Below are 56,373 nucleotides of genomic sequence, written 5' to 3'. Positions count from 1 at the left end.
GCACGCCCTGCTCGGCGGTGGTGCGGTGCTCGCCGGGGAGCCGGGCGCCGGGGCCTGACGGCCGTCCGGGCGCGGCGACGGGATCGCCCGATCCGGCGGAAACGGGGCATGATGGGGGTCTCCGACGCCTGGGGAGGCCGACCGTGGACCCTGCCGACGCCCTCGCGCTGCTGATGTCCCCCGCGGGTCGGGTCGACCCCTACCCGACGTACGAGCGGTTGCGCGCGCACGGCCCGGTGGTCCAGGCCGGGCCCGTCTTCTACGTGGTGACCGGGTACGCCGAGGCCGACGCGATCCTGCGCGACGCCCGGTTCGGGGTGATGGACGACGGCCTGCGCGACCAGTTCATGCCCGGCTGGCGGGAGAGCCCGGCGGTGCTGTCCATCTCCCGGTCGATGCTGCGCACCAACCCGCCCGACCACAGCCGGATGCGGCGCCTCGCCGCCGGCGCGTTCACCCCCCGCCGGATCGCCGCGATGCGCGACGTGGTGCAGGCGCAGGCCGACGACCTGGTCGACCGGCTGCTGGCCGGCGGGCGGGGCGGCGCGCCGGTCGACTTCATGGCCGAGTTCGCGTACCCGCTGCCGGTCGGGGTGATCTGCGCGCTGCTCGGCGTCCCGGCGGCGGACCGGCCGCTGTTCCGGCGCTGGGCCACCGACCTGACCGGGGTGCTGGAGCCGGAGATCACGGCCGACGAGCTGGCCGTGGCCGACCGGGGCGCGGGCGAGCTGCGGGCCTACTTCACCGAGCTGGTCGCGGCCCGCCGCCGGGCCCCCGCCGACGACCTGACGACCGCGCTGGCCCAGGCCCACGACGGCCATAATTCGGCCTCCGCGCCGCAAGACGGCGCTCCGGACCGAATGAGGGCCGACGCCGACGGTGAGAGCCTCTCCGGCGACGAGCTGCTGGCCAACCTGATCGTGCTGCTGGTGGCCGGCTTCGAGACCACCACCAACCTGCTCGGCAACGGTCTGGTGGCGCTGCTCGACCACCCCGACGCGGCCGCGACGCTGCGCGAGCACCCGGAGTTCGCCCCCGGATACGTCGACGAGCTGCTGCGCTACGACTCGCCGGTGCAGCTGACCTCCCGGATGAGCACCGAGCCGTCCCGGCACGGCGACCTCGACCTGCCGCCGGAGAGCTGGGTCATCGTGATGCTCGGCGCGGCCAACCGTGATCCCCGCCGCTACCCGGAGCCGGCGCGCTTCGACCCGTGGCGACCGCAGATCCACCCGCTGTCCTTCGGCGCCGGGCCGCACTACTGCCTCGGCGCCGCGCTGGCCCGGCTGGAGGCACAGGTGGCGTTCCCGCTGCTGCTGCGCCGGCTGCCCGGCCTGGCTCTGGCCGGCGCGCCCGAGCGGCGGGTCCGGCTCACCCTGCGCGGTTACGCCACGCTGCCGGTCACCGTCGGGCGGGAGGCGTCCCCGGTCACCGTTCCCGGTACGCCACCGGAGGCGTCCGGCCGCACTCCGTAGACTGGGACGGCACCACCCGTCCCAGACAAGGAGCCACGCCGCGTGACCGTCCAGCCCATCCGTCTGTTCGGCGACCCGGTGCTGCGCACGCCGGCCGACCCCGTGGTCGACTTCGACGCCGAGCTGCGCAAGCTGATCGCCGACCTGACCGACACGATGCGCGAGCAGAACGGCGCCGGCCTGGCCGCGCCGCAGCTCGGGGTGGGCCTGCGGGTGTTCACCTTCGACGTCGACGACATGCTCGGCCACCTGGTCAACCCGGTGCTGGAGTTCCCCGACGAGGAGGAACAGGACGGCCCGGAGGGTTGCCTGTCCATCCCTGGGCTCTACTTCGACACGAAGCGCCGGCAGAACGTGATCGCCAAGGGCTTCACCGCCCACGGCGACCCGATGCAGATCGTCGGCACCGGCCTGATGGCCCGCTGCCTGCAGCACGAGACCGACCACCTCGACGGGGTGCTCTTCCTGGACCGCCTCGACGCGGCCGGCCGCAAGGAGGCCATGAAGGCGATCCGGCAGGCGGACTGGTACGACCAGGCCGCCCCGCCCACGGTCAAGCTGAGCCCGCATCCCGTCACGAACCCGTTCGGCCTGGGGCGGTGACCCGGATGCGCCTGGTCTTCGCCGGCACGCCGGCGGTCGCCGTGCCGGCCCTGGACGCGATCGCCGCCTCCGGCCACGAGCTGCTCGCGGTGGTCACCCGCCCCGACGCCCCGGCCGGCCGGGGCCGAGGGCTGCACCGCTCGCCCGTCGGCGCGTGGGCCGACGCGCACGGCGTCGAGGTGCTCACCCCGGCCCGGCCACGCGAACCCGAGTTCCTCGACCGGCTGCGCGCGTTGGCGCCGGACTGCGTCCCCGTGGTCGCCTACGGCGCGCTGGTGCCGCCGGTGGCGCTGGAGATCCCCCGGCACGGTTGGATCAACCTGCACTTCTCGCTGCTGCCCGCCTGGCGGGGCGCGGCGCCGGTCCAGCACGCCGTGCTGCACGGCGACGAGCTGACCGGCGCCAGCGTGTTCGAGCTGGAGGAGGGGCTGGACACCGGCCCGGTCTACGGCACGGTCACCGACGAGATCCGTCCCACCGACACCTCCGGCGACCTGCTGGAACGGCTGGCCCACTCGGGCGCCGGGCTGCTGGTCGCCGTGCTCGACGCGATCGACGCCGGCACCGCCCGGGCGCAGCCGCAGCCGTCGGACGGCGTCTCGCTCGCCCCGAAGCTCACCGTCGAGGACGCGCGGGTGCGCTGGACCGACCCGGCGTTCGCGGTGGACCGGCGGATCCGCGCCTGCACGCCGGCCCCGGGCCCGTGGACCACCTTCCGCGACGACCGGGTCAAGCTCGGCCCGGTCACCCCGCTGGCCAACGGCCCGGAGCTGAAGCCGGGCGAGCTGCTGGCGGAGAAGTCCGGCGTCCTGGTCGGCACCGCCACCGGGCCGGTGCGCCTCGGTGAGGTGCGTGCCGCCGGCAAGAAGCCCATGTCGGCCGGCGACTGGGCGCGCGGCGCCCGGGTCGCCGCGGGCGAGGTTTTCGCGTGACGCGGCCGGAACGGCCCGTCGAGGGCGAGCGTCCCCGGGGGTACGGGCGCGGCGAGCGCGGTTCCGGGCGTCCCGGAGACCGGTCCGGCGGGCCGTCGCGGGGCGGCTACGACCGGCGGGACGCGCGCCGCCCGGTGCGGCCCGCGGTGGACCTGCCCCGGCAGGTCGCCTACGAGGCGATCGCCGCGGTGCACCGCGACGACGCGTTCGCCAACCTGGTGCTCCCGACGATGCTGCGCGAGGCGGGGCTCAGCGGCCGCGACGCGGCGTTCGCCACCGAGCTGACCTACGGCACGCTGCGGCACACCGGCACCCTGGACGCGATCGTCACCGACGCGGCGGGCCGGGACGTGCAGCGCATCGACCCGCCGGTGCGGGACGCGCTGCGGCTCGGGGCCTACCAGCTGCTGCACACCCGGGTGCCGGCGCACGCCGCGGTCTCCTCCACCGTGGACCTGGTCCGCACGGTGGGGCCCGGCGCGACCGGCTTCGCCAACGCGGTGCTGCGCGAGATCGCCGGGCGGGACGCCGACGCGTGGGTGGCCAAGCTCGCCCCGGCCGAGGAGACCGACCCGATCGGGTACCTGGCGCTGGCGTACAGCCATCCGCAGTGGATCGTCCGGGCGTTCGCCGAGGCGCTCGGCGGTGACCTGGGGGAGACCACCCGGCTGCTGATCGAGGACAACGAGCGCCCCCCGGTGCACCTGTGCGCCCGACCCGGCCTGGCCGACCCGGTGGCGCTGGCCGACGAGGTCGGCGGCGCGCCGGGCGCGTTCTCGCCGTACGCGGTCTACCTGCCCGGCGGCGCGCCGGGTGACCTGGCGGCGGTGGCCGACGGGCGGGCGCACGTGCAGGACGAGGGCTCCCAGTTGGTGGCCGACGCGCTGGCGAACGCGCCGCTGGAGGGCCCGGACGGCCGGTGGCTGGATCTGTGCGCCGGCCCGGGCGGCAAGTCCGGCCTGCTCGGTGCGATCGCGGCGACGCGCGGGGCGCGGTTGACCGCGGTCGAGGTGGCCGAGCACCGGGCCCGCCTGGTCGCCCAGGCCACCCGCGGGCTGCCGGTCACGGTGGTGCACACCGACGGGCGCACCGTCGGCGGGGACCCGAAGTTGCCGGAGGGGCACTTCGACCGGGTGCTGGTCGACGCGCCGTGCACGGGGCTGGGGTCGCTGCGCCGCCGGCCGGAGTCGCGCTGGCGCCGCCAGCCGGCGGACCTGCCGCCGTTGACCCGCCTGCAGCGTGAGCTGCTCACCGCCGCGCTGCGCGCGGTCCGTCCGGGTGGCCTGGTCGCGTACGTGACCTGCTCGCCGCACGTGGTGGAGACGCACGTGACGGTGACCGAGGCGTCCCGGCGCTGCGGCCTCCCGGTCGACTTCGTCGACGCCCGGCCGCTGCTGCCGGCCGGCATGCCGGGTCTGGGCGACGGCCCGACGGTGCAGCTCTGGCCGCACCGTCACGGCACGGACGCCATGTTCCTGGCCGTCCTGCGCCGAGGCTGACCGCTCCGCCCCTCCGCTGGGTTGATCAAGGAGTTCGCCGTCGGATTGCCGACGGCGAACTCCTTGATCAGTCCGAAGGTGGCGGGGGAGAGGCATCCCGGGGGCGGTAGGGGGTTGGTGGGATGTGACGCGCCGTTGACTGTGCGATCGATACATGTAACTGTTCCGATCACCGGTCGACCCGTCACCCCCGCCCGCCGACCCCCATGAGGAGTCTCCATGAGACGCAGCACGCCGACCACGAGCCTCGCGCTCGCCCTCGTCGCCACCCTGGCGACGGCGAGCCTGGCCGGCACCGCCTCCGCCGCTCCCGCGCCGGCCCCCGCCCCGGCGCCCGCCACCGCCGCCGCGCTCGCCGCGCCGGACGTCTCCCTGGCCAACATCCAGGCCCACCTCACCCAGTTCAACTCCATCGCCAGCAGCAACGGCGGCAACCGACGGGCCGGCTCGGCCGGCTACGCCGCGTCGGTCAGCTACGTCAAGGGCAAGCTCCAGGCGGCCGGTTACACGGTCACCGAGCAGAACTGCACCACCTGCACCTACCCGGGCAGCAACCTCATCGCCGAGTGGCCGCAGGGCCCGACCGACCAGGTCGTCATGTTCGGCGCCCACCTGGACAGCGTCTCCGCCGGCCCGGGCATCAACGACAACGGCTCCGGCTCGGCCACCCTGCTGGAGAACGCCCTGGTGCTCGCGGCGCAGAACCCCACCATGACCAAGCGGGTCCGGTTCGCCTGGTGGAACGGCGAGGAGCAGGGGCTGCAGGGCTCGAAGCACTACGTCAACCAGCTCAGCTCCACCCAGCGGGGTTACATCAAGGGCTACTACAACTTCGACATGGTCGGCTCGCCCAACGGCGGCTACTTCATCAACCGGATCACCTCGGCCACCGCGGCGCCGCTGAAGGCGTACTGGGACTCCTTCGGCATCCAGCCGGAGGAGAACACCGAGGGCCAGGGCCGCTCCGACGACTACTCGTTCGCCAACGCCGGCATCCAGACCTCCGGGTACGCGGCGGGCGCCAGCTACACCAAGACCGCGGCGCAGGCCAGCAAGTGGGGCGGCACCGCGGGCGCGCCGTACGACGGCTGCTACCACCGCTCCTGCGACACCACCAGCAACATCAACACGACCGTCCTCAACCGCAGCGCCGACGGCGTGGCGTACGCCATCTGGCAGCTCGCGGTCGGCGGCGGCACCCCGACCAACGACTTCTCCGTCGCGGTGAGCCCCACCTCCGGCAGCGTCGCCCGGGGCGGCTCCACCACCGCCACCGTCAGCACCGCCACCACCAGCGGCAGCGCGCAGACCGTGGCGCTGTCCGCCAGCGGCGCCCCGAGCGGCGTCTCGGTGAGCTTCAGCCCGTCCTCGGTCACCTCGGGCGGCTCCGCCACCATGACGGTCACCGCCTCGTCGTCGGCGACCACCGGCACGTTCACGCTCACCGTGACCGGCACCGGCTCGGCCACCCGCACCGCCAGCTACACGCTCACCGTGACCGGCGGGGGCGGCGGCTGCACCGGCGGACAGCTCATCGGCAACAGCAGCTTCGAGTCGGGCAGCACGCCGTGGACGGCCAGCTCGGGCGTGATCACCAACGACTCCGGCCAGGCGGCCCGGACCGGCTCCTACAAGGCGTGGCTGGACGGCTACGGCTCGTCGCACACCGACACGCTGAGCCAGTCGGTCACCCTGCCGGCCGGCTGCGCCAGTTACACGCTGGCCTTCTGGCTGCACATCGACTCGGCCGAGACGACCACCTCGACCGCGTACGACAAGCTGACCGTGCAGGTCGGCTCGACCACGCTGGCGACCTACTCGAACCTGAACAAGGCCACCGGCTACACCCAGCGCACCTTCAACCTCGCCGCGTACGCCGGTCAGACGGTCACGCTCAAGTGGACCGGTGTCGAGGACTCCTCGTTGCAGACCAGCTTCGTCCTGGACGACGTGACGCTCCAGGTCGGCTGAGCACACCGGGCGGGGTGGGCCGACGCCCGCCCCGCCCCCGGCTCAGGTGACCGGCAGCGCCTTCGCCCCGGCGCCCCGGACCGACCGGGTCAGCGTGCGGTCGGAGACCCAGAGGAAGCACTGCACGCCCCGGTCGCCGTCGCGCCACTGCTGCTCGTACGGGTGGTAGATGATGGTGCCGGCCCGGTACTGCATGTTGCCGTCGTTCGGCACCTTGGCGTACGTGGCGATCAGTCCCCGGCACGCCTTGTGCGCCCGCAGCGAGGTGCGCTGGAACTCCGCGTAGCTGATGTCCGGCGCCTGCCAGATCCCGACGAACTCGGCGTGGTGCTTCGCGGTGCAGGCGACCGGCCGCATCGCCTCGATGTCGTCCTTGACCAGCTTCGGGTTGAAGCAGCCCAGCGCCAGCGGCGAACCGGGCCTCAGAGCGGCGCGCAGGCTGCCCTGACGCTCGGTCACCGTGCCGTCGTCCAGGTCGTTGACCTCGGCGACGTCGCAGCGGTACCAGCGGGCCCCGCCGGACCACGCCGGGGCCGACGGGAAGACCACGGACAGCTGCAGCCGTCCCGACCGCCAGTCCGCGCCGACGGCCTTGGTGACCTGCCGGGCGCAGTCGGCGTGGGCGGCGCGCAGACCGGCGGATCCGCCCCGCGGAGGCGCGGAGCGCGCGGCCTCCGGCCCGGTGAGCGTGCCGACGTGCAGCGTCTCGGCCCGGTGCGTGGTGGCGCAGTCGACCGGTTGGTAGCCGCTGAGGTAGCCGACGTCGGCGACGGTCGGGTGGCAGACGTCGGCCTTCGGCACGAAGCCCACGGGCGCGGCGAACGCGGGCCAGTCGTCGGCCAGGTCACGGTCCACCCCGGCCGGCGCGCCACAGCCGCCGAGCGCCAGCACCGCCACCGCGCCCGCGGCGACCGCCGCCCACCATCGCCGCATCGCGACCGACCTCCCCGCCGTCCGGAGCCGCCCGGCCGACCGGTACGCCTCGGCGACGCAGCATACGGCACTGATGCTCAGATGACGGGTAGTCCCTCCGGGCCGGCCCCGCGCATCGAGCGGGTCAGCTTCCGGTCGTCGCTCCACAGGAAACAGCGCACCCCCCGGTCGCCCTCCTCCCACTCCCGCTGCGACGGCGGGTAGAAGATGGACCCGGCCCGGTACGGCAGTTCGGCGTTGTCCGGCACGTCGGCGAAGGCGGCGATCAACGTCATGCAGCGCCGGTGCACCGACGGCGCGCCCCGGGTGAACTCCGCCCAGCTCACGTCGCGTTCGGTGTAGACGCCCACGAACTCGGCCCGGTGCGGCTCGGTGCAGAGCACCGGCGCCATGTAGTTGAGGTTCTGCCCGATCAGCTTCGGGTCGAAGCAGCGGTGCACCAGCGGGTTGTCCCCGACCAGGGCGCCGCGCAGGCTGCCGATCCGGTTGACCGGCCGGGTGTTGTCGATGCTGTCGGTCTCGGCCAGGTCGCAGCGGAACCAGCGCGCGCCGGCGACCCAGGCGGTGGCCGGGGGCAACGCGATGTTCAGCGTGAGCCGGGCGGCGTGCCAGTCCCCGCCGATCATCTCCCGGGCCCGCTGGTCGCACTCGGTGCGCGCGACGCGCAGCGCCGGGGAGCCGGGCTCCGGGCGGGCGCCGGCGGCCGCCGGACCGGTGAACGTGCCGACGTGGACCGCCTCGGCCAGGTGGCTGCCGGCGCAGTTCACCGTCTCGTACGTGGCGGCCTGCACCACCGCGGTGAGCCGGGGCAGACACGCGTCGGTGGCCGGGACGAACAGCTGGGGCGCGGGCAGCGCCGCCCAGTCGTCGACGAGGTCCCCGTCGGCCCGGTGCGCCGGGACGCAGCCGGCGATCACCGCCGTCACGGCACCGGCCAGCGCGAGCGTGTGGAGCAACCGTCGCATCGTCCGCCCCTTCGCCGGAGAGATGGCAGCCGCACACCGCAGGCCCGTGCGGCGTCCCCCGCGCCCGGGCGGCAGCATACGTGACCGTCCCTGTAGGAGTTTCGTCATCTTTCAATCGATCGGCCAGTCACCGACGACTATTCGTGTCGATTTCCCGCCCGGACGGGCCAATGGTGCACCACAGGTGACGGGCGGGTCACAGCCTGTCCCACACGGTGCCGCGCTGCGGACGGCGGGTGACCACGTTCGTACACTGGCCCCGTGACCGTACCGCCGCCGATCGTCGCGCCCAGCATCCTGGCCGCCGATTTCGCCCGCCTCGCCGACGAGGTCCGTGCCGTGGAGTCCGCCGCCGACTGGCTGCACGTGGACGTCATGGACAACCACTTCGTGCCCAACCTGACCATCGGGCTGCCGGTGGTGCAGAGCCTGCGCGCGGTGACCCAGATCCCGTTCGACGTGCACCTGATGATCGAGGACCCGCGCCGCTGGGCCCCCGGATACGCCGACGCCGGCGCGTACAACGTCACGTTCCACGCCGAGGCGTGCGACGACCCGGTGGCGCTGGCCAAGGACCTGCGCTCGGCCGGCGCGAAGGCGGGATTGGCGATCGACCGGGACACCCCGATCGAGCCGTACCTGGAGCTGCTGCCCAGCTTCGACACGCTGCTGATCATGACGATCAAGGCCGGCTTCGGCGGCCAGCGCTTCCTGCCGCAGCTGCTGGACAAGGTGCGCGCCGCCCGCCGGCACGTCGACAGCGGGCACCTGGAGCTGCGCATCGAGGTGGACGGCGGCATCGCCGCGGACACCATCGAGCAGGCCGCCGCGGCCGGCGCGGACGCGTTCGTCGCCGGCACCGCGGTCTACGGCGCCGACGACCCGGCCGAGGCGGTACGCCGCCTGCGGGGCCTGGCGGAACGTGCGATGACCGGGGCCTGAGATGGACCCGGCCGACGACCGACCCGACGTGATCCTGGTCGTCGACGACGACGAGGACATCGCCCGCTTCGTCGAGTTCAACCTGCGCCTGCACGGCTTCGAGGTGCTGCACGCCGCGGACGGCCAGGAGGCGCTGGAGGTCATCGAGCGGGAACGGCCGGACCTGGCCGTGGTCGACCTGATGATGCCCCGCATCGACGGGCTGGAGCTGACCCGCCGGCTGCGCGCCGACCCGATGACCTCGGCGCTGCCGGTGATCATGCTGACCGCCAAGGGGATGACCTCCGACAAGGTCAACGGTCTCAGCGCGGGCGCCGACGACTACCTGGTCAAGCCGTTCGACACCGCCGAGCTGGTCGCCCGGGTCAGCTCCACGCTGCGCCGCAACAAGGAGTTCCGGGAGGTCTCCCCGCTGACCGGCCTGCCCGGCAACAGCCGCATCCGGCGGGAGATCAGCGACCGGGTGCGCAACGGGGTGGACTACGCCGTCGGCTACATCGACATCGACCGGTTCAAGAGCGTGAACGACCGGTACGGCTTCGTCCGCGGTGACGAGTTCATCTCCGCGCTGGCCCGCAGCCTGCACCGCGCGGTGGTGTCGATCGGCCTGCCGCCGGCCTTCCTCGGCCACGTCGGCGGCGACGACTTCGTCATCGTCTGCGCACCCGAACAGGTCCGGCCGCTGACCTTCCGGGCGGTGGAGGACTTCGAGAAGGCCGCCGACGGGCTCTACGACCCGATCGACCGGGAACGCGGCTTCGTCGAGTTGAAGGACCGCCGCGGCAACATCCGCCGGGCCGCCCTGGTCACCCTCTCCATCGGGGTGTCACTGTCCGATTCCGGCAAGCGGTTCACCGACCCGCTGGAGGCCATCGCCGTGGCCTCGGAGATGAAGACGGTGGCCAAGAGCCAGCCCGGGTCGTACGTGGCGGTCGACCGCCGCCGGGGCGTGACCTGAACCGGACATCCGCTGCTGTGAGGTAGCTCGCCTCTGTGGCGCGCGCCGCCGCCGAACGTGTAAGACTTCCGGTGTACCCACCACGCGCTGGCGGGGCTCGGTGAAATTCCGAACCGGCGGTGATCCACGGTCCGACCGTGGTAAGCCCGCGACCCGGACGGCTTCGGCCGGACGGTGGACCTGGTGAGAATCCGGGGCCGACGGTTGGGGTGCGGCTCGTCCGCCCCCAGACAGTCCGGATGGGAGACAGCGCGCGGAACGGGGGAGGTCCCTGGTGGCCGCTGAGCACCCTCAGCCGCGCCCGTGGGCTCCCCGGGGTCGGCGTCGCCGTCCCCGGGTCTCTCCGCCGCCGCGTGTGCGCGGTGCCCGTGCCGCTCCTGTCGAACCCGCCCGCGCGTGACCGGCGAGCGGGAGGGCAGGGCAGGCCATGGCGAGCGTCTCCGTCGACGAGGCGATGCGTCGTGCCGTCGCGCTGGCCGCCCGCGGCCTCGGCGCGACCAGCCCGAACCCGGTCGTCGGCTGCGTGCTGCTCGACGCCGACGGCGAGGTCGTCGGCGAGGGCTTCCACGCGTACGCCGGCGGGCCGCACGCCGAGATCGTCGCGCTGGCGCAGGCCGGCAAGCGCGCCCGGGGCGGCACCGCGGTCGTCACACTGGAGCCCTGCGACCACACCGGCCGCACCGGCCCCTGCAGTCACGCGCTCATCGCGGCCGGCGTCTCCCGGGTGGTGGTCGCGGTGCCCGACCCGAACCCGGTGGCCTCCGGCGGCGCGGCCACCCTGCGCGCCGCCGGGATCGAGGTCACCCTCGGGGTACGCACCGAGGAGGCCGAGGCCGGCAACATCGCCTGGCTCACCTCGATGCGCCGCGGCTGGCCGTACCTGATCTGGAAGTACGCCGCCACGCTCGACGGGCGCTCCGCCGCCGCCGACGGCACCAGCATGTGGATCACCTCGGAGGCGGCGCGGACCGACGTGCACGCGCTGCGCGGCACCGTCGACGCGGTGCTGGCCGGGGTCGGCACCGTGCTCGCCGACGACCCCCGGCTCACCGCCCGCAACCTGCGCGACGGCACCCTGGCCATCCGGCAGCCGCTGCGGGTCGTGGTGGACAGCTCGGGGCGTACCCCGGCCGACGCCCGGGTCCGCGACGGCGCGGCCCGGACCTGGGTGGCCACCGCCGCCGAGGTCGGCGCCGGCCCGGACGGCCGGGTCGACCTGACGGCGCTGCTCGCCGAACTGCACCACCGCGGGGTACGCGCCGCGCTGCTGGAGGGCGGCCCCACGCTGGCCGGCGCGTTCCTCGCCGCCGGCCTGGTCGACAAGATCGTCGGCTACGTCGCGCCGAAGCTGCTCGGCGCCGGCCCGACCGCGCTGCGCGACGCCGGCGTGACGACGATCGCCGACGCCATCGACCTGGAGATCACCGACGTTACGCCGGTCGGTCCCGACCTGCGGATCACCGCGCTGCCCCGGAAGAGGGAGGCCTGAACATGTTCACCGGCATCGTCGAGGAGCTGGGCGAGATCGTCCGGAGCACCGAGACCGGGGACGACTCGGCGCTGGTCGCCATCCGCGGCCCGCTGGTCACCTCGGACGCGCGGCACGGCGACTCGATCGCGGTCAACGGGGTCTGTCTGACCGTGGTCGACGTCGACGGCGGCGTGTTCACCGCCGACGTGATGGGCGAGACGCTGCGGCGTACCGCGCTCGGCGCGCTGCGCCCCGGCGACCCGGTCAACCTGGAGCGGGCCGCCGCGTTGAACAGCCGGCTGGGCGGCCACCTGGTGCAGGGGCACGTCGACGGCGTCGGCGAGGTCATCGGCCGGGAGCCGGCCGTGCAGTGGGAGACGGTCCGGTTCCGGCTGCCGGCCGGGCTGGCCCGCTACGTGGTGGAGAAGGGCTCGATCACCGTCGACGGCGTGTCCCTGACCGTCGCCGAGGTGGGCGACGACTGGTTCTCGGTCGGCCTGATCCCGACCACGCTGAAGCTCACCGTGCTCGGCACGAAGCAGGTCGGCGACCCGGTCAACCTCGAGGTCGACGTGCTGGCCAAGTACGTCGAGCGGCTGATGGGGGGTGCCCGGTGACGGGCCCGCTCGGCTGGCTGCTCGACGCCCAGGTGCACGTCGCCGGCTCGCCGGTGCTGGTCCGGGAGATCGTCGGCAACGTCTTCGGGCTCGCCTCGGCGCTGCTCGGCCTGCGCCGGGTGGTGTGGGCCTGGCCGGTCGGCATGATCGGCAACGCGTTGCTGTTCACCGTCTTCCTCGGCGGCGTCTTCGCCACCCCGCAGGCGCACGACCTCTACGGCCAGGCCGGCCGCCAGGTCTTCTTCTTCGCGGTGAGCGTCTACGGCTGGTGGCGCTGGTCGCGCAACCGCCGCGCGGGTGGTGGCGGCGAGCCGGCCGTGGTGCCGCGCTGGGCCACCTGGCGGGAGCGGCTGGGCCTGCTCGCGGTCGCGGCCGTCGGCACCGCCGCCGCCTACCCGGCGCTGGCCGCGCTCGGCTCGTGGGGCCCGCTGCCGGACGCCTGGATCCTGGTCGGCAGCCTGCTCGCCACCTACGGCATGGCGCGGGGCTGGGTGGAGTTCTGGCTGATCTGGATCGCGGTGGACGCGGTGGGCGTACCGCTGCTGCTGCGCGGCGGCTTCTACCCGTCGGCCGCCATGTACCTGGTCTACGGCGCCTTCTGCGCCGCCGGCCTGTACAGCTGGTGGCGCACCTCCCGGGCCGTCACGGCCGCCCGCACCCGCATTCCGGCGACGTACTCGGAGGTCGTGGCATGACCATCTTCGGTTCCATCGAGCAGGCGGTGGCGGACATCGCCGCCGGTCGCCCCGTGGTCGTGGTCGACGACGAGGACCGGGAGAACGAGGGCGACCTGATCTTCGCGGCCGAGCTGGCCACGCCGGAGCTGGTCGCGTTCATGGTCCGCTACACCTCCGGTTACATCTGCGTGCCGCTGACCGAGGACGAGTGCGACCGGTTGGACCTGCCGCCGATGCACCACACCAACCAGGACCGGCGCGGCACCGCGTACACGGTCACGGTGGACGCCCGCGAGGGGGTCACCACCGGCATCTCCGCCGCGGACCGCTCGCACACCATCCGGCTGCTCGCCGACGCCGGGACCGACCCGACCGACCTGGCCCGTCCCGGCCACGTGGTGCCGCTGCGCGCGCGGTCGGGCGGGGTGCTGCGCCGGGCCGGGCACACCGAGGCGGCGGTGGACCTGACCCGGCTGGCCGGGCTGCGCCCGGCCGGGGTGCTCTGCGAGCTGGTCAACGACGACGGCACCATGATGCGCGTGCCGGACCTGGAGAAGTTCTGCGCCGAGCACGGGCTGACGCTGGTCACCATCGCCGACCTGATCGCCCACCGGCGACGCACCGAGAAGCAGGTCGAACTGGCCGCCGAGGCGCGGATGCCCACCCCGTACGGGGTGTTCCGGGCGCTCGGCTACCGCGCCGAGCACGACTCGGCCGAGCACGTCGCGCTGGTCATGGGCGACCTCGGCGACGGGCGGGACGTGCTGGTCCGGGTGCACTCCGAGTGCCTCACCGGCGACGTGTTCGGCTCGCTGCGCTGCGACTGCGGACCGCAGTTGCAGGCGTCACTGGCCCGGGTCGCCCAGGAGGGACGCGGGGTGGTGCTCTACGTGCGCGGGCACGAGGGGCGCGGCATCGGCCTGCTGCACAAGCTCCAGGCGTACCAGTTGCAGGACCAGGGGCGCGACACGGTGGACGCGAACCTCGACCTGGGTCTGCCGGCCGACGCGCGGGACTACGGCACCGGCGCGCAGATCCTCTACGACGTCGGCGTCCGCTCGATGCGGCTGCTGACCAACAACCCGGCCAAACGGGCCGGCCTGGAGGGGTACGGCCTCACCGTGACCGGCCGGGAGGGCATGCCGGTGCGGTCCAACCCGGAGAACGTGCGCTACCTGCGCACCAAGCGGGACCGGATGGGCCACCTCCTGGACGGGCTGGACGAGGCGACCGAGGCCCCGATGGGCCGGCCGGTCGCCGGTGACGAGATCGGAGCGTAGGACGATGGCGGGTTTCGGAGAGCCGGGCGTGACCGCGGTGGACGCCGCCGGCATGACCGTCGGCGTGGTGGCGGCCCGCTGGCACGGCGAGCTGACCGACCACATGGCCGAGCGGGCGGTCGCCGCGGCCGAGGCGTGCGGGGCGCGGGCCGTGGTGGCCCGGGTGGCCGGCTCGGTGGAGCTGCCGGTGGTGGCCCAGGCCATGGCACGCCGGTACGACGTGGTCGTCGCGCTCGGAGTCGTGGTGCGTGGCGCGACCGCGCACTTCGACTACGTCTGCCAGTCGGTCACCGAGGGGTTGACCCGGGTGGCGCTGGACGAGGGCAAGCCGGTGGCGCACGGGGTGCTCACGGTGGACACCACCGAGCAGGCCCGGGACCGGGCCGGGCTGCCCGGCTCGGCCGAGGACAAGGGCTGGGCAGCCACGGTGGCCGCCCTCGACGCCGCACTGGCCGTCCGTACCCTGGACGCCCACGCCTCCCACCGCGTCGGCTTCGCCTGACCGCCTGACCGCCTGACCGCCCGGTCGCCTGGTCGCGTGACCGCCTGGCCGGCGGAGTGCGCCCGACGTCCAGGTGGTCGGGCGGCAGGGCAGACGACGGCGGCCGGTGACCCGTTGGGTTCGCACCGCCTTTAGAGCTGATATCAGAAGCGACTCACCCGTTCGAACCGGCGTGCCGCGGCCGGCGATCGCCCCCGTGCCGCCCGGTCCCGTGCCGCCCGGTCCCGTGCCGCCCGGTCCCGTGCCGCCCGGTCCCGTGCCGCCCGGTCCCGTGCCGCCCGGTCCCGTGCCGCCCGGTCCCGTGCCGCCCGGTCCCGTGCCGCCCGCCCGGTCCCATACCGCCCGGTTCCCGTGCCACCGGTCCCCGTCCACGACCGCCGCTCGTAGGGGCCGGATGATCGACTCAGTACGCCGAGCTGCCGGTCCGGCGCGGTCGGCGGCCCGAGTCGTTTCTGATATCAGCTCCACAGGCGGCGTGGAGGCACCCGGACCGATGGCGGCCGCCGGAGGGCCGGCACACGAGCGGAGAGCGCCGGAGCGGAGGGCCCCACCCCGATCCGCCCGCGAGGGTGCGACGGCGGCCGGTCGAACCCGCCCGACGGACCCGGGGCGAGCGGCCCCGTCGGGCGGCTGGAAGAATCGCCTTCCGTGAAGACGTTCGAGGAGTTGTTCGCCGAGCTGCAGGCCAAGGCCGCCGCCGGCACCCCCGGCTCGGGCACCGTCGACGCGCTCGCGAAGGGCGTGCACTTCATCGGCAAGAAGGTCGTCGAGGAGGCGGCCGAGTCGTGGATGGCGGCCGAGCACGAGGGCCCGGAGCGGGCCGCCGAGGAGATCTCCCAGCTGCTCTACCAGGCGCAGGTGCTGATGCTGGCCACCGGTCTCGACCTGAAGGACGTCTACCGACATCTCTGAGTGCCCGTCCGCTGATCATCCGATCGAACGAAGGAGCACTCCCATGCTGCGTGTCGCCGTACCCAACAAGGGCGCCCTGGCCGAGTCGGCCGCCGGGATGCTGCGCGAGGCGGGCTACCGCCAGCGCACCGATCCGAAGGACCTGGTCTGCCGGGACGAGCCCAACGACATCCAGTTCTTCTACCTGCGACCCAAGGACATCGCCACCTACGTCGGCTCCGGTGACCTGGACGTCGGCATCACCGGGCGCGACCTGCTGATCGACTCCGGCGCGCCGGCCGAGGAGGTGGTCGACCTCAACTTCGGTCGGGCCACCTTCCGGTTCGCCGCCCGCCCCGACGACGTCGCCTCCGTCCAGCAGCTCGGCGGGCACCGGATCGCCACCGCGTACCCGGGTCTGGTCGAGCGGCACCTGGGCGAGCTGGGCGTCAAGGCCGAGGTGATCCGGCTCGACGGCGCGGTGGAGAACGCCATCCGGCTCGGCGTGGCCGACGTGGTCGCCGATGTGGTGGAGACCGGCGCCACGCTGCGCCAGGCCGGTCTGGTGGTCTTCGGTGAGCCGCTGCTGCGCTCCTCGGCGGTGCTGGTCCGCCGGGCCGGCGCGCCCGGCGGCGCCCAGCAGGAGCAGCTCCAGCGTCGGCTGCACGGTGTGCTGGTCGCCCGCCGCTACGTGATGCTCGCCTACGACGTGCCGGCCGGCCTGCTCGACCGGGCCAGTGCGCTCACCCCGGGCATCGAGTCGCCCACGGTCTCGCCGCTGCACCGGGAGGGCTGGGTCGCGGTGCAGGCGATGGTGCTCCGCGACGACGTGCACCGGATCATGGACGAGCTGTACGAGTTGGGCGCCCGGGCGATCCTGGTCACCAACATCCACGCCTGCCGGCTGTGAGGCCGCTGCCGCTCCCGGCCGCGCTGGCCGTCGTCGTCCTGGGTGGCGTGGCCTCGGCCGCCCAGGGCGTGGTCAACGCGGAGCTGGGGGAGCGGACCGGTGATCCGGTGCTCGGCGCCGTGGTCAACAACCTGGGCGGCTGCCTGCTCGTGCTGGTCGGGCTGGCCGTCGTGCCCTCGATGCGGGCCGGGCTGGCCGGGCTGCGCCGCGCCGGGCTGCCCTGGTGGGCGTACCTGGGCGGGGTGGGCGGCGCGGTGATCGTCCTCGTCGCGCCGGTGGTGGTGCCGGTGCTCGGGGTTGCGGTGTTCACGATTGCCCAGGTCGCCGGGGGCAGCCTCGGCGGCCTGGCGGTGGACCGGGCCGGGCTGGCCGCCACCGGGCGGCTGCCGCTCACGCTGCCCCGCGTCGGCGGGGCGGTGCTCGGCGTCGGCGCGGTGGCACTCGCGCAGCTGGGCCGCCCGATCGGCGACCTCGCGGTCGGGCTGGTGCTGCTCTGCGTCGTGGGCGGGCTGGCGGTGGCCGGGCAGTCCGCGCTCAACGGCCGGGTCGCCGCGTCCGTCGGTCCGGCCGCCGGCCTCGCGGTGAACTTCGCGGTCAGCACGTCGGTGATCGGTGCGGTTGCGGTGCTGGGCGGCACGCTGGCCGAGCAGCCGCGCTGGCCCACGCAGTGGTGGCTCTACGTCGGTGGCCTGTTCGGCGTCGGCATCGTGCTGGCGCTGCTGGTCGGCGTCCGCGCGGCCGGGGTGCTGCGCACCGGCCTGGCGCTGGTGGCCGGGCAGCTCGGCGGGGCGCTGCTGCTCGACCTGGCGCTGCCCGGCGGGCCCGGCGTCCGGCTGCCGGTGCTGGCCGGCGCGGTGCTCACGCTGGTGGCCGTGCTCGTGGCCGGGGTACGCCGGCGCGGCGCGGTCCGTGTGGCGGCCGAACGTGAGCGCGAGCCGGATGGCAGACTGGTCGGGTGAGCGATTCCGTGGTGACCGTGCGGCCCCGCCGCGTCCGGGTGGTCTGCTGGGCGTCGGCCGTCGCGCTGCTGGTGGTGTTCAGCCTCGTCGCGACCTCGTTGTCCGGTTCCACCGGTGAGGGCTACGGCACGTTCCAGCGCGGCGACCAGTTCGCCATGGTCGGTCTCGGGGTCTTCGGCGCGCTCGGCTTCCTGCTGTTCACCCGCCCCCGGGTGACCGCCGACGCCCGCGGCGTGCGGGTCCGCAACGTGATCAGCTCCTACGAGCTGCCCTGGGAGGTCGTGCGCGGGGTCCGGTTCGACCGCGGCGCCCCGTGGGCCAGCCTGGAGCTGCACGACGACGACCTGCTGCCGATGGTCGCCCTGCAGGCCGCCGACAAGGAGAGCGCGGTCGAGGCGGTCCGGGCGCTGCGCCGCCTGCACCAGGCGCACCTGGCCGCGCTCGCCGCCGGCCAGCCGGCACCCCGCTGACCTGCGGGGCCCGGTTTGGGCCGGGCTGGGCCGAGGGTGTAGTCTTGCGGAGTCGACCAGACTGCCCCCGTCCCTGACGCGCGGGTGGTCATGAAGCGGAGCGCCCGCTCCCACCCGAGTCGCCGTCCAGGTGTCCGGGTCCGGTCCCCGGGTTTCGGGCACGTCCCGATCCCGGATGCGCGATCCTGTGATCGTGCCGACCGGTCGAGTGGGCCCTGGCATACGCCGGGGCCTTCTGCTTTCCGAGTCGGCTCCCGCCCGGGAGCCCACGGAGTCGGCACCACACGAGACTTCGACTCGAGGAGGCCCCATCAGCGTCGAACCACGCGTGAACGAGCAGATCCGGGCACGTGAGGTCCGACTGGTCGGCCCCGAGGGTGAGCAGGTGGGCATCGTCCCGCTGGAGCGCGCCCTGCAGCTGGCCGCGGACGTCGACCTGGACCTGGTCGAGGTTGCGCCGATGGCGCGCCCGCCGGTGTGCAAGCTCATGGACTTCGGCAAGTTCAAGTACGAGAGCGCACTCAAGGCGCGCGAAGCGCGGCGTAACCAGCAGCAGACCGTCATCAAGGAGATGAAGCTCCGGCCGAAGATCGACCCGCACGACTACGAGACCAAGAAGGGTCACGTGGTGCGGTTCCTCAAGGCGGGCGACAAGGTCAAGGTGACGATCATGTTCCGTGGTCGCGAGCAGAGCCGCCCGGAGCTGGGTTACCGGCTCCTGCGCCGGCTCGAGTCCGAGATCACGGACCTGGGATACGTCGAGGCCGCGCCGAAGCAGGACGGTCGAAACATGATCATGGTTCTCGCTCCGCACCGGGCCGTCAAGGCCTCCGCGGTCGCCGCCACGGCGTCGCGCGGTGGGCCCCGGGACCGCGCCGCGGAGGAGTCCGGAGCCCCGGCAGGTGGCGAGGCCCCGGCGGCCGGCGAGACCGCAGCAGCCGGTGAGACCGGCCCGACCGCTGACACCAGCGGCCAGTAACAGGGAGAGACGTTCCACATGCCGAAGATGAAGAGCCACACGGGTATGGGCAAGCGGGTCAAGGTGACCGGCAAGGGCAAGATCGTCGCCCAGCAGGCCGGCCTCCGCCACAACCTGGAGAAGAAGGCCAGCACCCAGACCCGTCGGCTGACCGGCACGGTCGAGCTGGCCAAGGCCGACACCAAGCGCATCAAGAAGCTGCTCGGCCGCTGACGCGCGCCACCTGAACCGAAGAAGGAGTTGAGATGGCACGCGTCAAGCGGGCTGTGAACGCCCAGAAGAAGCGTCGTACCCTGCTGGAGACCGCGAGCGGTTACCGCGGTCAGCGCTCCCGGCTCTACCGCAAGGCCAAGGAGCAGGTGCTGCACTCGATGCAGTACTCCTACCGGGACCGTCGCGACCGCAAGGGCGACTTCCGGCAGCTCTGGATCCAGCGGATCAACGCCGGAGCCCGGGCCAACGGCCTGACCTACAACCGGCTGATCCAGGGCATGCGCCTGGCCGGCATCGAGGTCGACCGCAAGATCCTGGCCGACATGGCCGTCAACGACGCCGCCGCGTTCGCGGCGATCGTCGAGCTGGCCCGCGCCGCCGTGGCGGCCGAGGGCACCGGTGGCGCCGCGGCCCAGGCCGCCTGACCCACCTGTACGCGGCCCAGGCCGCTGGACCCACCTGTACGCGGCCCAGGCCGCTGACCCACCCGTACGGCAGATCGAGGCGTCTCCCATGCAGTCACCGTCGCAGGGGAGGCGCCTCGACGCCGTTCCCGGTCCGTTCACCCCGCGTACCCCGAGGGTCGTCGCGGCCCGCCGGCTGCAGCGCCGGCGCGACCGCGAGCAGACCGGCCGGTTCCTGGCCGAGGGGCCGCAGGCGGTGCGCGAGGCGCTCGCCCTCGGCGGCGCCGTGGTCGAGCTGTTCGGCACCCCGGCGGCGCTCGACCGGTACGCCGACCTCGCCGCCGGCGCCGCCCGCGCGGACGTGCCGGTCTCCGAGGTCACCGACGACGCCCTGGCGGCGCTCGCCGAGACCGTGGCCCCGCAGGGCCTGGTGGCGGTCTGCCGGCACCTCGACGTCCCGATGGACGAGGCCCTGGCGCGTGGGCCGCGCCTGGTCGCGGTGCTCGCCGGGATCCGCGACCCGGGCAACGCCGGCACGGTGCTGCGCACCGCGGACGCGGCCGGCGCCGGCGCGGTGGTCTTCGCCGGCGAGGCCGTCGACCCCTACAACGGCAAGTGCGTGCGGGCCTCCGCCGGCAGCCTCTTCCACGTCGACGTGGTGCGCGCGGCCGACCCGCTCGCGGCCGTCGAGGCGCTGCGGGCCGCCGGCCTGTCGATCCTCGCCACCACCGGCTACGGCGACAGCGACCTCGACGACCTCGCCGACGCCGGCCGGCTCGCCACCCCCACCGCGTGGCTGTTCGGCTCGGAGGCGCACGGCCTGCCGGAGGAGCTGACCACGGCCGCCGACGCCCGGGTCCGGGTGCCGCTGCACGGGCGCGCGGAGAGTCTCAATCTGGCTGCGGCGGCGGCCGTCTGCCTGTATTCTTCGGCGAGAGCACTGCGTCGACCCACGGTCACGCAGGACGGAGCAGGGGAGTCCGCCACGTGATGAACGCGCCACGGCGTTCGTTTAGCCAGCCCGCCGGTGTCGGCGGGCGGCAGGCCTGACCTTCCTCCCTGCACGACTCCCACCGGCGGGCTGCGGCGAAGCCGCGCGTCCGTAGACTCGTCTGGCCGCCTGAGAAGGGCCGGCGCCGCCGTGAGGGAGTGCCCGTTCACCATGAGCTACCGCAACGATCCGTACGACCCGAAGCAGGTCGCCCTGCTCGACCCGGACTCCCTGGCCGGGGCCGTGGCCGACGCCGAGAAGGCGTTCGCCGCCGCCGCCGACCCGGACGCGTTGACCGCGCTGCGTCCCGCGCACCTGGGGGACCGGTCCCCGGTGTCGCTGGCGCGCCGGGAGATCGGCGCGCTGCCGCCGGCCGCGAAGTCCGACGCCGGCAAGCGGGTCAACGAGGCCCGGCGCGCCATCGAGTCCGCGTACGCCGCCCGGCAGGAGATCCTGGACCGGGAGCGGGCCGAGCGGGTGCTGGTCGAGGAGCGGGTCGACGTGACCCTGCCGTACGACCGCCGGCCGCGCGGCGCCCGCCACCCGCTGACGGTGCTGATGGAGCAGATCAGCGACCTGTTCATCGGCATGGGCTACGAGGTGGCCGAGGGTCCCGAGGTCGAGCTGGAGTGGACCAACTTCGACGCGCTGAACATCCCGGCCGACCACCCGGCCCGCGGCCTGATGGACACGTTCCACATCGCACCCGCCGACGGCTCCACCGCGGCTTCGGCCAGCTCTGCGGGTTCGGGCCTTGTTCTCCGTACGCACACGTCGCCGGTGCAGGCGCGCACCATGCTCAGCCGCAAGCCGCCGATCTACGTGGTGGTACCGGGCCGGGTCTACCGCACCGACGAGTTGGACGCCACCCACGCACCGGTCTTCCACCAGGTCGAGGGCCTGGTGGTGGACAAGGGCATCACCATGGCGCACCTGCGCGGCACGCTGGACCACTTCGCCCGGGCCATGTTCGGTGAGGGCGCGAAGACCCGCTGGCGGCCGCACTACTTCCCGTTCACCGAGCCGTCGGCGGAGTTCGACGTCTGGTTCCCGGAGCACCGGGACGGGCCGCAGTGGGTCGAGTGGGGTGGCTGCGGCATGGTCAACCCGCGCGTGCTGCGCGCCTGTGGGATCGACCCGGAGGTCTACTCCGGATTCGCGTTCGGCATGGGCATCGACCGGACCGTGATGGTCCGGCACGGGGTCAGCGACATGCGGGACATGGCCGAGGGCGACGTGCGGTTCACCCGCGCGTTCGGCGCCTGAGCTACGGGAACGGTGGAAGAAGAGTCATGCGAGTTTCTGTCAGTTGGTTGCGGGAGTACGTGGACCTCCCGGCCGACCTGCCCACCGGCGACCTGGAGCAGGCGCTGGTCGACCTCGGCATCGAGGTCGAGTCGATCGTGGACCTGCGGGAGACCGTCACCGGTCCGCTGGTCGTGGGCGAGGTCCTGGAGATCGAGGAGCTGACCGGCTTCAAGAAGCCGATCCGCTTCTGCCGGGTGGACGTGGGCGCCGCGAACGGCACCGGCGAGCCGCAGGAGATCGTCTGCGGGGCGCGCAACTTCGCCCAGGGCGACCGGGTCGTGGTGATCCTGCCGGGCGGGGTGCTGCCCGGCAACTTCGCCATCGGCGCGCGCAAGACGTACGGGCGCAACTCCCACGGCATGATCTGCTCGGCGCAGGAGCTGGGGCTCGGCGACGACCACTCGGGCATCATCGTGCTGCCCGAGGACGTGAAGGCCCAGCCCGGCGACGACGCGCGGCCGATCGTCGGCCTGGACGACGTGGTGGTCGAGATGGAGATCACCCCGGACCGCGGGTACGCGCTCAGCGTCCGCGGCATCGCCCGAGAGCTGTCGCACGCGCTCGGCGTGCCGTTCCGTGACCCCGCCGACGCGCCCGCGTCGGGCGGCACCGCCGAGCCGGCGTACCCGGTGGAGGTCCGCGACCCGGTGGGCTGCGACCGGTTCGCCGCCCGGATGGTGCGCGGTGTCGACCCGACCGTGGAGACGCCCGGCTGGATGCGGCAGCGGCTCACCGTCGCCGGCGTGCGCAGCATCTCGCTGCCCGTCGACATCACCAACTACCTGATGCTCGAACTCGGCCAGCCGATGCACGCCTTCGACGCCGACCGGATCGTCGGGCCGCTGGTGGTGCGTCGCGCCGAGCCGGGGGAGAAGCTGACCACCCTGGACGGGGTGAGCCGTGCCCTCGTACCGGAGGACATGGTGATCTGCGACGACACCGGTCCGATCTCGCTGGCCGCGGTGATGGGTGGCGAGACCAGCGAGGTACTCGCCTCCACCACGAACGTGCTCTTCGAGGCGGCGCACTGGGACCCGGCGATGGTCGGGCGCACCGCCCGGCGGCACAAGCTGTTCAGCGAGGCCGCCAAGCGCTGGGAGCGGGGCGTCGATCCGACGCTGCCGCTGGTCGCGCTGGAGAAGGCGGTCCGGCTGCTCACCGACCTGGCCAGCGGTGCCGCCGGCGCCGAGGTGCTCGACCTCGACCACGTCCGTCCGCGGACGCCGGTCGCGTTGCCGGTGGACCTGCCGTCGCGCCGGGTCGGCGTGACGTATGCGCCGGACCGGGTGGTGGAGCTGCTGGAGCAGGTCGGGTGCGCGGTCACGCGCGGCGCCGACCGGCTCGGCGAGGACCCGGGCGCCGCCGGGGTGGCCGCGTCCGGCGCGGGTGAGGTGCTCACCGTGACGCCGCCGAGCTGGCGGCCCGACCTGACCGACCCGGCCGACCTGGTGGAGGAGGTGGTCCGCCTCGACGGGTACGACCGGGTGCCGTCGGTGCTGCCCACCGCGCCGGCCGGCCGGGGCCTGACCCCGCAGCAGCAGCGTCGCCGGGCCGTCGCCCGTTCCCTGGCGGAGCGCGGCCTGGTCGAGGTGCTGTCCCAGCCGTTCGTGGCGCCGGAGCTGGCCGACCAGCTCGGCCTGCCGGCCGACGACCCGCGCCGACCCGCGGTGCGGCTGGCCAACCCGTTGTCCGAGGAGGAGCCGCTGCTGCGCACCACGCTGCTCGGCCCGCTGCTGGGCATCGTCAAGCGCAACGTGGGTCGGGGCCAGCGGGACGTGGCGATCTACGAGATCGGCGCGGTCTTCCACCCGCGTCCCGGCGTCGGCGCCCCGCCCGCCATGGGCGTGGACCGGCGGCCCACCGACGAGGAGTTCGCCGCCGCCGACGCGGTGGTCCCGGCGCAGCCGCGGCACGTCGCCGCGGCGCTCTGCGGCGAGATCGAGCCGGCCGGCTGGTGGGGCGCGGGCCGGGCGGCCGGCTGGGCGGACGCCGTCGAGGCCGGCCGGGCGGTGCTGGATGCCGCCGGCATCCCGGCCGACCGGGTGACCGTGCGGGCCGGCGAGCGGGCGCCCTGGCACCCGGGGCGCTGCGCCGAGCTGCTGGTGGACGACGTCGTCGTCGGGCACGCCGGCGAGCTGCACCCGGCCGTGGTGGCCGCGTTGGAGCTGCCCCGCCGCACCAGCGCCATGGAGCTGGACCTGGACGCGCTGCCCGCCGCGCCGCTGGCGACCGGGCCGACCATCTCCACGTTCCCGCCGGCGTTGATCGACGTGGCGCTGGTGGTGGACGAGGCGGTGCCGGCGGCGGAGGTGCGACGGGCCTTGGCCGAGGGCGCCGGTCCGCTGCTGGAGGACGTCCGGCTCTTCGACGTCTACACCTCCGCGCAGCTCGGCGCGGGGCGCAAGTCGCTGGCCTACAAGCTGACGTTCCGGGCCCCGGACCGCACGCTGGCCGGCGAGGAGGCGGTGGCCGCCCGCGACGCCGCGGTGGCGCTCGCCGCGCAGCGCTTCGGCGCCACCCTCCGCGGCGCCTGAGGTGTAAGGAAGGGCCCCCGCTCAACGCCTCCGGTAGAGGCGGGGGCCCTTCTTAACGCGCCTGCGCCGCCGTCCTCGTGCTGTCGGGATTCGTACAGACGGACCCGCTCGCGCACGGCCGGCGCCTACAGTCCTTCGACATTCGTCAGATGAAGGACGCTCATGCCGGATTCGCCTTCCACCCCGCTCCTGACCTCCGTCCAGGAGGCCGTGGTGCAGGCGTACTACCCGGACCGCGTGCGCGCGGCGTCGAGCGCCCGGACCCGGGCCCAGGCCGCACAGTCCGTCGTCACCGTCTTCGCCGGCGCCCTGGTGGCGACGTTCACCCTCACGGCGCTGGCATCGGCGGCGCCGGTGACCCGGGTGGCCGGGTGCGTCGCCGTCGCGCTGTGGCTGTTCGCCGCGGTCCTGTACGTCCGCGCCATCGCGACGGTGGTGCCGCCACCGCCGACCGCCGCGCGCGAGGCGCCCGACGCCCGCTCGCTCATTGAGGAGGTCCTCCGGCGGGGAGACCGGGAGGCGCGGCAGGTCGACCGCCGGCAGACGTGGGCGAACCTGGTGTCCGTCGTCGCCCTCGCGGCGACCGTGGCGACCTTCTGCGCCGCCCTGTTCGTCGAACATCCCGACAAGACCCGACCCGGGGTGCTCATTCTCGGGCCGGACGGCCAGGCCACCCTTCGTGCCCTGTGCGGCCCCGCGGTCGGCCCGACGGTCGAGGGGAAGGTCGACGTGCGCTCGATGTCGGGGCAGTTCGTCTCCGTCAGGCTCGCCCGTTGCGGCGATCGTCGTGACGTCACCGTCCGAGTTCCGAGGAGCGCGGTGTCGGCCGCGCTGACCAGGGAGGGCTGAGCCGATGGCACTGCACAACGACCCCACGTTCCTGATCGTGCGAGGTTCGCCCTCGATCGCCTCCGACGCGGAGGCCCTGGGGAGTCGCTGCGCGGCTGCGGTCGCCCGCCTGCACGACGAGGGCGGCGCGGTGGACGCGCTGGTGCTCGTCGGCGACCTCACGTCGTCGGCCTCGGCGGACGAGTTCGCCGCGGTGTCGGCGGTCGTGGACCGAATCCTCGCCGAGTGCTGTGAGGCTCCGGTGCCGACGGAACTCCCCGCCGTCCTGGCCGTGCCCGGCCTCGCGGACCGCGCACCGCTCTCCCCGGCTCTGCCGACCGTCCGGTCGCTGACCGACTGGTGGCACATGGTGCGGGACGACTTCTGGCGCGACGAGACGCCGGACGTACGGGAGGCGATCCGGGCCGGCTTCCGGCCCTGCCTGGACTGGTACGCCGGCTACGTGCCCGAGGGCGGCTGGCAGCCCGGGCTGCTGCCCGGCGAGGGCGGCCTGGTGCTCGACACCGGAAACGTTCGCCTCGGCGTGGCGACCGTCAATACCGCCTTCCGGATGCTCACGGCCGACGCCTCGCCCGAACTCGCCACCCTGCACTCCCGTCAGGTGAGCGCCCTGACCACGGGCTGGGCCCGGCCGGTGGACGCGGTGGCGGTCGTCGCGCCGACCGGCGCCGAGCTGCCGGGGGACGCCGCGATCCCGGTGCTCCCGGTCGCCGGCTCCGAGGGCGGAAGCGGATCCGGCTGGCTGATCCCCGGCGCCGGGCCGCAGGTCGTGGTCGCCCGGCGGGTCGAGGGCGGCGTACGCCTGGTCGACCTGGACGGGGGCACCCTGCTCGACGCCGTCCGGCCCGCACCGACCCCGCCGGCGGTGGAGCCGGTGGCGGAGCCGGAGCCGGCACGCGCGGACCCGGGCGATCTGCTCGCCGAGATCGACCAGATCATGGCGACCGGGCAGGCCGTCCTGGTCCTCACCTCCGGCATCGAGGCGGAGTCGCGCGGCGAGTGGTCCAGCCCGCTCGCCAGCCCGGACGAGCTGTTCGACGCGCTGGCGGACCAGCTCGCCCAACCGATCGCGGACGGCCGGGTGACCCTGGCGGCGCTGATGCAGCGGCTGCGGCAGGCGGACCCGTCGCTGGTGCGGCGCACCATCGGGGGAATGCTGGTGGCGGACGGCACCACCATCAACGACACCGCCCTGCGCCTGCTGCTGGCCCCGTGGTACCGGGTGTACGACTGCACCGGCACGAACGTCTTCCACGACATCGCCGCCCGGATGGAGGTCGGCAGCAATGTGGTCGTGGTGGACGCGCACCGGGACCCGCCCGGCCGGGGCCGCCCGCAGCTGGAGGTCGTGGCGATGCACGGCATCGCGCCGGGCAGCGCCGCCGGGCCGGTGACGTTCGACATCGACGACCGGGGGCGTGGCGCCCGCGGCCAGTGGTTCCGGCAGTTGAAGGCGGATCTGATCACCCACCCGGTGGTGTTCGGAGCGAGCACCGTCGACAGTCGGCACCTGTCGCTCTACCTGGACACGCTGACCGGCGACGCCGGGGCGTCGGGTGCGCCCCGGCGTTTCGTGGTGGCGCCGGGCGACGACGCGACCGCCTCGTGGAAGTTGGCCGGGGCGGGCACCGTCCAGGTTCCGCTCACCGTCGCCGAGTTGGCCCGCGAGCGGCTCGGCGCCACCCGGGAGCCGATGCGTCGGGGCGCGCAGCTGCGCGCCCGGATGCGGTCCGTGCTCGACCGCAATGCCGGGGTGCAGCTCGTCTCCACCCTGCTGGAGGCGGCGCCGCCCGGCGACCCGCTGTACCTGAGGGGGACCGACCCGACGTGGGGTGACGTCGCGCAGAACATCCCGGCGCAGTTGTCCACCCTGTCGGCGATGCTGGAACGCGCCGGTTCGGCCGGGCCGCAACAGCCGGTGCTCGTGCTCAACGACCGGTCCGGCACCGGCAAGTCCACCACTCTGATGCAGTTCGCGGTGGCCCTGCACGTCCGGGGCCTGGCGGTCGGGTGGGTGGACCGGGCGACGACCAAGTCGAGCCAGGACGTCATCAGCGAGTGCGTGGAACTCGGACTGGACGCGGTCCTGATCGACGACGTCGACATCTTCGGCGCGGAGGCGGCCCGCCTGATGACCCGGCTCGGCCAGCGCGGCACGATCCTGGTCGCGGCGACCATCCGCAGCACCCGGGGTCATCTGCTCGACGAGGTGGCGGGCCTGACCCGGGTGCCACCGCTGCGGCTGACCGACGACGACCTGAACAGCCTGGTGGAGAGGTTGGAGGCGTATCGGCAGCTCGGCAAGCTCAAGCAGTACAAGCTGCACGACACGCGGGTGGACCGGCTGCGGCAGGTCTCCGACCGCGACCTGATGGCCGCGATGGTCGAGGTGATCACCGGATACCGGTTCGAGGAGCGGGTCAACAGCGAGTTCGCCCAGCTCGATCCGCGGGAGCGGGACATCTACGCCACGGTCTGCCTCTTCGAGGCGCTGCAGTACGAGGACCGGTCGTTGACCCTGCCGCAGAACGCCCTGCTGCAGATCGCCTCGGACGGCCCCCCGGACCCGGCCGTCAACCAGGCGATCGAGCGTCTGGTGTCCGGTCGCCGGATGCTGGTGCGGCGGGAGTCGGGGCACATCCGCAGCCGGCACCGGGTGGTGGCGGAGGCGATGGAGAAGTCGATCCGGGAGGACAAGGACTACTTCCTGGAGATCTTCACTCGGCTGCTGCTGTTCTACGTCCAGCGCGGCGCCGGCATCACCGACCGCAACGACCCGACCCGCCGCGCCATGGTGGCGCTGATCAACCACCGGGTGATGATGAAGTCGGGCCTGCCGGTCGACTCGGTGCGCGAGGTCTATCAGCAGCTGCACGACTACCTCAAGGACGACTTCCACTACTGGCTCCAGTGCGGGTCGTACGAGCTGGAGCGGCGGAACCTGGACCTGGCCGCCACCTACCTGGAGACGTCCCGGGGCTGCGACGGCGGCCAGGACCACTTCAAGGTGGTCACCACCTGGGCGATGGTGTGTCTGCGGCGGGCCAGCGCCCGCCCGACCGACAACGGCCTGCACGAGGTGGCGGTGGACGCGTTCCGGGAGCTGGAGCGCATCGCGAAGCAGGAGGGCGACCGGTCACCGCACACCATCGTCACGATCGTCCGGGACGGGACGAGCTGGCTGCAACGCGGTGTGTTCTTCACCGAGGACGAGCAGCAGAGCACGGCGCGCCGGATCCTGCGGTGGATCGAGATCGGGCACCGGTTGCTGGCGATGAACGGCGAGTTCCGCTCGGCCGCCGAGCACTGCACGGGTCCGCTGGAGCGCATGGTGCGCGCGGAGGACGAGCGGGCGATACCGCTCTGACCCGGCTCCGCCCGACAGAAGCGTACGTCCATGCAGTGGGCTGTATGAACTTGCAGTGAGGGTGCGGTCCTGCTAACCTTCGTGCATAGTCATGCGGAGGGCAGTATGGGCATTCGAGTAGCGGTGGCGGGGGCGAGTGGATACGCCGGCGGCGAACTGCTGCGCCTGCTCGCCGGTCACCCCGAGTTCGACCTGGTCACCGCCACCGCGCACAGCCAGGCCGGTCAGCCCGTCGCCGCCGTACACCCGCAGCTCGTCGGCCTGGACCTGGTGTTCGGGGCGACCGAGCCGGCGGCCCTGGCCGACGCGGACCTGGTCTTCCTGGCCCTGCCGCACGGCCAGTCGGCGGCGCTCGCGGCGGCCCTCCCCGACAGCGTCGCGGTGGTCGACCTCGGCGCCGACCACCGGTTGCGCGACGCGGACGCCTGGGCCCGCTACTACGCCGGCGCGTACGCCGGCGCGTGGACGTACGGGCTGCCGGAGCTGCCCGGCCAGCGGGCGGAGATCGCCGCGGCCCGGCGGGTGGCCAACACCGGCTGCTACGCCGTCGCCACCATCCTCGCCCTGGCGCCGCTGATCGCCGCCGGCGCGGTACGCCCCGACGACGTGGTGGTGGTCGCCGCCTCCGGCACCTCCGGCGCCGGCCGGGCGGCGAAGGCGCACCTGCTCGGCAGCGAGGTGATGGGCGACCTGTCGCCCTACAAGGTGGGCGCGCACCAGCACGTGCCGGAGATCAAGCAGGCCAGCGGCGCGGCCGGCCTGTCGTTCACGCCCGTCCTCGCGCCCATGCCGCGCGGGATCCTGGCCACCGTCACCGCGCTGCCGACCGGTGACGCCGACCCGCGCGCGGTGCTGGCCGCCGCCTACGCCGACGCGCCGTTCGTGCACGTGCTGCCCGAGGGGGCGTGGCCGCACACCGCCGCCACCGCCGGCTCGAACTCCTGCCACCTCCAGGCGACCGTGGACGTCGACTCGGGGCGGGTGATCGTGGTCAGCGCCATCGACAACCTGGGCAAGGGCGCGGCCGGCCAGGCCGTGCAGAACGCCAACCTGATGGTCGGTCTCCCCGAGACCACCGGTCTGTCCGTCTTCGGAGTAACCCCATGAGTGTCACCACCCCCCGCGGCTTCCGCGCCGCCGGTGTCGCCGCCGGCCTCAAGACCTCCGGCGCCGGTGACGTCGCGCTGGTCGTCAACGACGGCCCGGACGCCGGGGTCGCCGGCGTGTTCACCGCCAACCGGGTCAAGGCCGCCCCGGTGCTCTGGACCCAGCGCGTCGTCCACGGCGGCGTGGTCCGTGCCGTGGTGCTCAACTCCGGCGGCGCGAACGCCTGCACCGGCCCGGCCGGCTTCCAGGACACCCACGCCACCGCCGAGCACACCGCCGCCGCGCTCACCGGCAGCAGCCCTCGGCTGATCGTCGGCGCCGGCGAGGTCGCGGTCTGCTCGACCGGCCTGATCGGCGAGCGGCTGCCGATGGACAAGCTGCTGCCCGGCGTACGCGACGCGGTGCGCGGACTGTCCCGCGACGGCGGCGGACCGGCCGCCGAGGCGATCATGACCACGGACACCCGACCCAAGACGACGGTGGCGCGCGGCAGCGGCTGGACCGTCGGCGGGATGGCGAAGGGCGCCGGGATGCTGGCGCCGGCCATGGCGACCATGCTCTGCGTGCTCACCACCGACGCGGTGGCCGGCCCGGACGTGCTGGACGCCGCGCTGCGGGCCGCCACCCGGGTCACGTTCGACCGGGTCGACTCCGACGGCTGCATGTCCACCAACGACACCGTGCTGCTGCTGGCCAGCGGCGCGTCCGGCATCGAGCCGACCGAGGCCGAGCTGACCGCCGCGGTCACCGCCGCCTGCCACGACCTGGCCCAGCAGCTCCTCGCCGACGCGGAGGGCGCGACCAAACAGGTCGCCGTGGACGTGGTGGGCGCGGCGTACGAGGACGAGGCCGTGGAGGTGGGCCGCGCGGTGGCCCGCAACAACCTGGTGAAGACCGCGCTGTTCGGCAACGACCCGAACTGGGGTCGCATCCTCGCCGCCGTCGGCACCACCGCCGCCACGTTCGAGCCCGACGACGTCGACGTGGCGGTCAACGGGATCTGGGTGTGCCGGGCCGGCGCCGCCGCCGAGGACCGCGCCAAGGTGGACCTCACCGGCCGCGACGTGACCATCCGGATCGACCTGCACGCCGGTGGCGCCGCCGCCACCGTCTGGACCAACGACCTGTCCCACGCGTACGTGCACGAGAACTCGGCCTACTCCACATGAACCTCACCGCTGACCTCAGCCAGGCCCAGGCCAAGGCCGCCACGCTGATCGAGGCGCTGCCCTGGCTGGCCCGCCTCGCCGGCGCGACCGTCGTGGTCAAGTACGGCGGCAACGCCATGGTGGACCCCGCGCTCCAGCGGGCGTTCGCCGCGGACATGGTCTTCCTCCGGTACGCCGGCCTCAAGCCGGTCGTCGTGCACGGCGGCGGCCCGCAGATCTCCGCCATGCTGGGCCGCCTCGGCATCGCCAGCGAGTTCCGGGGCGGCCTGCGGGTCACCACCCCCGAGGCCATGGACGTGGTCCGGATGGTCCTCGTCGGGCAGGTCGGCCGGGAGCTGGTCGGCCTGGTCAACGCGCACGGCCCGTTCGCGGTCGGGCTCTCCGGCGAGGACGCCGGCCTGTTCACCGCGGTGCGCCGGCCGGCGTACGTGGACGGGGAGCCGGTCGACGTGGGGCAGGTCGGCGACGTGGAGTCGGTGAACGCCTCCGCGGTCACCGACCTGATCGCGGCCGGCCGGATCCCGGTCATCTCCACCGTCGCCCCGGACGCCGACGGGGTGCTGCACAACCTCAACGCGGACACCGCCGCCGCCGCGCTCGCGGTCGCCCTGGACGCGCGCAAGCTGGTCGTCCTCACCGACGTGCCCGGCCTGTACGCGGACTGGCCCGACACGTCCAGCCTGATCAGCGAGATCACCGCCGACGAGCTGGCGACGCTGCTGCCGTCGCTGGAGTCGGGCATGGTCCCGAAGATGGAGGCGTGCCTGCGGGCGGTGCGTGGGGGAGTACCCGCCGCGCACGTCGTCGACGGCCGGGTCGCGCACTCCACGCTGCTGGAGGTCTTCACCTCGGAAGGGTTCGGAACGATGGTGATCGGCTCATGAGCACGCTGGTGCGGCGCTGGCGCGCCACCATGATGGACAACTACGGCACACCGCCACTGGCGCTCGTCTCCGGCTCCGGCGCCGTCGTGGTCGACGAGGCCGGCCGGGAGTACGTGGACCTGGTCGGCGGCATCGCCGTCAACGCGCTCGGCCACGCGCACCCGGCCGTGGTGGCCGCCGTCACCCGGCAGGTCGCGACGCTGGGGCACGTGTCGAACCTGTTCGTCGCCGAACCGCCGGTCGCGCTGGCCGAGCTGCTGCTGGCCCTCGCGGGCCGGCCGGGCCGGGTCTTCTTCGCCAACTCCGGCGCGGAGGCCAACGAGGCGGCGTTCAAACTCTCCCGGCTCACCGGTCGACGCCACGTGGTGGCCGCCCACGGTGGTTTCCACGGCCGGACCATGGGCGCGCTGGCGCTCACCGGTCAGCCGGCCAAGGCCGACCCGTTCCGCCCGCTGCCCGGCGACGTGACCCACGTGCCCTACGGCGACGTCGACGCGCTGGCCGAGGCGGTCACCGACGCCACCGCGATGGTGATCCTGGAGCCGATCCAGGGGGAGAACGGCGTGGTCGTCCCGCCGCCGGGCTACCTCGCGGCGGCCCGGCGGATCACCGCCGCACGCGGCGCGCTGCTGGTGCTCGACGAGGTGCAGACCGGCGTCGGGCGTACCGGGCACTGGTTCGCCCACCAGGCCGAGGGCGTCGAGCCGGACGTGGTCACGCTGGCCAAGGGGCTCGGCGGCGGCCTGCCGCTCGGCGCGTGCCTGGCCTTCGGCCCGGCCGCCGACCTGCTCACCCCCGGCTCGCACGGCACCACGTTCGGCGGCAACCCGGTCAGCTGCGCCGCCGCGCTCGCGGTGGTCGCCACGATCGCGAACGAGGGGCTGCTCGACCACGTCAAGCGGGTCGGCGAGCGGCTGCGGCGCGGCGTCGAGGCGCTCGGGCACCCGCTGGTGCGCGGGGTGCGCGGCGCCGGCCTGCTGCTCGGCGTCGAGCTGGCCGCCCCGGTCGCCGGCACGGTGACCGACGCGCTGCGCGCCGCCGGTTTCCTGGTCAACCCGGTGCAGCCCGGCGTGGTCCGGCTCGCGCCGCCGCTGATCCTCACCGCCGCGCAGGCCGACGCGTTCCTGGCCGCCCTACCCGCCGCGCTCGACGCGGCCGCTCCCGCGCCGACCGGACCCACCGCCACGGAGGCCCTCGCATGATCCGCCACTTCCTGCGCGACGACGACCTCACGCCGGCCGAGCAGGCCGCCGTGCTCGACCTCGCCGCCCGGATGAAGGCCGAGCGGTACGCCCACAAGCCGCTGGCCGGGCCCCGGTCGGTGGCGGTGCTGTTCGACAAGCAGAGCCTGCGCACCCGGATCTCGTTCGACGCCGGCATCGCCGAGCTGGGCGGCCACCCGCTCGTCGTGGACACCCAGGTCACCCACTTCGGTCGGGGCGAGACGCTGGCCGACGCCGGTCGGGTGCTGTCCCGCTACGTCGCGGCGATCGTGCTGCGGACCCACGGCGACGACCGGATCGCCGAGGTGGCGGCGCACGCCACGGTGCCGGTGGTCAATGCGCTCACCGACACCTACCACCCCTGCCAGCTCCTGGCCGACCTGCTCACCGTGCGCGAGCGGTTCGGCGCCACGGCGGGCCGGATCCTCACGTACGTCGGCGACGCGGCGAACAACATGGCGCACTCGTACCTGCTGGCCGGCGCGACCGCCGGTATGCACGTGCGGATCGCCGGCCCGGCGGGGTTCCAGCCGGACCCGGAGATCGTGGCCCGGGCGGAGAAGATCGCCGCCGGCACCGGCGGCTCGGTCCGGGTGCTCGTCGACCCGGTCGAGGCGGTCCGGGGCGCGCACGTGGTCGCCACCGACACCTGGACGTCCATGGGGCAGGAGGCCGACGGGCTGGACCGGATCACCCCGTTCCGGCCCTACCAGGTCGGCGACGCCCTGCTCGCCCACGCCGCGGCCGACGTGATCGTGCTGCACTGCCTGCCCGCCCACCGCGGCGAGGAGATCACCGACGAGGTGCTCGACGGTCCGCGCAGCGCGGTGTTCGACCAGGCGGAGAATCGCCTGCACGCCCAGAAGGCGCTGCTGACCTTTCTCCTGGAGGCATCCACATGACCGCCCCGCTGACCCGCGCCGCGCGGCACGCCCGCATCGTCGAGCTGATCCGTGACACGCCCATCCACTCGCAGACCGAGCTGGCCGACCTGCTCGCCGGTGACGGCATCCAGGTCACCCAGGCCACGCTCTCCCGGGACCTGAAGGAACTGGGGGCGGTGACCGCGCGCGGCGGCGACGGGCGGGGCGTCTACCTGATCCCGGAGGACGGCCACCGTCCGTTGCGCGACGCCGAGGGCGCGCCGGCCCGGCTGGTACGCCTGCTGCGGGAACTGCTCAACGGGGTCGACGCCAGCGGGAACATCGCCGTGCTGCGCACCCCGCCGGGCGCGGCCCACTACCTGGCCAGCGCGTTGGACCGGGCCGGCCTGTCCGAGATCGTCGGCACCATCGCCGGCGACGACACCATCCTCGTCGTGGCCCGCGAGCCCGACGGCGGCGCGGCACTGGGCGACCGGCTCGCCGCCTGGGCCCGCCGGGACGAGAACGTCGAAGGGAACTCCACACCATGACCGAGCGGGTCGTCCTGGCGTACTCCGGGGGTCTCGACACCTCCGTCGCCATCCCGTACCTGGCCGAGCAGACCGGCGCCGAGGTGATCGCGGTCGCGGTCGACCTCGGCCAGGGCGGCGAGGACATGACCGTCGTCCGGCAGCGCGCCCTGGACTGCGGCGCCGTCGAGGCGGAGGTGATCGACGCGCGGGACGAGTTCGCCGCCGGATACTGCGTGCCGGCGATCCGGGCCAACGCGCTCTACATGGACCGCTACCCGTTGGTCTCCGCGCTGTCCCGGCCGTTGATCGTCCGGCACCTGGTCGCCGCCGCGCGCCGGCACGGCGGCACGATCGTGTCGCACGGCTGCACCGGCAAGGGCAACGACCAGGTCCGGTTCGAGGTCGGCCTGGCCGCGCTCGCCCCCGACCTGAGGATCGTCGCGCCGGCCCGGGACTTCGCCTGGACCCGGGACAAGGCGATCGCCTTCGCCGAGGAGAAGGGGCTGCCGATCGACGTCACGGCGCGGTCGCCGTACTCGATCGACCAGAACCTGTGGGGGCGGGCCGTGGAGACCGGCTTCCTGGAGGACATCTGGACCGCCCCGGTGGAGGACCTCTACGCGTACACGTCCGACCCGGCCCTGGAGCGCGACCCGGACGAGGTGGTCATCACCTTCGACGGCGGCGTCCCGGTGGCGATCGACGGCGAGACGGTCACCCCGTACCAGGCGATCCTGGACCTCAACCGGCGCGCCGGCGCCCACGGCGTGGGCCGGCTCGACATGGTCGAGGACCGGCTGGTCGGCATCAAGAGCCGCGAGGTGTACGAGGCGCCCGGCGCGGTCGCCCTGATCACCGCCCACCAGGAGCTGGAGGCGGTCACGGTCGAGCGGGACCTGGCCCGGTTCAAGCGCGGCGTCGACCAGCGCTGGGGCGAGCTGGTCTACGACGGTCTCTGGTTCTCCCCGCTGCGCCGGGCGCTGGACGCGTTCGTCGACGACGCCCAGCGGCACGTCACCGGCGAGGTGCGGCTGACCCTGCACGGCGGCCGGGCCGTGGTGACCGGGCGGCGCTCCGAGGCCAGCCTCTACGACTTCGGCCTGGCCACCTACGACACCGGCGACACGTTCGACCAGTCGCTGGCGAAGGGTTTCGTGCGGTTGTGGGGCCTGCCCAGCGGCCTGGCCGCCGCGCGGGACGCCCGGTTGGGAGAGGTGAGCTGGTGACCTTCACAATGGGTGGGGTGGACGACAAGAGCCTGACCGAGAACAGCGCCGCCACCAACCGGACGAGCCTCTGGGGAGGCCGGTTCGCCGGCGGTCCCGCCGAGGCGCTCGCGCGGCTGTCGGTGAGTGTCCAGTTCGACTGGCGTCTCGCCCCGTACGACCTCGCCGGTTCCCGGGCGCACGCCCGGGTCCTCGCTGGCGCCGGTCTGCTCGACCCGGAGGAGCTGGGTCGGATGCTGGCCGCGCTGGACGACCTGGAGGCGGCGTGCGCGTCCGGCGCGTTCCGTCCCACGGTGGACGACGAGGACGTGCACACCGCCCTGGAGCGGGGCCTGCTGGAACGGCTGGGCAGCCTCGGCGGCAAGCTGCGCGCCGGCCGGTCCCGCAACGACCAGGTCGCCACCGACCTGCGGCTCTACCTGCGTGACCACGCCCGTGGGGTGGCGGCCCGGCTGGTCGAGCTGGCCGAGGCGCTGGTCGAGCAGGCGGAGCGGCACGTCGACACCGCGGCGCCGGGCATGACGCACCTGCAGCACGCCCAGCCGGTGACGTTCGGGCACTGGCTGCTGGCCCACGTGCAGCCGCTGCTGCGCGACCTGGAGCGGCTGCGCGACTGGGACGAGCGGACCGCGATCAGCCCGCTCGGGGCGGGCGCGCTGGCCGGCTCGGGTCTGCCGCTGGACCCGGTGGCCGTCGCCAAGGAGCTGGGCTTCCGCACCTCGTTCGCCAACTCGATGGACGCGGTCGCCGACCGGGACTTCGTGGCCGAGTTCCTCTTCGTCACCGCGATGGTCGGCGTGCACCTGTCCCGCCTCGGCGAGGAGGTGGTGCTCTGGACGTCGCAGGAGTTCGGCTGGGTGGAGCTGGACGACGCGTTCGCCACCGGCTCGTCGATCATGCCGCAGAAGAAGAACGCGGACATCGCCGAGCTGGCCCGGGGCAAGTCCGGCCGGCTGGTCGGTGGCCTGATGAGCGTGCTGACCATGCTCAAGGGCCTGCCGATGACCTACGACCGGGACATGCAGGAGGACAAGGAGCCGGCGTTCGACGCGGTCGACACGCTGGAGCTGCTGCTGCCCGCGCTGGCCGGGATGATCTCCACGATGACGGTCCGGGTGGACCGTCTGGTGGCCAGCGCGCCGTCCGGCTTCTCCCTGGCCACCGAGGTCGCCGACTGGCTGGTCCGGCGCAACGTGCCGTTCCGCGACGCGCACGAGATCACCGGCCGGCTGGTCGCGCTCTGCGCGGCCCGCGACTGCGCGCTGGACGAGGTCTCCGACGCCGATCTGGCCGCGGTCAGCGAGCACCTGGACCCGTCGGTGCGCGACGTGCTCTCGGTGCGCTCGGCCCTCGCGGCCCGCACCACCCCCGGCTCCACCGGCCCCGGGCCGGTCGCCGATCAGCTCGCCGCCGCGGCGGACAAGCTGGCGGGGTGGCGGGAGTGGGCCGCCGAGGGGGTCGTGCCCCGCTGAGCCACCCGGTCCCGGGGCGGGCGCTGGCCCGCCCCGGTCGAGCGGCGTCCTGCCCCGCGGGCGGTCAACCGGCCGGCCGCTCGCGTTTCGGCAGCTTGGCCACCACCGCGTCGTAGGACCCGTCGGCGGCGTCGACCAGTTCGTCGTCGGGGATGCCGCCCTCGAGGCGCAGCGTGTTCCAGCCGGACCGGCCGATGTAGGGCGACGGGCGGGCGTCGGCCGGGAACCGGTGCACCCACTCGTCGGCGACCTCCCGCGTCGGGCCGCACTTGACGCCGATCCTGGCCTCGCCCTCGGGCGAGCCGAGGAAGGCGAAGATCCGGCTGCCCACCTTCACCACCTCGTCGCCCTCCCACGGCCGGTCGAGCCAGGCTCCCGGCTTGGCCAGGCAGTAGGCCAGCATCTCCTCGCGCGTCATCGCGTCCTCCCGTGCCGTCGTCCGGCACAGTCTCGCCCGCCGCTGTGACAGTCCGCCGGCCCGAGGCTCAGTCGCCGGTGCCGGTGCGGACGGTGAGCCGCTCGTAGCGCTGCCGGGCGGCCTGCGCGCTGCCCAGCCCCAGCCCGAACGCGATCGCCTGCCAGGTCATGCCGCGCCCGCGGGCCACCTGCAGCAGCCCGGCCTCCAGCACGTCGACCTCGGCCCGCACGTGCGGGATCAGGGTCAGCGCGGCCATCAGGTCGGCCTGGTCGACCGGTTCCTCGCCCTCCTGCAGTTCGGCGCCGCCGGCGAGCGCCATCACCAGCGTGGCCGCCTCGTACGCGTCGGGCACGTCGGGGTGCGCGTAGCGGCGACGGCGGGAGTTGGTGCCGGCGTGCCGCTCGGCGATCCGCAGCAGCGCCGCGTAGTTGCGGTGCGCGCGGGCCTGGGCAGCATCCGGAGCGGTGAACGGGTCGTTGTCCACGGTGACCATGTCGTCCATCCCACACCCGATAGCGGCATGTTGTCAACACCCCGTTGAAAGTCACTCGTGCGCAACGCCCTGCCCTCCTGACAGTGAGACGCTCCGCGGGACCATCGGGTTGCCACCCCACCCCACCTGCCTTCCCGCTCCTCCCGCCCGCGCCGCGCGTTGATCAAGGAGTTAGCGTCAGCCGCCCTCTCCTGCCGTGACGCGAACCCCTTGATCGGCGTGGCTGGGGTCGGCGGGCGCGGCGCGGGCGCCGGGCGGGTGCGGGCGGGGTGGGGGGCTAGCGGGGGAGCGGCGAGCGGCGGCGGGGGGTGTGGCGGCGGTAGACGCTCACGGTGGGCTCGTCGGCCAGCCAGAACCGCCACGGCAGGTCGTGGGCGGCGGCCACGCCGACCCGCGGGCCGGCGACGATCCGCGCGGGGTCGACCGGCGTTCCGGGCGGGGTCAGCAGCAGCGGGCCGGTGCCGTCGACGGCCGAGGTGCCGTTGGCGTCCCGACCGAGGCCGAGCGCGCTGACCAGGCGGGCCGGCCCGCGCGCCAGGTCCCGGTCCGACGCGCGGGGGCGGCGCTCCCGGGCGGTCTCGATCCCGTCCACCACCGCGCCGGCGCGCAGCAGCACGGCCGCCGCCTCGCCGTCCCGACCGCAGACGATGTTGGCGCACCAGTGCATGCCGAACACGAAGTACACGTAGACGTGCCCGGCGGGGCCGAACATGACCTGGTTGCGGGGCGTGGGTCCGCGGTGGGCGTGCGAGGCGGGGTCCTCGCCGGTGCCGGCGTACGCCTCGACCTCGGTCAACCGCACGCGCACGCCGTTCGCCGAGACGGTCCAGCCGAGGAGGGTCTGCGCGGTGGCCGCGACCCGCGCCGCCGGGGCCCGGAGCCAGGGGTACGTCATCGCGGCAAGGTTAGCCGGACGGTCGGGGCCACGCGCCTCCTGGAATAGTTGACTCGTCAAGTATGTTGTGCGGGGCGATCCCCGGACCGCCCGGTCCGCACCCCACCCGAGGAGCTGGTCATGCAGTTCGGAATCTTCACCGTAGGTGACGTCACGGTCGACCCGACCACCGGTCGGCTGCCCTCCGAGCGCGACCGGATCACGGCCATGACCACCATCGCGCTCAAGGCCGAGGAGGTCGGGCTGGACGTGTTCGCCACCGGCGAGCACCACAACCCGCCGTTCGTGCCGTCGTCGCCGACCACCATGCTCGGCTGGATCGCCGCGCGCACCGAGCGGCTGCTGCTGTCCACCTCGACCACGCTGATCACCACCAACGACCCGGTGAAGATCGCCGAGGACTACGCGATGCTCCAGCACCTGGCCGACGGCCGGGTGGACCTGATGATGGGGCGCGGCAACACCGGCCCGGTCTACCCGTGGTTCGGGCAGGACATCCGCAACGGCATCCCGCTCGCTATCGAGAACTACGACCTGCTGCACCGGCTGTGGCGCGAGGACGTGGTCGACTGGAAGGGACGCTTCCGCACCCCGCTGCAGTCGTTCACCTCGACCCCGCGCCCGCTCGACGGCATCCCGCCGTTCGTCTGGCACGGCTCCATCCGCAGCCCCGAGATCGCCGAGCAGGCCGCCTACTACGGCGACGGCTTCTTCGCCAACCACATCTTCTGGCCCAAGGAGCACACCCAGCGGATGGTCGGCCTCTACCGTGAGCGCTTCGCGCACCACGGCCACGGCTCACCCGACCAGGCGATCGTCGGCCTCGGCGGGCAGGTCTTCATGCGCCGCAACTCCCAGGACGCGGTGCGCGAGTTCCGGCCCTACTTCGACAACGCCCCGGTTTACGGGCACGGCCCGTCGCTGGAGGAGTTCACCCGGGAGACGCCGCTGACCGTGGGCAGCCCGCAGCAGGTCATCGACCGCACGCTGGGCTTCCGCGAGTACGTCGGCGACTACCAGCGGCAGCTGTTCCTGATGGACCACGCCGGCCTGCCGCTGAAGACGGTGCTGGAGCAGCTCGACCTGCTGGGCGAGGAGGTGGTCCCGGTGCTGCGCAAGGAGTTCGACTCGATGCGTCCCGCGCACGTGCCCGAGGCGCCCACCCACGCCGCCCTGCTCGCCGCCCGCGACGCCGCGACGACCACGGAGGAGGACCGGTGACCCGGCGTACGCTCGCGGTCGTCTCGGCCGGTCTCGGCCAGCCCTCGTCCACCCGCCTGCTCGCCGACCAGCTCGCCGCGGCCGCCCGCGACGAGCTGGCCGGTCGTGGCGCGGACGTCGACCTGCACGCGGTGGAGCTGCGCGAGCACGCGCACGACGTGGTGAACCACCTGCTCACCGGCTTCCCACCGGGCGCGCTGCGCCGGACGCTGGACGCGGTCGCGGCGGCCGACGGGCTGATCGCCGTCACGCCGGTGTTCAACGCGTCCTACAACGGGCTGTTCAAGTCCTTCTTCGACGTGGTCGACCGGGACGCGCTGGCCGGCAAGCCGGTGCTGATCGCGGCGACCGGTGGCACCGCGCGGCACTCGCTGGCGCTGGAGCACGCGGTGCGCCCGATGTTCACGTACCTGCGGGCGGTCGTGCTGCCGACGGCGGTCTTCGCCGCGCCCGAGGACTGGGCCGGCGACGACGGCGACAGCGCGCTGCGGGTCCGGATCCGGCGGGCCGCCGGCGAACTGGCCGAGCAGGTGGACCACCGACCGCCCGCGACCGGCCCGGCCGACCCGTTCGCGCTCACCACCGACTTCGCCGACCTGCTCGCCGGCCGCGACCCGTCCTGAACCCGGCTCGGCCGGACCGGTCGCCGACCGAGGTCAGTCGTCGGCCGGTTCCGGCCGGTGGGCCACCAGCACCGGGCAGTGGGCGTGCTGCACCAGGGCCTGGCTGACCGAGCCGAGCAGCAGCCCGGCGAAGCCGCCCCGACCCCGGGAGCCGACCACCACCAGCGACGCCTCGCCGCTCGCCTCCCGCAGCGCGGACTCCGGGGAGGCGGCGACGACGGCGCGCTCGGTCACCCGCAGTCCCGGATGCTCCCGGCGGACCGTGTCGGCCGCCGTGGCCAGCAGCTCCGTCGCCTCGGCCCGCTCGGCGGCGCCCGCCTCGGCGGCGACCTCCGGCGCCACCGCGCCGCGCTCCGGCGACCGGACGTGCAGCAGCGCCAGCTCGGCGTCGCGGCGGTCGGCCTCGTCGGCGGCCAGCTCCACCGCGTACGCCGCGGAGTCGGAGCCGTCCACGCCGACCACCACCGGGCCGCCCACCGGGATCGGCTCCTCGGCCGGGCGGACCACCAGCACCGGGCAGTGCCCGTGCTGTGCCAGCTGCCCGCCCACCGAGCCGAGCAGCAGGCCGGCGAAGCCGCCCACGCCTCGGCTGCCCACCACCACCAGCTCGGCCCGGCGCGACTCCTCGACCAGGGCCGCGCCCGGGCCGCCGGCGACCTGCCGCACCTGCGCCCGCAGGCCGGGATGCCGTTCGGCCAGCTCGGCGGCGACGCGCTCCAGCATCTTCTCCGCCTCCTCGGTCGGCGCCGGCACCCCGAGGTCGTACGGGTTGAGCGGCACCCCGTAGCCGAGCGGGTGCAGGTAGCCGTGCACCAGCAGCAGGGGCCGGGACCGCGCGACGGCGGTCGCGGCGGCCAGCTCGGCGGCGGCCAGGCTGGACGGCGATCCGTCCACCCCCGCCACGACGGGTCGGTTCATCGGGACCCCCTCGGTCGACTCCCGCCATTGTGGCCGTCCCGGCCCCGCCGCGCGGGCGACGCCACGGATCCGGGCGCCGGTCGGGCGGCTGCGCACCCGACCGGCGCCCGTGGACGCGGACCGGTCAGCCGGCCGGCTCCCGGCGGTGCCGCACGATCGCCAGCGGGCTGCGGCAGTGGTGCAGCACCGCGTGGCTGACCGAGCCGAGCAGCAGCCCGCCGAGGGTGCCCCGCCCGTGCGCGCCGACCACGGTCAGCTGCGCGTCGGTGGACTCCTCGACCAGCGCCCGGGCCGGGGTGGCGGCGATCAGCTTCGGCCGCACCGTGACCTCCGGGTAGCGCTCCGCCCAGCCGGCCACCGACTCGGCGAGCACCCGCTCCTCGTCCGCGCGCAGCCGCTCCGGGTCGTACACCAGGGGCATGATGTCGCCGTAGCTCTCCCGCCGCGTCACCGGCTGCGGATAGAGCCAGGTGTGCACGACGACCAGGTCGGCGCCGCGCCGGGCGGCCTCGGCGAACGCGAAGCCGACCGCCTCGGTCGACAGCGCGGAGCCGTCCACCCCGACCACCACCGGTCCGGCCGCCCGGGCGTCGCCCCGGGCGATCAGCACCGGGCAGTCGGCGCGGGCGGAGAGCTGCACCGCCGCCGAACCGACCAGCAGCTCGGCGAAGCCGCCCAGACCGCGGTGACCCAGCACCAGCAGCGCCGCGCCGCGACTCTCCCGCAGCAGCACCGCGACCGGCCCGCCGTCCACCACCGCTCCGCTCACCGGCAGGTCGGGGTCGACCTTGCGGGCTTCGTCGATCGCCTCCTGGACCAGCTTGCCGGCCTCCTGCCGCAGCTCGTCGTCGGGCAGCGTGGCGGCGACCGGACCGAGCGGCGTGCCGAGCAACGGCCACAGGAACGCGTTCACCACCCGCAGCGGCCGGTGCCGGAGCACCGCCTCCCGCGCGGCCAGCCGCACCGCGTCCAGCGCCGACGGGGAACCGTCCACACCCACCACGACGGGGGCACCGGATCTGTCGGTCATCACGTCCTCCTTCGTCCACCTCCAGCCTGGTCCCGCGGGCCGTGCCGGGGCAGGGGCGGCCGCCCCGCGCAGCTCGGGACCATCGGCCCCTTCCGCGTCGGGGGCGTGACGGGGTGTGATGGGACCACGGCTTTCTTCTGCCGACCGTGGAGGCGCCATGACCCCGCTGGAGATGCTCCGGGTCCACCCGTTCCTGGCCGGGCTGCCCGACGAGTGGCTGCCCCGGCTCACCGGGTACGCCCGCCCGGTGGTCTGGCACCCCGGGCACCGGCTGTTCCGCGCCGGCCAGCCGGCCGAGCGGTTCTGGCTGGTCCGGGGCGGCCAGGTCGCGCTGGACTTCCCGGTGCCCGGTCGCGGCGACGTGGGCATCGAGACGATCGGGGCGGGCGGGGTGCTCGGCTGGTCCTGGCTGTTCCCGCCCTACCGCTGGCAGTTCGGCGCGGTGGCCACCCAGCGCAGCACGGCGGTCGAGCTGGACGCGGACGGGGTGCGCCGGCTGATGGAGTCCGACGACACGCTCGGCCGGCAGCTCACCGCCCGGTTCATGAGCGTCGTGGTGGATCGCCTGCAGGCCTCCCGGGTGCGCCTGCTCGACCTGTACGGCTATCCCACGTCCGTGGCGAGCTGACCCGGGTCGGTGGTGCGCCGCACGACCAGCTCGCCCACCTCCAGCCGACCGATGCGCAGCTCGCGGATCACCGCGCGGCGCACTGCCAGCCGGCCGATCACGAGCGAGCCCACCGCCAGGGCGCCCACCGCCACGGCGCCCAGGGCCAGCGCGCCGACGGCCCGCGCGCCGGTCGCGCCCGCTCCGGTGGCCTTCGCCCCGACGGCCGTGGCGCCCGTGGCCCGCGCACCGGTCACGCTCGCGAGCGCGGTGCGGAGGTCTGCGGTCCGGCGGCGGCGCGATCGTACGGAAGGCATGCGCCCATCCTAGGGTCGCGCCGGCCGGATCAGGTGACGGTCAGGCCGCGCTCGGCGAACTGTCCGCGTACCCGGGCCAGCAGCTCCGGGTCCGGCGGTGCGGTGTCCGCCAGCGGGAAGGTCAGGCCCAGCTCGGCGTACTTGTGCGCGCCGAGCCGGTGGAACGGCAGCACCTCGACCCGCTCGACGGTGGCCAGCCCGGCGGCCGCGTCGGCCACCCGGGACACCTCGTCGGGGGCGTCGGTCAGCCCCGGGACCAGCACGTACCGGATCCACATCGGCGTGCCCCGGTCGGCCAGCCGGCGGGCGAAGCGCAGCGTCGGCGCGAGCCGGCCGGTGCCGGTGACCCGCCGGTACGTCGCCGGGCTGCCCGCCTTCACGTCGAGCAGCACCAGGTCGGTGGCGTCCAGCAGCGACTCGTCGGCGCGGTCGCCGAGGAACCCGGAGGTGTCCAGCGCGGTGTGCAGGCCGAGCGCGTGACAGCGGCGCAGCAGCTCCCCGGTGAACGCCGGTTGCAGCAACGGTTCGCCGCCGCTGACCGTGACGCCGCCGCCGGCCACCGCGACGAAGCGGCGGTACCGGGTCGCCAGGGCCACCATCTCGTCCACCGTGCGCCGCCGGCCGCTGCGCCCGTACCAGGTGTCCGGGCTGTGGCAGTAGCGGCAGCGCAGCGGGCATCCGGCGAGGAAGACGACGAACCGGGTGCCCGGCCCGTCCACCCCCACCGAGGTGTCCCAGGAGTGCACCGCCCCGTGGAGAACCGGTGGCGCCGCGACGGGCGCCACCGGCGGGCGGTCGGTCACAGCGACCCGTGGAACGTCCGGGACACCACGTCCCGCTGCTGCTCACGGGTGAGCCGGACGAAGTTCACCGCGTACCCGGAGACCCGGACGGTGAGCTGCGGGTACCGCTCCGGGTGGGCCATCGCGTCCAGCAGCGTGGCCCGGTCCAGCACGTTGACGTTGAGGTGGAACCCGCCGGCGTCGGTGTAGCCGTCGAGCACCCCGGCCAGGTTGGTGATCCGCTCCTCGCGGGTGTGACCCAGGCCGTCGGGGGTGACCGTGCCGGTCAACGAGATACCGTCGCGGGCCGCGTCGTACGGCAGCTTCGCCACCGACAGCGCCGAGGCGACCAGGCCGTGGGTGTCCCGGCCGTTCATCGGGTTGGCGCCGGGCGCGAACGGCTCGCCGGCCCGCCGCCCGTCCGGGGTGGCGCCGGTGTGGGTGCCGTAGACGACGTTCGACGTGATGGTGAGCACCGACATGGTCAGTTCGGCGTCCCGGTAGGTGCGCTGCCGGCGCAGCTTCGCGGCGAACGTCTCGACCAGCCACACGGCGATCTCGTCGGCCCGGTCCTCGTCGTTGCCGTACGTCGGGAACTCGCCCTCGACCGCGTAGTCGACGGCCAGCCCGGTCGCGTCGCGCAGCACCTTGACCCGGCCGTACCGGATGGCCGAGAGGCTGTCCACCGCGACCGAGAGGCCGGCGATGCCGGTGGCCATGAACCGCCGCACCGGGTGGTCGTGCAGCGCCATCTCCAGCCGCTCGTACGCGTACCGGTCGTGCTGGTGGTGGATCACGTTCAACGCGTCCACGTACGTCTCGGCGAGCCAGTCCAGCGTCCGGTCGTACGCGGCGAGCACCTCGTCGTGGTCGAGCGTCTCGCCGCCCACCGGCGGGGTCGGCGGGGCGACCTGCGCGCCGGTCAGCTCGTCCCGGCCGCCGTTGATCGCGTAGAGCAGCGCCTTGGCCAGGTTCGCCCGGGCGCCGAAGAACTGCATGTCCCGGCCGACGCGCATGGCCGACACGCAGCAGGCGATCGCGGTGTCGTCGTCGTACGCGGGGCGGATCAGCTCGTCGTTCTCGTACTGGATGGCGCTGGTGTCCAGCGACACCTGGGCGCAGAAGCGCTTGAACCCGTCGGGCAACCGGGGCGACCAGAGCACGGTCAGGTTCGGCTCGGGGGCCGGACCGAGGTTGTAGAGCGTCTGGAGGTAGCGGTACGTGGTGCGGGTGACCAGCGGCCGGCCGTCCGCGCCCATCCCGCCGAGCGACTCGGTGACCCAGGTCGGGTCGCCGGAGAACAGCTGGTCGTACTCGGGGGTGCGGAGGAAGCGGATGATCCGCAGCTTGATCACGAAGTCGTCGACCAGCTCCTGCGCGCCGGTCTCGTCCAGCCGCCCCTCGGCGATGTCCCGCCGCAGGTAGACGTCGACGAAGCCGGCGGTGCGCCCGAGCGACATGGCCGCGCCGTTCTGCTCCTTGGTCGCGGCCAGGTAGGCGAAGTAGAGCCACTGGATCGCCTGCTGCCCGGTGGCGGCCGGGCGGGAGATGTCGAAGCCGTACGAGGCCGCCATCTCCTTCAGCTCGCCGAGCGCGCGGATCTGCTCGGCCAGCTCCTCCCGGTCCCGGATCACGTCGTCGGTGCTGCGTCGGTCGTCCAGCGCGGCCCGGTGGGCGCGCCGCTCCTCGACCAGCCGGTCCACCCCGTACAGCGCCACCCGGCGGTAGTCGCCGATGATCCGGCCCCGCCCGTAGGCGTCGGGCAGCCCGGTGATCACGTGCGAGCGCCGGGCGGCCAGCACCGCCTCCGGGTACGCGTCGAAGACCGCGTCGTTGTGGGTCCGGCGGTACCGGGTGAAGATCTCGTGCACGCGCGGGTCGGGTTCGCGGCCGTACGCCCGCAGCGCGGTCTCCACCATCCGCAGCCCGCCGGCCGGCATGATCGCCCGGCGCAGCGGCGCGTCGGTCTGCAACCCGACGATCAGCTCGCGCTCCCGGTCGACGTAGCCGGGCGCGTGCGAGGTGATGGTCGACGGGGTCGCCACGTCCACGTCGTACACCCCGCGCCGGCGCTCCTCCGGGAACAGGGCCCGCAGCCGGTCCCACACCGCGAGGGTGCGGGGGGTCGGGCCGGTGAGGAACGACGCGTCGCCGGTGTAGGGCTCGTGGTTGCGCCGGACGAAGTCGGCCACGTCGACGGTCTCCCGCCACGGTCCGTCCCGGAATCCCCGCCACGGATCCACGGTGCGCTGGTTGCCGCTCATGCTCGCTCCCTCGTTCGACCTTCACCCCGAGCCTCCCGCCCCGCCGGCCCTCCCGGCAGAGCCCCACGGACCCCGTGCCCGGGACCTACGCCCCTCCCGCCGACCGGGTCGACGCGACGACCGGCGCCGCGCCGGGCGGGCCGCCCGGCGCGGACAGGGGGGGTCAGCGGGGGAGGGGGTGGGCCCGCAGGAGGCGGGCCCACCAGGGACGGTCGTCGGGGCGGGGGCGGGGGATCGACGCGCCGCGGAGGCTGAGCCAGCCGCCGGGGCCCATCGTCACCGTGCCGACCGCCGGTGGGCGGCGGCGGGACCACAGCGCCACGGCGGCGGTGAGCGCGGCCACCGCGAACGCGCCGGTGGCGGCCGCGACCAACTGGTCGGGGTCGACTACCCGGCGGTAGCGGACCCGGCCGTCGACCAGGACGAACGCGCCTACCGGGCGACCGGAGCAGGTCACCGGCACCAGCGCGGCGCCCGGCGTGCCGGGCAGCTCCAGCACCGGCCCCACCGGACCGACGGCGGTCGGGACCACCGGCTCGGGGGCGGCGGGCGCCGGGTCCGGGGCCGGCGGCGCGGGCCGGGGGACCGGGGGAACGGTGGCCAGGCCGGTCGGGTTGAAGATGGCGGTCATGACGCTGCCCTCCTAGCGGGAGTCGGAGTTGTCGGTGCCGGCCTCGACCGCGGCCCGGCCGGCGGCCAACCGCGCCACCGGCACCCGGTACGGCGAGCAGGACACGTAGTCGAGTCCGGCCGCGGCGAAGAACGCGATCGAGTCGGGGTCGCCGCCGTGCTCGCCGCAGACGCCGACGGTCAGGTCCGGCCGGGTCGCCCGGCCCTCGGCGACGGCGAGCCGGACCAGCCGCCCGACGCCGGCGGTGTCGACGCTCTCGAACGGCGACACTCCGAAGATGCCCCGGGCCAGGTACGCGGGGAAGAACGACCCCTCCACGTCGTCCCGGGAGAACGCCCAGGTGGTCTGCGTCAGGTCGTTGGTGCCGAGGGAGAAGAAGCTCGCCTCGCCGGCGATCTCCGCGGCGGTGAGCGCCGCCCGGGGCGTCTCGACCATGGTGCCGATCGGGATCTCCGGTGCGCCGTCGACAGCGGCCAGCACACGGCGCGCCTCGTCCCGGACGGCGGCGAGTTCCCGCACGTCCCCGACCAGCGGGACCATGATCTCCGGGCGCGGGTCGCCGCCGGCCCGCAGCCGCTGCGCGGCCGCCTCCGCGAGCGCCCGCACCTGCATGGCGAACAGTCCCGGCACCACCAGCCCGAGCCGGACGCCGCGCAGCCCGAGCATCGGGTTCGCCTCGTGCATCCGCCGCACCGCCGCCAGCAGCGTGGCGTCGCGACCCGGGTCCTCGCCGCGCGCCTCGGCACGGGCCACCCGGGCGGTCAGGTCGGCCAGCGGCGGCAGGAACTCGTGCAGCGGCGGGTCCAGCAGCCGCACGGTGACCGGCAGACCGTCCATCGCGGCCAGCAGCCCGACGAAGTCGGCCCGCTGCAACGGCAGCAGCGCGTCCAGCGCCGCCCGCAGCTCGGTCGGGTCCGTGGCCAGGATCAGCCGCTCGACCAGTTCCCGGCGCTCGCCGAGGAACATGTGCTCGGTCCGGCACAACCCGATCCCGGCGGCGCCGAAGCGGCGGGCCCGGCGCGCGTCTTCCGGCGTGTCCGCGTTCGCCCGCACCCCGAGCGTCCGCACCGCGTCGGCGTGCGTGAGCAGGCGGTGCACGGCGGCGACCAGCGGGTCGCTCTCCGGGTGCAGCTCACCGGCCAGATAGCGGGCCACCGGGGACGGCTGCACCGGCACCTCGCCGAGCCAGATCCGTCCACTGGTGCCGTCGATCGAGACCAGCTCCCCGGCCGGCACCACCCGGTCGCCGACGCGGAACTCGCCGCGCTCGACGTCGATGCGCAGCGCGTCCGCCCCGCACACGCAGGTGCGGCCCATGCCCCGGGCCACCACGGCGGCGTGCGAGGTCTTGCCGCCGCGCGAGGTGAGCACGCCGGCCGCGGCGATCATGCCGGGCAGGTCGTCCGGGGTGGTCTCCGGGCGGACCAGGATCACCGGCCCGGTGGCCGCCGCCGCGGCGGCGGAGTCGAACACCACCCGCCCCACCGCGGCTCCCGGCGACGCGCCCACCCCGACGGCGAGCGGCTCCGGCGCGCCGGTCGTGTCGAAGGCGGGGAACGCGAGCTGGGCGAGCTGCGCCCCGGTGACCCGGGTCAGCGCCTCGTCGGCGGTGATCAGCCCCTCCTCGGCCAACTGGGCGGCGATCACGAACGCGGCCGCCGGGGTGCGCTTGCCGACCCGGGTCTGCAGCATCCACAGCCGGCCGCGCTCGATGGTGAACTCGACGTCGCACAGGTCGCGGTAGTGCCGCTCCAGCGTCGCCATGATCTCCCGCAGCCGGTGGAAGCTCGCCGGGTCCAGCCGGGCCAGCTCGGTCAGCGGCACCGTGTTGCGGATGCCGGCCACCACGTCCTCGCCCTGCGCGTCGGTCAGGTAGTCGCCGTACACGCCGGGCGCGCCGGTGGCCGGGTCGCGGGTGAACGCCACCCCGGTCCCGGAGTCGGGGCCGAGGTTGCCGAACACCATGGCCATCACGTTGACCGCGGTGCCCAGGTCGTCCGGGATCCGCTCCTGCCGCCGGTAGATCCGGGCCCGCTCCGAGTGCCAGGAGGAGAACACCGCCCGCACGGCCAGGAAGAGCTGCTCGTGCGGGGCCTGCGGGAAGTCGTGACCGACGTGCCGGGCGAAGATCTTCTTGTACGTGTCGACCAGGTCGCGCAGCTGCTCGGCGCTCGGCCCGCCCGGCCCGGCGGTGGCCCGCACCGCCGCCAGCTCGTGCTCGAACTCCTCGGCCGGGATGCCGTGCACGGTGCGGCCGAACATCTGGATCAACCGCCGGTAGGAGTCCCAGGCGAAGCGCTCCTCGCCGGTGCGCGCGGCGAGCCCGGCCACCGTGGCGTCGTTCAGCCCGATGTCCAGGATCGTCTCCATCATCCCCGGCATCGAGAACCGCCCGCCGGAGCGGACCGCCAGCAGCAGCGGGTCGCGCGGGTCGCCCAGCCACCGGTCCAGCCGCGCCTCGACCTCGCGCAGGTGCGCGTTGATCTCCTCGTACAGCCCGGCCGGCGGGGCGCCGGTGGCCAGGTAGGCGCGGCAGGCGTCGGTGGTCACGGTGAACCCGGGTGGCACGGGCAGCCCGAGCCGGGTCATCTCGGCCAGGTTGGCGCCCTTGCCGCCGAGCAGGTCGGCCCGGCTCCGGTCACCCTCGATGAAGTCGTAGACGTACTTCGGCATGGTCCGGCCTCCTCGGCTGTGTCGTTCCTCCTCCTTGGTAGCGGTGCCGGCGGTCGGCGCGGCAGGGCCGGACGGGACCTGTGGCGGGCCGGAGGTCCCGAGGGTGTCGGTGGGGCCGCGTATCGTTCCCGGCCGTGACCAGTGAGGTGCGGCTCCGCCCGGTACGCGACGACGACCTGCCCGCGTTCTTCGCCCACGAGCAGGATCCGCAGGCCGCCTGGATGGCCGCGTTCGGCCCGGCCGACCCGTCCGACCGGGCCGCGTTCGACGCCCACTGGGCGCGCATCCGCGCCGACGAGCGGGTCGTCAACCGCGCCGTGGTGGTCGACGGCGAGCTGGTCGGGCGGGTGGCCGCGTTCCCGGTCGGTGAGCGCACCGAGGTCAGCTACTGGATCGACCCGGCCCGCTGGGGTCGCGGTCACGCCACCGCCGCGCTCCGCGCGCTGCTGCGCGAGCTGCCGCCGGGGCCGGTGCACGCCCGCGCCGCCAAGGACAACGCCGCCTCCCTCGCGGTGCTGCGCAAGTGCGGCTTCGTCGTGGTCGGCGAGGACTCCGGATACGCCGCGGGCCGCGGCGCGGAGGTCGAGGAGTACGTGCTGGAGCTGCCCGCCGGGGCGGCTGACCAGGGCGCCCACTAGTCTCCCCGGGGTGAACTGGCTGGAACTCGTCGGCTGGGCCGGCTCCGCGCTGCTGGTCTGGTCCCTGCTGCAGACGCGCATCCTGCGGCTGCGCGCGCTCAACCTGGTCGGCTGCCTGATCCTGATCGGCTACAACGCCGCCGTGCACGTCTGGCCGATGGTCGGGCTGAACGTGGTGCTCGCCGTGATCAACGTCTGGTACCTGCGCCGGCTGCTGGCCACCCGACACGACGAGCAGACCTACCAGGTGGTGGAGGTGGGCACCGACGACGCGTTCCTGGCCCACACGCTGCGGGTGCACGCCGCCGACATCGCCCGGTTCAACCCGGCGTTCCGGTGGGACCCGACCGACGCCGACCGCTCCGCCTTCCTGGTGGTCCGGTCCGACGAGGTGGTGGGCGTGATGGTGTCGCACGCCGAGGCCGGCGGGGTGGCCCAGATCGACCTGGACTACGTCACCCCGCCGTTCCGCGACTTCACCCCCGGCGAGTTCGTCTACCGGCGCAGCCGCCTCTTCACCGACCGGGGCTTCCGCCGGGTGGTCAGCCCGCCGGGCATGGTCGCCCCCTACTACCACCGGCTCGGCTTCCGTCCCGAGGGCGACGCGTACGTGCTGGACCTGCCCACCCCGGCCTGACGGCCGGTCGGTCCCGGGTCCGGCCGAACCAACGGGCGAGCCTGGCGCGCTGCCCGTCCGGTCCGGTCCCGCGCGGCGGACGCCCAGGTCACGAAGCAGTCCGGCCGAAACCACCGGGGGTCAGCCTCTTCGCAGGATTCAGGCGTGCGCTCGCGGGGCACAGAGGGGCCGACGCCGACCGGGCCTGCCGGCCGGCGAGTCGGCCATCGGCCGACCCGGATCGGGTCGAGGGAGATAACCGGTCGTGCAGAGCTACTGGAGCCAGTTGGCCCTGGTCGGTGTGCTGGTGATCGTCAACGCGGCCTTCGCCGGCAGCGAGATGGCCCTGGTCTCGTTGCGGGACAGCCAGCTGCAGCGGCTGGAGCGCAGCAGCCGCGCCGGCCGCACGCTGGCCCGCCTCGCCAAGGACCCGAACCGGTTCCTGGCCACCATCCAGATCGGCATCACCCTCGCCGGGTTCCTCGCCTCCGCCGCCGCCGCGGTCTCGCTGGCCCGCCCGCTGGTGCCGCTGCTCGGCGCGTTCGGCGACGCCGCCGAGACCGTCGCCATCGTCGCGGTCACCCTGGTCCTCACGTTCGTCACGCTGGTCTTCGGCGAGCTGGCGCCCAAGCGCATCGCCATGCAGTCCGCCGAGCGGTGGGCGCTGCTGGTGGCCCGCCCGCTGGACATGCTGGCCAGCGTGACCCGGCCGGCGGTGTGGGCGCTCGGCGCCACCAGCGACCTGGTGGTCCGCCTCTTCGGCCTCGACCCCAAGCACGAGCCCGACGAGATCGGTCCGGACGAGCTGCGCGACATCGTCGCCGGCAACCACGGCTTCACCAAGGAGCAGCGCACCATCATCGCCGGCGCGGTGGAGATCGCCGACCGTCAGCTGCGCGCGGTCCTCGTACCCCGGTTGCAGGTCTTCACGCTCGACAGCGGCACCACCGCGGACGCCGCGCGGCTGGTCCTCGCGGCGACCGGCCACTCCCGGGCGCCCGTGGTCCGCCACGGCGGCCTGGACGACGCGGTCGGCGTGATCCACCTGCGCGACCTGGTCGGCGTCCCCGACGACCGGCCGGTCGACGAGATCGCCCGACCGCCGATGCTGCTGCCCGACTCGCTTCCCGTGGTCGACGCGCTGCGTCAGTTCAAGGCCGAGCGCCAGCACATCGCGCTGGTGGTGGACGAGCGCGGCGCGGTCGACGGGATCGTCACGCTGGAGGACATCCTCGAGGAGATCGTCGGCGAGATCTACGACGAGACCGACCGGGACCTGCGCGCGGTCCGCACCGAGGCCGACGGGACGCTGGTGCTGCCCGGCACCTTCCCGGTGCACGACCTCACCGACGTCGGCGTGGACCTGCCGAACCGGCCGGCCGGCGACTACACCACCGTCGCCGGGCTGGTCCTGATCTGCCTCGGCCACATCCCGACGGTCGCCGGGGAGACGGTCCAGGTCGACGGCTGGGAACTGACCGTCGCCGGCGTCGACCAGCGCGCCATCACCGAGGTGCATGTCCGCCGCCGCAGCCGGCGCGGCCCGGACGACGGCGACGGGGACACCGTCGCCGACCCGGCCGACGGCACGGACGAGGCGACCGACGGGTCCACGGCCCGGGCCCTGGACGAGGCCCGGCACTGAGCCGTCTCCCGGCCGGCCCGGGTCACCGACGGTCGGCCGGCGGGCCGAACGGGAAACCGGGCACCGGCGGCCGCAGCTGCACCGCGTCCGCCGGCAGTTGGTGCGTGCTGCGCCCGATCAGCCGGGCGACCGCCCGCAGCAGCCACGGCCCGGACGGGTGCAGTTCCGGTCCGATCAGCCGGCTCGTCACCCGGGTCCACCAGTGGCCGGCGACGATCACGTCGGTGATCCGCAGCCGGTCCGGCGGCCAGCCGCCCCGCACCACCACGTCCACCACCCGGCCCAGCCGCTGCCCGTGCAGGTCGTACGCCGTGCGGCCGAGAAGCTCACCCGCTCGCACGGTTCGACCCCGGGATCCGTTCGATCAGGTGCCGGCGCAGCCACGACTCCACCGGTGACGGCGGCAGGTCCGCGGCCCGGCAGCGCAACCGGACCGCGCTGTCCACCCGGGCCACCTGGGCCAGCGGCACGCGCAACGGCGGCACCGGCGGGTCGTCGGTGAACCGGTCGGCCACCCCCACCAGCAGCCGCCCCACCCAGCCGCCGATCCGCTGGCCGAGCGCCCCCTGACCGGTGAGCAGACAGTCCACGTACGGATAGCCCTCGTCGTCGACCGCGAACGCGATGTCGTCGACCCGCCCCACGAGCCGACCGTCGACGTCGACGATCTGCCGGTCGAGCAGCCGTTTCGCGAGCTGGACCCTCATCGCCCCATCCCCGTCATCACCGCCAGCGGGATCGCCGCCACCGACGCGGCCACGATCAGCAGCAGGAACACCGCGCCGAGCAGGTTGGTCCACCACCCGTTGACCCGGTCGCCGAGGTATCCCCGGTCGTTGGCCACCACCAGGATCGGCAGATAGGTCAACGGGAGCACCACCGCGCTCAGCACCAGCATGTACTCGGTCAACCGCACCGGGTCCACGGTCGTCATCAGCATCACCACCCCGAGCAGCAGCCCGACCAGCAGGACGCTGTGGAACCGGGCCGCCTCCCGGGGGCTGACCCGCTTGCCCCACTGCCACCCGAAGTACTGCGCCGCCGCGTACGCCGCGGACAGCCCGGTCTCCAACGCCGCGCCGAACGTCACCGCGAAGAACGCCAGCACGGCCGCGGCCAGCCCGGCCCCGCCCAGCGCGGTCGCCACCGGCCGGGCCACCTCGTCCAGCGTGCCCAACGACGTCCCCGACGGGTGGTAGGCCACCGTCGCCACGGCGATCAGCGACAGCGCCAGGAACCCGCCCACCGGGAAACCGATCAGCACGTTGGAGCGGGCGTGCGCCAGGTCCGCCGCGCTCCACCGCTCCTCGACCCCGCCGGAGGAGAAGAAGAACACCTCGTACGGGCTGACGGTCGACGCGAACAGCGCCACCGCCACGAACCAGTACAGCGGCCAGCCGTGCCCGGCCGCGCCGACCTGCCACGCCCCGCGCCCCAGCTCCGCCCAGTCGGTCGGCAGCGCGACCAGCGCGACCGCGAACACCAGCAACGCCAGCCCGGCCAGGCCGAAGACCCGCTCCATCAGCTCGAACCGCATCCGCCACAGCACCAGCCAGACCGCCAGCGCGGCCAGCGGCACCCAGAGCAGGTGGCTCAGCCCGGTCGCCAGTTGCAGCGCGAGCGCCACCCCACCCAGCTCCGCCGCCAGGGTGACCACCGTGACCAGCCACGACGCGACCAGGTTGAGCAGCGCCACCCGCGGGCCGAGCCGCTCCCGGACCAGGTCGAACACCGCCCGGCCGCTCACCGCCGCGATCCGGCCGGCCATCTCCGCGTACGCGCAGATCCCCACCACCCCGACCAGCAGCACCCAGGCGTGGGCCATGCCGAACAGCGCGCCGGCCTGGCTGGCGGCCACCAGGTCGCCGATGTCGACGAAGCCGCCGACCGCCGACAGCACGCCCAGCGTGACGGCGAGGAGCTTCCTCACGTCGGATCGGCAGCGCGCGGTCTCATCGACGCGACGATATCGGCGTCAGCGCCCGGTTTCGGGCGAATGCGTCAGCCGGCGGTGAGGTTCTGCAACCGCACCTGGCCGCGCGCGACCAGACGCGCGTCCCCGTCGGTGATCTCCACCAGCCAGAGCTGCTGGCTGCGCCCCCGGTGCACCGGGGTGCCGATCGCGGTCAGCTCCCCGTCACGGACCGCGCGCAGGAAGTCGGTCTGGTTCGACACCCCGACCACGTTGCCGCGATCGCCCAGCCAGAGTGCGCCGCCGACGCTGGCCGCGGTCTCCACCACCGAGCAGTAGACGCCGCCGTGCTGGATCCCGTACGGCTGGTGCAGCTCCGGGCGCACCTTCCAGCGGATCACCACCCGGTCGCCGCTGACCTCGTCGAACGTCAGCCCCAACAGGGCCACGAAACCCCCGCTCAGGTTCGGCATCTCCACCGCGGTTCCTCCTCGCGCTCGACGGCGCCGCCAGCCTAGTCGGCCCCGCCGTCGGCAAACCGGGTACGGCCCGGGCCGGGGGATGGGGGAGAATCGGTGACCGTGACCGACAGCAACCTCCCGCAGGGGCGGGACTCCCTGACCGAAGACCTGCTGTGGCGGGGCCTGATCCAGGACTCGACCGGCCTCGACGAGCTGCGCGAGCTGCTCGACGGCGGGAGCACCACCTTCTATGTGGGCTTCGACCCCACAGCGCCCAGCCTGCACATCGGCAACCTGATGCAGGTCGTCATGGCGCGCCGGCTCCAGCTCGCCGGACACCGGCCGCTGCTGCTGGTCGGCGGCGCCACCGGCCAGATCGGCGACCCCAAGGAGAGCGCGGAGCGGACGCTGAACCCGCCCGAGGTCATCGCCGGTTGGGTCCGGCGCATCCGCGACCAGCTCTCGCCGTTCGTGACGTACACCGGGGAGAACGCGGCCCAGCTGGTCAACAACCTGGACTGGACCGGCGAGATGTCGGTGGTCGAGTTCCTCCGGGACGTCGGCAAGCACTTCCCGGTGAACAAGATGCTGGCCCGGGAGGTGGTGAAGGCCCGGCTGGAGAGCGGCATCAGCTACACCGAGTTCAGCTACCAGCTCCTGCAGGCCAACGACTTCTTCGAGCTGCACCGCCGGCACGGCTGCCGGCTGCAGTACGGCGGCTCCGACCAGTGGGGCAACATCACCGCCGGGGTGGACTACATCCGCCGTCGCGGCGCCGGTCCGGTGGAGGCGTTCACCACGCCGCTGGTGACCAAGGCAGACGGCACCAAGTTCGGCAAGAGCGAGACCGGCACGGTCTGGCTCGACCCGCAGATGACCAGCCCGTACGCGTTCTACCAGTTCTGGGTCAACGCCGACGACCGGGACGTCAGCCGCTACCTGCGGTACTTCAGCTTCCGCTCCCGTGAGGAGCTGGAGGAGCTGGAGAAGGCGACCGCGGAACGTCCGCAGGCGCGCCTGGCCCAGCGGGCGCTCGCCGAGGAGCTGACCAC

General features: G+C 74.2%; 56 protein-coding genes and 1 riboswitch (2 of these 57 only partly in view). Of the genes, 40 read left to right on the top strand and 16 right to left on the bottom strand.

The genetic code is table 11. The features are described 5' to 3' along the window. The 6 genes from COO58_RS14435 to COO58_RS14410 all read left to right on the top strand — a co-directional run. On the top strand, positions 1-58 hold the 3' end of the coding sequence (locus COO58_RS14435) for an AAA family ATPase (RefSeq protein ID WP_098745342.1). Its footprint begins 926 nt before the window's first position; only the last 58 of its 984 coding nucleotides appear in the window; its start codon lies beyond the left edge, outside the window; its stop codon occupies positions 56-58. 85 nt (positions 59-143) lie between these two features. Further along, positions 144-1,475: a cytochrome P450 gene (locus tag COO58_RS14430; RefSeq protein ID WP_098745340.1), complete on the top strand. Its 1,332-nt coding sequence runs from the start codon at positions 144-146 to the stop codon at positions 1,473-1,475. A 42-nt stretch (positions 1,476-1,517) separates the two neighbouring features. Continuing rightward, a complete protein-coding gene (def, locus tag COO58_RS14425) occupies positions 1,518-2,078 on the top strand; it encodes a peptide deformylase (RefSeq protein WP_091578009.1) in 561 nt (186 codons plus the stop codon). Between the two features lie 5 nt (positions 2,079-2,083). Further along, on the top strand, positions 2,084-3,010 hold the full coding sequence (fmt, locus tag COO58_RS14420) for a methionyl-tRNA formyltransferase (protein WP_098746356.1): 927 nt from the start codon (positions 2,084-2,086) through the stop codon (positions 3,008-3,010). Continuing rightward, positions 3,007-4,509 carry an RsmB/NOP family class I SAM-dependent RNA methyltransferase gene (locus COO58_RS14415; RefSeq protein WP_255292622.1) on the top strand — a complete coding sequence of 501 codons (1,503 nt, stop codon included), beginning with the start codon at positions 3,007-3,009 and terminating at the stop codon, positions 4,507-4,509. Before fmt ends, COO58_RS14415 begins: the two co-directional genes overlap by 4 nt. A gap of 219 nt (positions 4,510-4,728) precedes the next feature. Then, on the top strand, positions 4,729-6,480 hold the full coding sequence (locus COO58_RS14410) for a M28 family peptidase (RefSeq protein WP_098745337.1): 1,752 nt from the start codon (positions 4,729-4,731) through the stop codon (positions 6,478-6,480). Between the two features lie 42 nt (positions 6,481-6,522). Here the strand turns inward: COO58_RS14410 and COO58_RS14405 are convergent, their stop codons facing one another. Together COO58_RS14405 and COO58_RS14400 are read right to left on the bottom strand one after the other, a co-directional pair. Beyond that, positions 6,523-7,413 carry a septum formation family protein gene (locus COO58_RS14405; RefSeq protein ID WP_098745335.1) on the bottom strand — a complete coding sequence of 297 codons (891 nt, stop codon included), beginning with the start codon at positions 7,411-7,413 and terminating at the stop codon, positions 6,523-6,525. Between the two features lie 77 nt (positions 7,414-7,490). Then, positions 7,491-8,378 (bottom strand): septum formation family protein, encoded by an 888-nt coding sequence (locus tag COO58_RS14400; RefSeq protein WP_091577999.1) that lies wholly within the window; start codon positions 8,376-8,378, stop codon positions 7,491-7,493. A 261-nt stretch (positions 8,379-8,639) separates the two neighbouring features. On the opposite strand from COO58_RS14400, the gene rpe reads away from it, so the two are divergent. The 27 genes from rpe (at position 8,640) to argH (ending at position 37,177) form a co-directional block, all read left to right on the top strand. Then, a complete protein-coding gene (rpe, locus tag COO58_RS14395) occupies positions 8,640-9,320 on the top strand; it encodes a ribulose-phosphate 3-epimerase (protein ID WP_091577996.1) in 681 nt (226 codons plus the stop codon). 1 nt (position 9,321) lies between these two features. Then, positions 9,322-10,278 (top strand): response regulator, encoded by a 957-nt coding sequence (locus COO58_RS14390; RefSeq protein WP_091577993.1) that lies wholly within the window; start codon positions 9,322-9,324, stop codon positions 10,276-10,278. Between the two features lie 82 nt (positions 10,279-10,360). After that, positions 10,361-10,533: riboswitch (FMN riboswitch) on the top strand. A 172-nt stretch (positions 10,534-10,705) separates the two neighbouring features. Beyond that, positions 10,706-11,767 carry a bifunctional diaminohydroxyphosphoribosylaminopyrimidine deaminase/5-amino-6-(5-phosphoribosylamino)uracil reductase RibD gene (gene ribD / locus COO58_RS14385; protein ID WP_091577991.1) on the top strand — a complete coding sequence of 354 codons (1,062 nt, stop codon included), beginning with the start codon at positions 10,706-10,708 and terminating at the stop codon, positions 11,765-11,767. 2 nt (positions 11,768-11,769) lie between these two features. After that, entirely contained in the window at positions 11,770-12,366 is a 597-nt protein-coding gene (locus COO58_RS14380) for a riboflavin synthase (protein ID WP_098745334.1), read from the top strand. Next, positions 12,363-13,061 carry a nicotinamide riboside transporter PnuC gene (gene pnuC, locus COO58_RS14375; RefSeq protein WP_091577986.1) on the top strand — a complete coding sequence of 233 codons (699 nt, stop codon included), beginning with the start codon at positions 12,363-12,365 and terminating at the stop codon, positions 13,059-13,061. The genes COO58_RS14380 and pnuC overlap by 4 nt, the downstream gene beginning before the upstream one ends. Continuing rightward, on the top strand, positions 13,058-14,323 hold the full coding sequence (locus tag COO58_RS14370; protein ID WP_091577983.1) for a bifunctional 3,4-dihydroxy-2-butanone-4-phosphate synthase/GTP cyclohydrolase II: 1,266 nt from the start codon (positions 13,058-13,060) through the stop codon (positions 14,321-14,323). The genes pnuC and COO58_RS14370 overlap by 4 nt, the downstream gene beginning before the upstream one ends. A 4-nt stretch (positions 14,324-14,327) precedes the next feature. Beyond that, positions 14,328-14,825: a 6,7-dimethyl-8-ribityllumazine synthase gene (ribH, locus tag COO58_RS14365; protein ID WP_098745332.1), complete on the top strand. Its 498-nt coding sequence runs from the start codon at positions 14,328-14,330 to the stop codon at positions 14,823-14,825. A 630-nt stretch (positions 14,826-15,455) separates the two neighbouring features. After that, positions 15,456-15,737, top strand: a complete 282-nt coding sequence (locus COO58_RS14355) for a phosphoribosyl-ATP diphosphatase (protein WP_216642383.1) — start codon at positions 15,456-15,458, stop codon at positions 15,735-15,737. A gap of 43 nt (positions 15,738-15,780) precedes the next feature. Further along, positions 15,781-16,626: an ATP phosphoribosyltransferase gene (hisG, locus tag COO58_RS14350; RefSeq protein WP_091577975.1), complete on the top strand. Its 846-nt coding sequence runs from the start codon at positions 15,781-15,783 to the stop codon at positions 16,624-16,626. Then, the gene (locus COO58_RS14345; RefSeq protein WP_091577973.1) at positions 16,623-17,585 is read left to right on the top strand and encodes a DMT family transporter; all 963 of its coding nucleotides are present in this window, start codon (positions 16,623-16,625) and stop codon (positions 17,583-17,585) included. The genes hisG and COO58_RS14345 overlap by 4 nt, the downstream gene beginning before the upstream one ends. Continuing rightward, positions 17,582-18,055 carry a PH domain-containing protein gene (locus COO58_RS14340; RefSeq protein WP_172967807.1) on the top strand — a complete coding sequence of 158 codons (474 nt, stop codon included), beginning with the start codon at positions 17,582-17,584 and terminating at the stop codon, positions 18,053-18,055. Before COO58_RS14345 ends, COO58_RS14340 begins: the two co-directional genes overlap by 4 nt. A gap of 328 nt (positions 18,056-18,383) precedes the next feature. Beyond that, complete coding sequence (gene infC, locus COO58_RS14335; RefSeq protein WP_091577968.1) at positions 18,384-19,034, top strand: translation initiation factor IF-3; 651 nt, start codon at positions 18,384-18,386, stop codon at positions 19,032-19,034. 18 nt (positions 19,035-19,052) lie between these two features. Continuing rightward, positions 19,053-19,247 (top strand): 50S ribosomal protein L35, encoded by a 195-nt coding sequence (gene rpmI, locus COO58_RS14330; protein WP_091309655.1) that lies wholly within the window; start codon positions 19,053-19,055, stop codon positions 19,245-19,247. Positions 19,248-19,279: 32 nt separating this feature from the next. Beyond that, complete coding sequence (gene rplT, locus COO58_RS14325) at positions 19,280-19,672, top strand: 50S ribosomal protein L20 (RefSeq protein ID WP_091577965.1); 393 nt, start codon at positions 19,280-19,282, stop codon at positions 19,670-19,672. 88 nt (positions 19,673-19,760) lie between these two features. Beyond that, a complete protein-coding gene (locus tag COO58_RS14320) occupies positions 19,761-20,642 on the top strand; it encodes an RNA methyltransferase (protein ID WP_098745328.1) in 882 nt (293 codons plus the stop codon). 171 nt (positions 20,643-20,813) lie between these two features. Beyond that, the gene (pheS, locus tag COO58_RS14315) at positions 20,814-21,908 is read left to right on the top strand and encodes a phenylalanine--tRNA ligase subunit alpha (protein ID WP_098745326.1); all 1,095 of its coding nucleotides are present in this window, start codon (positions 20,814-20,816) and stop codon (positions 21,906-21,908) included. Positions 21,909-21,934: 26 nt separating this feature from the next. Next, on the top strand, positions 21,935-24,484 hold the full coding sequence (gene pheT, locus COO58_RS14310; protein ID WP_098745325.1) for a phenylalanine--tRNA ligase subunit beta: 2,550 nt from the start codon (positions 21,935-21,937) through the stop codon (positions 24,482-24,484). Positions 24,485-24,646: 162 nt separating this feature from the next. Then, positions 24,647-25,333: a hypothetical protein gene (locus COO58_RS14305; protein ID WP_098745323.1), complete on the top strand. Its 687-nt coding sequence runs from the start codon at positions 24,647-24,649 to the stop codon at positions 25,331-25,333. A gap of 4 nt (positions 25,334-25,337) precedes the next feature. Then, positions 25,338-28,700: a hypothetical protein gene (locus COO58_RS14300; protein WP_098745321.1), complete on the top strand. Its 3,363-nt coding sequence runs from the start codon at positions 25,338-25,340 to the stop codon at positions 28,698-28,700. A gap of 105 nt (positions 28,701-28,805) precedes the next feature. Continuing rightward, on the top strand, positions 28,806-29,807 hold the full coding sequence (argC, locus tag COO58_RS14295) for an N-acetyl-gamma-glutamyl-phosphate reductase (RefSeq protein ID WP_098745320.1): 1,002 nt from the start codon (positions 28,806-28,808) through the stop codon (positions 29,805-29,807). Next, a complete protein-coding gene (argJ, locus tag COO58_RS14290; RefSeq protein WP_098745318.1) occupies positions 29,804-30,976 on the top strand; it encodes a bifunctional glutamate N-acetyltransferase/amino-acid acetyltransferase ArgJ in 1,173 nt (390 codons plus the stop codon). The genes argC and argJ overlap by 4 nt, the downstream gene beginning before the upstream one ends. Beyond that, on the top strand, positions 30,973-31,860 hold the full coding sequence (gene argB / locus COO58_RS14285; protein WP_091577944.1) for an acetylglutamate kinase: 888 nt from the start codon (positions 30,973-30,975) through the stop codon (positions 31,858-31,860). Before argJ ends, argB begins: the two co-directional genes overlap by 4 nt. After that, the gene (locus COO58_RS14280; protein ID WP_098745316.1) at positions 31,857-33,062 is read left to right on the top strand and encodes an acetylornithine transaminase; all 1,206 of its coding nucleotides are present in this window, start codon (positions 31,857-31,859) and stop codon (positions 33,060-33,062) included. Before argB ends, COO58_RS14280 begins: the two co-directional genes overlap by 4 nt. Further along, entirely contained in the window at positions 33,059-33,985 is a 927-nt protein-coding gene (argF, locus tag COO58_RS14275; RefSeq protein WP_098745315.1) for an ornithine carbamoyltransferase, read from the top strand. The genes COO58_RS14280 and argF overlap by 4 nt, the downstream gene beginning before the upstream one ends. After that, positions 33,982-34,497: an arginine repressor gene (locus tag COO58_RS14270; protein WP_091577936.1), complete on the top strand. Its 516-nt coding sequence runs from the start codon at positions 33,982-33,984 to the stop codon at positions 34,495-34,497. The genes argF and COO58_RS14270 overlap by 4 nt, the downstream gene beginning before the upstream one ends. Next, on the top strand, positions 34,494-35,705 hold the full coding sequence (locus tag COO58_RS14265) for an argininosuccinate synthase (protein WP_098745313.1): 1,212 nt from the start codon (positions 34,494-34,496) through the stop codon (positions 35,703-35,705). Before COO58_RS14270 ends, COO58_RS14265 begins: the two co-directional genes overlap by 4 nt. Before the next feature lie 8 nt (positions 35,706-35,713). Continuing rightward, a complete protein-coding gene (gene argH, locus COO58_RS14260; RefSeq protein WP_091577930.1) occupies positions 35,714-37,177 on the top strand; it encodes an argininosuccinate lyase in 1,464 nt (487 codons plus the stop codon). A 64-nt stretch (positions 37,178-37,241) separates the two neighbouring features. On the opposite strand, the gene COO58_RS14255 is transcribed toward argH, so the two are convergent. The 3 genes from COO58_RS14255 to COO58_RS14245 all read right to left on the bottom strand — a co-directional run bounded on the left by COO58_RS14255 (position 37,242) and on the right by COO58_RS14245 (position 38,983). Continuing rightward, a complete protein-coding gene (locus COO58_RS14255; RefSeq protein ID WP_091577928.1) occupies positions 37,242-37,595 on the bottom strand; it encodes an MmcQ/YjbR family DNA-binding protein in 354 nt (117 codons plus the stop codon). A gap of 67 nt (positions 37,596-37,662) precedes the next feature. Then, positions 37,663-38,097: a DNA-binding protein gene (locus COO58_RS14250; protein WP_245666715.1), complete on the bottom strand. Its 435-nt coding sequence runs from the start codon at positions 38,095-38,097 to the stop codon at positions 37,663-37,665. Positions 38,098-38,365: 268 nt separating this feature from the next. Continuing rightward, a complete protein-coding gene (locus COO58_RS14245; RefSeq protein ID WP_091577925.1) occupies positions 38,366-38,983 on the bottom strand; it encodes a DNA-3-methyladenine glycosylase in 618 nt (205 codons plus the stop codon). 120 nt (positions 38,984-39,103) lie between these two features. On the opposite strand from COO58_RS14245, the gene COO58_RS14240 reads away from it, so the two are divergent. Together COO58_RS14240 and COO58_RS14235 are read left to right on the top strand one after the other, a co-directional pair. Continuing rightward, positions 39,104-40,204 carry an LLM class flavin-dependent oxidoreductase gene (locus COO58_RS14240; RefSeq protein WP_091577923.1) on the top strand — a complete coding sequence of 367 codons (1,101 nt, stop codon included), beginning with the start codon at positions 39,104-39,106 and terminating at the stop codon, positions 40,202-40,204. Then, positions 40,201-40,827, top strand: coding sequence for an FMN reductase (locus tag COO58_RS14235; protein ID WP_098745311.1), 627 nt, complete (start codon positions 40,201-40,203; stop codon positions 40,825-40,827). Before COO58_RS14240 ends, COO58_RS14235 begins: the two co-directional genes overlap by 4 nt. A 33-nt stretch (positions 40,828-40,860) precedes the next feature. Here COO58_RS14235 and COO58_RS14230 read toward each other — a convergent pair whose 3' ends face one another. Together COO58_RS14230 and COO58_RS14225 are read right to left on the bottom strand one after the other, a co-directional pair. Then, positions 40,861-41,745: a universal stress protein gene (locus COO58_RS14230; RefSeq protein ID WP_091577917.1), complete on the bottom strand. Its 885-nt coding sequence runs from the start codon at positions 41,743-41,745 to the stop codon at positions 40,861-40,863. 124 nt (positions 41,746-41,869) lie between these two features. Further along, entirely contained in the window at positions 41,870-42,775 is a 906-nt protein-coding gene (locus tag COO58_RS14225; RefSeq protein WP_091577915.1) for a universal stress protein, read from the bottom strand. A gap of 157 nt (positions 42,776-42,932) precedes the next feature. Here COO58_RS14225 and COO58_RS14220 point away from each other — a divergent pair, with 157 nt between their 5' ends. Beyond that, a complete protein-coding gene (locus COO58_RS14220) occupies positions 42,933-43,403 on the top strand; it encodes a cyclic nucleotide-binding domain-containing protein (RefSeq protein ID WP_098745310.1) in 471 nt (156 codons plus the stop codon). On the opposite strand, the gene COO58_RS14215 is transcribed toward COO58_RS14220, so the two are convergent. The 5 genes from COO58_RS14215 to ppdK all read right to left on the bottom strand — a co-directional run bounded on the left by COO58_RS14215 (position 43,379) and on the right by ppdK (position 50,049). Next, complete coding sequence (locus COO58_RS14215) at positions 43,379-43,699, bottom strand: hypothetical protein (RefSeq protein WP_218012360.1); 321 nt, start codon at positions 43,697-43,699, stop codon at positions 43,379-43,381. The genes COO58_RS14220 and COO58_RS14215 overlap by 25 nt on opposite strands. Before the next feature lie 29 nt (positions 43,700-43,728). After that, positions 43,729-44,502 (bottom strand): pyruvate formate-lyase-activating protein, encoded by a 774-nt coding sequence (gene pflA, locus COO58_RS14210; RefSeq protein ID WP_255292621.1) that lies wholly within the window; start codon positions 44,500-44,502, stop codon positions 43,729-43,731. Continuing rightward, positions 44,499-46,745 (bottom strand): formate C-acetyltransferase, encoded by a 2,247-nt coding sequence (gene pflB / locus COO58_RS14205; protein ID WP_098745308.1) that lies wholly within the window; start codon positions 46,743-46,745, stop codon positions 44,499-44,501. The genes pflA and pflB overlap by 4 nt, the downstream gene beginning before the upstream one ends. 163 nt (positions 46,746-46,908) lie before the next feature. Next, complete coding sequence (locus COO58_RS31125) at positions 46,909-47,376, bottom strand: hypothetical protein (protein WP_091577903.1); 468 nt, start codon at positions 47,374-47,376, stop codon at positions 46,909-46,911. 12 nt (positions 47,377-47,388) lie between these two features. Beyond that, on the bottom strand, positions 47,389-50,049 hold the full coding sequence (gene ppdK, locus COO58_RS14195; protein ID WP_098745307.1) for a pyruvate, phosphate dikinase: 2,661 nt from the start codon (positions 50,047-50,049) through the stop codon (positions 47,389-47,391). Positions 50,050-50,183: 134 nt separating this feature from the next. Here ppdK and COO58_RS14190 point away from each other — a divergent pair, with 134 nt between their 5' ends. The 3 genes from COO58_RS14190 to COO58_RS14180 all read left to right on the top strand — a co-directional run bounded on the left by COO58_RS14190 (position 50,184) and on the right by COO58_RS14180 (position 52,948). Next, positions 50,184-50,687, top strand: a complete 504-nt coding sequence (locus COO58_RS14190) for a GNAT family N-acetyltransferase (protein ID WP_091577897.1) — start codon at positions 50,184-50,186, stop codon at positions 50,685-50,687. Positions 50,688-50,697: 10 nt separating this feature from the next. Next, complete coding sequence (locus COO58_RS14185; RefSeq protein ID WP_091577894.1) at positions 50,698-51,324, top strand: YgjV family protein; 627 nt, start codon at positions 50,698-50,700, stop codon at positions 51,322-51,324. 244 nt (positions 51,325-51,568) lie between these two features. Next, positions 51,569-52,948: a hemolysin family protein gene (locus tag COO58_RS14180; protein ID WP_255292620.1), complete on the top strand. Its 1,380-nt coding sequence runs from the start codon at positions 51,569-51,571 to the stop codon at positions 52,946-52,948. Between the two features lie 22 nt (positions 52,949-52,970). Here the strand turns inward: COO58_RS14180 and COO58_RS14175 are convergent, their stop codons facing one another. The 4 genes from COO58_RS14175 to COO58_RS14160 form a co-directional block, all read right to left on the bottom strand. Beyond that, positions 52,971-53,288: a hypothetical protein gene (locus tag COO58_RS14175; RefSeq protein ID WP_091577892.1), complete on the bottom strand. Its 318-nt coding sequence runs from the start codon at positions 53,286-53,288 to the stop codon at positions 52,971-52,973. Continuing rightward, complete coding sequence (locus COO58_RS14170) at positions 53,275-53,655, bottom strand: hypothetical protein (protein ID WP_091577890.1); 381 nt, start codon at positions 53,653-53,655, stop codon at positions 53,275-53,277. The genes COO58_RS14175 and COO58_RS14170 overlap by 14 nt, the downstream gene beginning before the upstream one ends. Beyond that, positions 53,652-54,878, bottom strand: a complete 1,227-nt coding sequence (locus tag COO58_RS14165; protein ID WP_098745305.1) for an NRAMP family divalent metal transporter — start codon at positions 54,876-54,878, stop codon at positions 53,652-53,654. The genes COO58_RS14170 and COO58_RS14165 overlap by 4 nt, the downstream gene beginning before the upstream one ends. A 71-nt stretch (positions 54,879-54,949) precedes the next feature. Beyond that, positions 54,950-55,333: a PaaI family thioesterase gene (locus tag COO58_RS14160; protein WP_176558876.1), complete on the bottom strand. Its 384-nt coding sequence runs from the start codon at positions 55,331-55,333 to the stop codon at positions 54,950-54,952. A 108-nt stretch (positions 55,334-55,441) separates the two neighbouring features. Here COO58_RS14160 and tyrS point away from each other — a divergent pair, with 108 nt between their 5' ends. Further along, a protein-coding gene (tyrS, locus tag COO58_RS14155) for a tyrosine--tRNA ligase (protein ID WP_098746352.1) crosses the window boundary here: on the top strand, positions 55,442-56,373 show its 5' portion. Its footprint extends 352 nt past the window's final position; the window shows 932 of its 1,284 coding nt (coding positions 1-932); its start codon is at positions 55,442-55,444; its stop codon lies beyond the right edge, outside the window.

It is taken from the genome of Micromonospora sp. WMMA1996, from assembly GCF_002573675.1.
Classification (GTDB): Bacteria; Actinomycetota; Actinomycetes; order Mycobacteriales; family Micromonosporaceae; genus Micromonospora; species Micromonospora sediminicola.
Note: the sequence above shows the minus strand (reverse complement) of the source record. Positions and strands in the feature narration are given on the sequence as shown.

Coding starts and splice junctions, on each gene's coding strand:
- COO58_RS14240 (WP_091577923.1), top strand. CDS start 39,104: ATGCAGTTCGGAATCTTCACCGTAGGTGACGTCACGGTCGACCCGACC.
- ribD (WP_091577991.1), top strand. CDS start 10,706: ATGGCGAGCGTCTCCGTCGACGAGGCGATGCGTCGTGCCGTCGCGCTG.
- rplT (WP_091577965.1), top strand. CDS start 19,280: ATGGCACGCGTCAAGCGGGCTGTGAACGCCCAGAAGAAGCGTCGTACC.
- pheS (WP_098745326.1), top strand. CDS start 20,814: ATGAGCTACCGCAACGATCCGTACGACCCGAAGCAGGTCGCCCTGCTC.
- COO58_RS14305 (WP_098745323.1), top strand. CDS start 24,647: ATGCCGGATTCGCCTTCCACCCCGCTCCTGACCTCCGTCCAGGAGGCC.
- COO58_RS14320 (WP_098745328.1), top strand. CDS start 19,761: ATGCAGTCACCGTCGCAGGGGAGGCGCCTCGACGCCGTTCCCGGTCCG.
- COO58_RS14250 (WP_245666715.1), bottom strand. CDS start 38,097: ATGGACGACATGGTCACCGTGGACAACGACCCGTTCACCGCTCCGGAT.
- COO58_RS14405 (WP_098745335.1), bottom strand. CDS start 7,413: ATGCGGCGATGGTGGGCGGCGGTCGCCGCGGGCGCGGTGGCGGTGCTG.
- COO58_RS14265 (WP_098745313.1), top strand. CDS start 34,494: ATGACCGAGCGGGTCGTCCTGGCGTACTCCGGGGGTCTCGACACCTCC.
- ribH (WP_098745332.1), top strand. CDS start 14,328: ATGGCGGGTTTCGGAGAGCCGGGCGTGACCGCGGTGGACGCCGCCGGC.
- COO58_RS31125 (WP_091577903.1), bottom strand. CDS start 47,376: ATGACCGCCATCTTCAACCCGACCGGCCTGGCCACCGTTCCCCCGGTC.
- COO58_RS14225 (WP_091577915.1), bottom strand. CDS start 42,775: ATGACCGACAGATCCGGTGCCCCCGTCGTGGTGGGTGTGGACGGTTCC.
- pheT (WP_098745325.1), top strand. CDS start 21,935: ATGCGAGTTTCTGTCAGTTGGTTGCGGGAGTACGTGGACCTCCCGGCC.
- COO58_RS14400 (WP_091577999.1), bottom strand. CDS start 8,378: ATGCGACGGTTGCTCCACACGCTCGCGCTGGCCGGTGCCGTGACGGCG.
- fmt (WP_098746356.1), top strand. CDS start 2,084: ATGCGCCTGGTCTTCGCCGGCACGCCGGCGGTCGCCGTGCCGGCCCTG.
- COO58_RS14245 (WP_091577925.1), bottom strand. CDS start 38,983: ATGACGTACCCCTGGCTCCGGGCCCCGGCGGCGCGGGTCGCGGCCACC.
- COO58_RS14410 (WP_098745337.1), top strand. CDS start 4,729: ATGAGACGCAGCACGCCGACCACGAGCCTCGCGCTCGCCCTCGTCGCC.
- argF (WP_098745315.1), top strand. CDS start 33,059: ATGATCCGCCACTTCCTGCGCGACGACGACCTCACGCCGGCCGAGCAG.
- COO58_RS14230 (WP_091577917.1), bottom strand. CDS start 41,745: ATGAACCGACCCGTCGTGGCGGGGGTGGACGGATCGCCGTCCAGCCTG.
- ppdK (WP_098745307.1), bottom strand. CDS start 50,049: ATGCCGAAGTACGTCTACGACTTCATCGAGGGTGACCGGAGCCGGGCC.
- COO58_RS14390 (WP_091577993.1), top strand. CDS start 9,322: ATGGACCCGGCCGACGACCGACCCGACGTGATCCTGGTCGTCGACGAC.
- hisG (WP_091577975.1), top strand. CDS start 15,781: ATGCTGCGTGTCGCCGTACCCAACAAGGGCGCCCTGGCCGAGTCGGCC.
- COO58_RS14370 (WP_091577983.1), top strand. CDS start 13,058: ATGACCATCTTCGGTTCCATCGAGCAGGCGGTGGCGGACATCGCCGCC.
- COO58_RS14255 (WP_091577928.1), bottom strand. CDS start 37,595: ATGACGCGCGAGGAGATGCTGGCCTACTGCCTGGCCAAGCCGGGAGCC.
- COO58_RS14215 (WP_218012360.1), bottom strand. CDS start 43,699: ATGCCTTCCGTACGATCGCGCCGCCGCCGGACCGCAGACCTCCGCACC.
- COO58_RS14220 (WP_098745310.1), top strand. CDS start 42,933: ATGACCCCGCTGGAGATGCTCCGGGTCCACCCGTTCCTGGCCGGGCTG.
- COO58_RS14280 (WP_098745316.1), top strand. CDS start 31,857: ATGAGCACGCTGGTGCGGCGCTGGCGCGCCACCATGATGGACAACTAC.
- COO58_RS14160 (WP_176558876.1), bottom strand. CDS start 55,333: ATGCCGAACCTGAGCGGGGGTTTCGTGGCCCTGTTGGGGCTGACGTTC.
- pflB (WP_098745308.1), bottom strand. CDS start 46,745: ATGAGCGGCAACCAGCGCACCGTGGATCCGTGGCGGGGATTCCGGGAC.
- argC (WP_098745320.1), top strand. CDS start 28,806: ATGGGCATTCGAGTAGCGGTGGCGGGGGCGAGTGGATACGCCGGCGGC.
- argJ (WP_098745318.1), top strand. CDS start 29,804: ATGAGTGTCACCACCCCCCGCGGCTTCCGCGCCGCCGGTGTCGCCGCC.
- rpmI (WP_091309655.1), top strand. CDS start 19,053: ATGCCGAAGATGAAGAGCCACACGGGTATGGGCAAGCGGGTCAAGGTG.
- COO58_RS14380 (WP_098745334.1), top strand. CDS start 11,770: ATGTTCACCGGCATCGTCGAGGAGCTGGGCGAGATCGTCCGGAGCACC.
- COO58_RS14300 (WP_098745321.1), top strand. CDS start 25,338: ATGGCACTGCACAACGACCCCACGTTCCTGATCGTGCGAGGTTCGCCC.
- argB (WP_091577944.1), top strand. CDS start 30,973: ATGAACCTCACCGCTGACCTCAGCCAGGCCCAGGCCAAGGCCGCCACG.
- argH (WP_091577930.1), top strand. CDS start 35,714: ATGGGTGGGGTGGACGACAAGAGCCTGACCGAGAACAGCGCCGCCACC.
- COO58_RS14270 (WP_091577936.1), top strand. CDS start 33,982: ATGACCGCCCCGCTGACCCGCGCCGCGCGGCACGCCCGCATCGTCGAG.
- COO58_RS14170 (WP_091577890.1), bottom strand. CDS start 53,655: ATGAGGGTCCAGCTCGCGAAACGGCTGCTCGACCGGCAGATCGTCGAC.